Raw genomic sequence first — 41867 nt, forward strand, 5'->3', positions numbered from 1 at the left:
TCTGCCGATAACAGCAGGCCAGTTTTACGGTGTCTGGCAGCACTTTTATGACGACAACTTCTCCGGCACGGATTTCACCACTCACTATGTGGTGCTCGGTTTTCGCTTCAGGGTAGCGGAAGAAGAGCTGTTACTGCCGGATGAGCAGCATGACGATTACCGCTGGCTGACGCCGGACGCGCTGCTCGCCAGTAACAATGTTCACGCTAACAGCCGAGCTTATTTTAATCATGATCCAAGTGCTGTTATTGGTTTAGATAAAAAGGATGTCAAAAATGTCTGATGTACCGTTGATTGCTGTTGTAATGGCTGGTGGTACGGGTAGCCGTCTTTGGCCCCTCTCAAGAGAGCACTATCCGAAGCAATTTCTGCAATTATCAGGTGAGAATACTTTATTACAGTCAACTTTATTACGACTATCCCCGCTTTCTTGCGAAACTCCATTAGTAATAACTAACGAGCAGCATCGTTTTGTGGTCGCAGAACAATTGCGTCAAATAAACCAATTAAGCGATAACATTATTCTTGAACCATGTGGAAGAAATACTGCACCAGCTATAGCACTTTCAGCATTTACAGCCTTAAAGCGTAATGAACAACAAGATCCTATACTTTTAGTTCTTGCAGCTGACCATGTTATAAACAAAACAGATGTTTTTTGTAATGCTATTAAAAATTCCATTTCAATTGTTGAACAAGGAAATATTTTAACATTTGGTATTATTCCTGATTATGCAGAAACTGGTTACGGTTATATAGAAAAAGGGAGTATAGTTAAAGAATCACAACGTGGAGTTGGTAATACATTCTATCACGTGGAACAATTTGTTGAAAAACCTAATCGCTCAAGGGCTGAAGAGTATATCTCCTCAGGTAAATATCTCTGGAATAGTGGGATGTTTATGTTCAAAGCATCAGTATATTTAGAGGAGTTAAAAAAATACAGACCTGATATATACGATATATGTGAAAAAACAGTTTCTTCGTCCTACCATGATCTTGATTTTATACGACTTTCGAAAGATGTTTTTCAAAATTGTCCATCGGAATCAATTGATTTTGCAGTAATGGAAAAAACAAAGCGTTGTATAGTCTATCCCGTTGATATTGGTTGGAACGATGTTGGATCTTGGCAATCATTGTGGGACGTTAGTGATAAAACTCCTACAGGGGACGTTTGCAAAGGTGATATCCTGACCTATAATACAAAAAATAATTATATTCATTCGGAGTCAGCCTTAGTAGCCGCTGTAGGTGTGGAGGATATTGTTATTGTTCAGACGAAAGATGCAATTCTAGTTTCAAAAAAATCCGAAGTTCAGGATGTTAAGAAAATTGTTCAAATGCTTAAAATGCAAGAACGTTCTGAATATCTATCACATCGCGAGGAATTTCGTCCTTGGGGAAAGTTTGATGCTATAGAACAGGGAGATCGATATAAGGTCAAAAAGATTGTCGTTAAACCAGGGGAAGGGCTATCCTTACGTATGCATCATCATCGTTCAGAGCATTGGATTGTCCTTTCAGGTACAGCAAAAGTAACGTTAAATAATAAAACTTTCTTAGTTACTGCTAATGAATCCGTTTATATTCCTCTGGGTGCTACTTATAGCCTTGAAAATCCAGGTATAATTCCTCTCAATCTTATTGAAGTTAGTTCAGGAGATTATTTAGGTGAGGATGATATTGTTCGTCAAAAAGAACGTTACAAAATAGATGACTAATAAATGAAAAAATTAACCTGCTTTAAAGCCTACGATATTCGCGGAAAATTAGGCGAAGAACTGAATGAAGATATTGCCTGGCGTATTGGGCGTGCCTATGGCGAATTTCTCAAACCGAAAACCATTGTTTTAGGTGGTGATGTCCGCCTCACCAGCGAAACATTAAAACTGGCGCTGGCGAAAGGTTTACAGGATGCGGGCGTCGATGTGCTGGATATCGGCATGTCCGGCACCGAAGAGATCTATTTCGCTACGTTCCATCTCGGCGTGGATGGCGGCATCGAAGTTACTGCCAGCCATAACCCGATGGATTACAACGGCATGAAGCTGGTGCGCGAGGGGGCTCGCCCGATCAGCGGTGATACCGGACTGCGCGATGTCCAGCGTCTGGCAGAAGCCAACGACTTCCCTCCCGTCGATGAAACCAAACGCGGTCGCTATCAGCAAATCAACCTGCGTGACGCTTACGTTGATCACCTGTTCGGTTATATCAATGTCAAAAATCTCACGCCGCTCAAGCTGGTGATCAACTCCGGGAACGGCGCGGCGGGTCCGGTGGTGGACGCTATCGAAGCCCGCTTTAAAGCCCTCGGCGCACCCGTGGAATTAATCAAAGTGCACAACACGCCGGACGGCAATTTCCCCAACGGTATTCCTAACCCGCTGCTGCCTGAATGCCGCGACGACACCCGCAATGCGGTCATCAAACATGGCGCGGATATGGGCATTGCCTTTGATGGCGATTTTGACCGCTGTTTCCTGTTTGACGAAAAAGGGCAGTTTATCGAGGGCTACTACATTGTCGGCCTGCTGGCAGAAGCGTTCCTCGAAAAAAATCCCGGCGCAAAGATCATCCACGATCCACGTCTAATTTGGAACACCGTTGATGTGGTGAGTGCCGCAGGTGGCACCCCGGTAATGTCGAAAACCGGACACGCCTTTATTAAAGAACGTATGCGCAAGGAAGACGCCATCTACGGTGGCGAAATGAGCGCCCACCATTACTTCCGTGATTTCGCTTACTGCGACAGCGGCATGATCCCGTGGCTGTTGGTAGCCGAACTGGTGTGCCTGAAAGGGAAAACGCTGGGCGAACTTGTGCGTGACCGGATGGCAGCTTTTCCAGCAAGTGGGGAAATTAATAGCACGTTGGAAGATCCATTATGTGCTATCGCACGGGTTGAAAGTTATTATGCAAATAAGGCAATTGAGATCGATCGTACAGATGGTATAAGTATGACTTTTAATGGATGGCGCTTTAACTTACGTTCTTCTAATACGGAACCCGTAGTCCGGTTAAACGTTGAATCTAGAGGAGATGTGGCCGCAACTAAAAAATATACAGGCTTCATATTAGACTTATTAAATTATAAAAAGTCAATATCATCTTAACAAGTAAATGTGAGTTATTATGATAAAGTTGCTTTTTAGTTCATCTTTATTAAAGATGGGTGTTGTTTTATTAAATTTGCTTATTCCTGCAATAATAATACGATTCTATTCAGAGTATGATTTTGGAATTTATTCTTATTTACTAACATACGCAATCGTTATTTCTGTTTTACAAAACGGCATCACTGCAAGCTTTCGTAATCTGATATCAAATTTAGAAAATAATGATTTGCTCGATTATTTATTATATTCAGCGAGGAAAATAACGTATCCATTCTTATTAATAATATTTTGTTTATTATTGGCTGCGCTTTATGTAGTTGGGTTTGATACGTTATATGGTAAAATATGTTTTTTTATTGCTGTATCGTTAATAAATATATATTATCCAGTGGTTGCTTCATATTATGATGCTACAGGTAAAACGCTCAATTTTGTACTACTTGAAATAATATTTTTACTCGTATTCATTGCAGGCGTGGGCATTTTAATTTACTACAAAGTGAGTATTTACATTGTTTGCATTTTAACTGCTAACTACAGAGGGTTTTATGCAATATTATTAATAATGAAGAAGTGTGTTATTTTTAAACAAATAAGGCTTAAGAAAAAGGGGGGGTATAAAATTTTTTGTTCTGATGATATGATTTTTATTATAATTCAATTAATAAATGTTAGTAATACATTATTATTTATGAACATGTTTGCAAAATTTTACGGTGTAGTGGCGTTTGGGGTATTTTCAGTATATTACAGATTTGTTGCTTTTCCCCAACAAGTGATAAGCTTTTCCTCGTCGTTAATATGGATTAACTTTCGTCAAGTCCATGTTAATAACAGGGTTGCTGCCATGCAACTATTAAAGAGATTATTTTTTATTTTTACTCTATTGCTTATTATATGGGGAGGGTGCGTTCATTTTTTTATAGACAAAGTCGTATATCTTTATTCATCCAAACCTTTAGAATACCCAGGTGTGTTGTGTTTTCTAAATATTATGGTTTGCTTGATGTTGCTAAAAGACTTTTCAAGTATAATACTCAATGCATTAACTTTATATAAAGAACAAATGATAATGAATGCTTTACTTTGTTTACTAAACGTTATTTTTTTCTTTTTTTATAATGAAACGAATTTTGATACCATATATCTAATCTTCGTTTCACTGTTAACATTGATGTTTGTATTTGTAAATTTATCACTAATTAGAAGCAGGCTCTGAAGATGGTTATTAATATATTTTATATATGCACAGGCGAATATAAAAGGTTTTTTGATAAATTTTATTTATCTTGTGAGGATAAATTTATACCAGAGTTTGAAAAAAAATATTATGTGTTTACCGATTCTGATAGAATTTATTTTAGTAAATATCTGAATGTTGAAGTAATTAATGTTGAAAAAAATTGCTGGCCGCTTAATACGTTATTACGTTTTTCATATTTTTTGAAGGTTATTGATAAGTTACAAACTAACTCATATACTTTTTTCTTTAATGCAAATGCAGTTATTGTCAAAGAGATTCCTTTTAGTACATTTATGGAGAGTGATTTAATCGGTGTTATCCATCCAGGGTATAAGAATCGTATATCGATTCTTTATCCTTGGGAAAGAAGAAAAAATGCGACCTGCTATCTTGGGTATTTAAAGAAAGGTATTTATTATCAAGGTTGTTTCAATGGAGGTAAAACAGCGTCATTTAAGAGATTAATACAAATTTGTAATATGATGACAATGGCTGATTTGAAAAAAAACCTGATTGCTAAAGTACATGATGAGTCGTATTTGAATTATTATTATTACTACAATAAGCCATTATTACTTTCTGAATTGTACTCATGGCCTGAAAAATATGGTGAAAATAAAGACGCCAAGATTATTATGCGTGATAAGGAAAGAGAAAGTTGGTATGGTAATATCAAGAAGTAATTATAGGAATATATGTTCATATACTTTTTTTATGGTGAATTTATTTATCTTAATTTTATCCGTAATCAATGAAGGTTTTTGTGAGATTGCCTATGTAATAATAAGTGTTTCTTCTGTTCTTTTTTGTGTAATCATAATCTGCCTTGAAAGGCAAGGGGGCTTTCTCAACCCAATGACTTTCTGTATTATATCTGTCTTTTTCTTTATCTTAATCAGGCCTGTCTTTTTTTCGCAAAATATAACAGAGAATTTAAACGAAGTAATAACTGCTGGTTTAGAAATTGATGAAATATATGTTTTTTATTCGTTAGCTGTTGTAAACATTTCCTTGGCTTTTACTGTATTACTGTATTCAGTACAAAAAGGTACTGTTTCCAAGTTAGTAGGGCAATTACCTGATTTGTTTTTTTATAATAAACAATTGTCAATACTTTTATTATGGGGGGGGGGGCTTTTCTCTGCTATTTTCTTAATTAAATCATACAAAAAATTTATTATATTAGGTCAGGTTTCAGTATTTGAGGCTGACGCATATGGACTACATGATGAGTTATTTTGGTTCACCCTTTCAAAATATTGTTATATATTGTCTTTACTTTTTTCTAAAAATAAAAATTTCATACTATATTCTTTGCTGATATTTATTACATCAATAGGTTACATTTTAGTGGGATTAAGAGGCTATACAATCGCATATGGTTTCTTATTGTTATTTTTTCTAGATATAAGATATAGGCTTAAGATCAAATGGTTGTTGTTAGTAGCTATATTGGTAACGACCATTTCTTCACTGATCCTTAACTATAGAATAGGTATAGAAGTAAATAGCGGATTATTAGGAATTATTTTTAATCCATTATTACAGCAAGGTGCTTCATTTGAAACCGTTTATGGTGCTTTGAAATACAATGAAAAAATATTAAGTTGCATATCTTACTATGATTATTTTTTTACAAATAAAGATATCGGTTCTTGTATTGACATCGCTCGTGGTGTTTATTTTAAAGAAGGAGGAAGTTTCGCATCAAGTTTTTACAGTGAGCTAATATATTTTGGGTGGATCATTGGAAGTGTTGCTTTATTACTATTTGCATTTTCTCTAGCTTTTGTTCAATCTTGTTATGAGAAAATAATAAAAAATTCAATGAATAATAAATTGGCATATACATATCGTTTGATCATTTTTTTAGCGCTACCAAATCTTATATATTTTGCCCGCTCATCATTATTTGATTTTATCAATAAGGTTTTATTCATAGCTCTATTCATAGGTGGGCTAAGCATAGTCAGACATATTGCTTTAAATATAAAAAAATGTCATTGAGAATATTAGATATGATTTCAGTAATAATGGCTGTACACCGATATGATAAATATGTTGATATTTCAATTGATAGTATCTTAAATCAGACATACTCTGACTTTGAGTTAATAATAATTGCAAATGGAGGGGATTGTTTCGAGATAGCAAAACAGCTGAGGCATTATACAGAGCTGGATAACAGAGTTAAAATATATACATTAGAAATAGGGCAGTTATCGTTTGCATTAAATTACGCAGTAACTAAGTGTAAATACTCTATTATTGCCAGAATGGATTCCGACGATGTTTCACTGCCGTTACGTCTAGAAAAACAATATATGTATATGTTGCAGAATGATTTAGAAATGGTGGGGACTGGGATCAGACTTATCAATGAAAACGGTGAGTTTATTAAAGAATTAAAATATCCAAATCATAATAAGATAAATAAGATACTTCCTTTTAAAAATTGTTTTGCGCATCCTACTTTGATGTTCAAGAAAGATGTTATCCTAAAGCAGCGAGGTTATTGTGGTGGTTTTAATTCAGAAGATTATGATCTATGGCTCAGAATCTTAAATGATTGTCCGAATATACGCTGGGATAATCTAAGTGAGTGTTTGTTAAATTATCGAATTCATAACAAATCTACGCAAAAATCAGCACTCGCATATTATGAATGTGCTAGTTATTCTCTGCGAGAATTCTTAAAAAAAAGAACTATTACGAATTTTCTTTCTTGCCTCTATCATTTTTGTAAAGCACTAATAAAATAAAGGTTGACGCTATGTATAGTTGTTTGTCTGGTGGATTAGGTAATCAAATGTTTCAGTATGCTGCGGCATATATCTTACAAAGAAAGCTTAAACAAAGATCATTAGTTTTAGACGATAGCTATTTTTTAGATTGCTCAAATCGTGATACACGTAGAAGATTTGAATTGAATCAATTTAACATATGTTATGATCGTCTGACTACAAGTAAGGAAAAAAAAGAGATATCCATAATACGACATGTAAATAGATATCGTTTGCCCTTATTTGTTACAAATTCTATATTTGGAATTCTACTAAAAAAAAACTATTTGCCTGAAGCAAAATTTTATGAATTTTTGAACAACAGTAAATTACAGGTTAAAAATGGTTATTGTCTATTCTCTTATTTCCAGGATGCTACATTGATAGATAGTCATCGTGATATGATTCTCCCATTATTCCAGATTAATGAAGATTTGCTCAATTTATGTAATGACTTGCATATTTACAAAAAAGTGATATGTGAGAATGCTAACACAACTTCACTACATATCAGGCGTGGAGACTACATCACCAACCCTCACGCCTCTAAATTTCATGGGGTGTTGCCCATGGATTACTATGAAAAGGCTATTCGTTATATTGAGGATGTTCAAGGAGAACAGGTGATTATCGTATTTTCAGATGATGTGAAATGGGCTGAGAATACATTTGCTAATCAACCTAATTATTACGTTGTTAATAATTCTGAATGCGAGTACAGTGCGATTGATATGTTTTTAATGTCAAAGTGTAAAAACAATATAATAGCCAATAGTACATATAGCTGGTGGGGCGCATGGTTAAATACTTTCGAAGATAAAATAGTTATTTCCCCTCGTAAGTGGTTTGCTGGAAATAATAAATCTAAGTTGACCATGGATAGTTGGATTAATCTTTGATTATGCTGTGTGTTTTTTTAAAATATGATATCCATTCATAATTTGTAATTTTGATATATTATTTTTAGACTAAAATGTCAATCTGCAACATTCCGTAGTAATCCCTGACAGGAGTAAACAATGTCAAAGCAACAGATCGGCGTAGTCGGTATGGCAGTGATGGGGCGCAACCTTGCGCTCAACATCGAAAGCCGTGGTTATACCGTCTCTATTTTCAACCGTTCCCGTGAGAAGACTGAAGAAGTGATTGCTGAAAATCCAGACAAGAAACTGGTTCCTTACTATACGGTGAAAGAGTTTGTTGAATCTCTGGAAACGCCTCGTCGCATCCTGTTAATGGTGAAAGCAGGTGCAGGCACGGATGCTGCTATTGATTCCCTTAAGCCATACCTCGATAAAGGTGACATCATCATTGATGGTGGTAATACCTTCTTCCAGGACACCATTCGTCGTAACCGTGAGCTTTCTGCAGAAGGCTTTAACTTCATCGGTACCGGTGTTTCCGGCGGTGAAGAAGGTGCGCTGAAAGGTCCTTCCATTATGCCTGGCGGACAGAAAGAAGCCTATGAACTGGTTGCACCGATCCTGACCAAAATCGCCGCAGTAGCTGAAGACGGTGAGCCATGCGTTACCTATATTGGTGCCGATGGCGCAGGTCACTATGTGAAGATGGTTCACAACGGTATTGAATACGGTGATATGCAACTGATTGCTGAAGCCTATTCTCTCCTGAAAGGCGGCCTGAATCTTTCTAACGAAGAACTGGCACAGACCTTTACCGAGTGGAATAACGGTGAACTGAGCAGCTACCTGATCGACATCACCAAAGACATCTTCACTAAAAAAGATGAAGACGGTAACTACCTGGTTGATGTGATCCTGGATGAAGCGGCTAACAAAGGTACCGGTAAATGGACCAGCCAGAGCGCGCTGGATCTCGGCGAACCGCTGTCGCTGATTACCGAGTCTGTGTTTGCACGTTATATCTCTTCTCTGAAAGATCAGCGCGTTGCCGCGTCTAAACTTCTCACTGGCCCGAAAGCGCAGCCAGCAGGCGATAAGGCTGAGTTTATCGAGAAAGTTCGCCGTGCGCTGTATCTGGGTAAAATCGTTTCTTACGCTCAGGGCTTCTCTCAGCTGCGTGCGGCGTCTGAAGAGTACAACTGGGATCTGAATTACGGCGAAATCGCGAAGATTTTCCGTGCTGGCTGCATCATCCGTGCACAGTTCCTGCAGAAAATCACCGATGCTTATGCCGAAAATCCGCAGATCGCTAACCTGCTGCTGGCTCCGTACTTTAAGCAAATTGCCGATGACTACCAGCAGGCGCTGCGTGATGTCGTTGCTTATGCGGTACAGAACGGTATCCCGGTTCCGACCTTCGCCGCTGCGGTTGCCTATTATGACAGCTACCGTGCCGCTGTTTTGCCTGCGAACCTGATCCAGGCTCAGCGTGACTATTTTGGTGCGCATACTTATAAGCGCATTGATAAAGAAGGTGTGTTCCATACTGAATGGCTGGATTAATCTGATTTAACCAACAATAAAATTGAGGCCCGGCGTATATTGCACCGGGCTTTTTTTTGCCAAATATCTTATAGACTAAATTTCACTGCTTAATATTAACTTAATAAATATCAGCTATTCTTATAAAGAAAATCTGAATTGTTTTTCGTTGCGTTGACCATCTGACAACGTAGCGTTAAAACTTTTAGCTCTTATCAGGATGCTAAAAACATCATGATTCACAGTTAAGTTAATTCTGAGAGCATGAAATGAAAATCACCATTTCCGGTACTGGCTATGTAGGCTTGTCAAACGGGCTTCTAATCGCACAAAATCATGAAGTTGTGGCATTAGATATTTTACCGTCACGCGTTGCTATGCTGAATGATCGGATATCTCCTATTGTTGATAAGGAAATTCAGCAGTTTTTGCAATCAGATAAAATACACTTTAATGCCACATTAGATAAAAATGAAGCCTACCGGGATGCTGATTATGTCATCATCGCCACTCCAACCGACTATGATCCTAAAACTAATTATTTCAATACATCGAGTGTAGAATCAGTAATTAAGGACGTAGTAGAGATAAATCCTTATGCGGTTATGGTCATCAAATCAACGGTACCCGTTGGCTTTACCGCAGCGATGCATAAGAAATATCGTACTGAAAATATTATTTTCTCTCCGGAATTTCTCCGCGAAGGTAAAGCCCTTTACGATAATCTCCATCCTTCACGTATTGTCATTGGTGAGCGTTCAGAACGCGCAGAACGTTTTGCTGCATTGTTACAGGAAGGCGCGATTAAGCAAAATATCCCGACCCTGTTTACCGACTCCACTGAAGCAGAAGCGATTAAACTTTTTGCTAATACCTATCTGGCGATGCGCGTAGCGTACTTTAATGAGCTGGATAGCTATGCAGAAAGTTTAGGTCTGAATACTCGCCATATTATCGAAGGCGTTTGTCTCGACCCACGCATTGGCAACCATTACAACAATCCGTCGTTTGGTTATGGTGGTTATTGTTTGCCGAAAGATACCAAGCAGTTACTGGCGAACTATCAGTCTGTGCCGAATAACCTGATCTCGGCAATTGTCGATGCAAACCGCACGCGTAAAGATTTTATTGCCGATGCCATTTTGTCACGCAAACCGCATGTGGTAGGTATTTATCGCCTGATTATGAAGAGCGGTTCAGATAACTTCCGTGCGTCTTCTATTCAGGGGATTATGAAGCGTATCAAGGCGAAAGGTGTTGAAGTAATCATCTACGAGCCAGTGATGAAAGAAGACTCATTCTTCAACTCTCGCCTGGAACGTGATCTCGCCACCTTCAAACAACAAGCCGACGTCATTATCTCTAACCGAATGGCAGAAGAGCTTAAGGATGTGGCAGATAAGGTATACACTCGCGATCTCTTTGGCAGCGACTAACATCTTGTTATCAGGGCTATTTACGCCCTGATTGTCTTTTGTTACTTACGCAACAATTCATTATTTTTATCACTTATCCTATAGCATTCACGAGGATTATCGCTAAACTATGCGGACTTGGAAATTTCCGTCAGTTAGGGTAATGATGAGAGTAGAAAATAATAATGTTTCTGGGCAAAACCATGACCCGGAACAGATTGATTTGATTGATTTACTAATGCAGTTGTGGCGTGGCAAGATGACAATTATCATTTCCGTCATTGTGGCTATTGCCCTGGCTATTGGATATTTGGCAGTAGCGAAGGAGAAATGGACGTCAACAGCAATTATCACTCAGCCCGACGTGGGGCAAATTGCTGGCTATAACAATGCCATGAATGTTATCTATGGTCAGGCTGCACCGAAAGTATCGGATTTGCAGGAGACGTTAATTGGTCGCTTCAGTTCTGCCTTCTCTGCATTAGCAGAAACGCTGGATAATCAGGAAGAGCCAGAGAAACTTACCATCGAACCTTCTGTTAAGAACCAGCAATTACCATTGACTGTTTCTTATGTTGGGCAAACAGCAGAGGGCGCACAAATGAAGTTGGCCCAATACATTCAGCAAGTTGATGAAAAAGTGAATCAAGAGCTAGAAAAGGATCTCAAAGACAACATTGCTCTGGGACGGAAAAACTTGCAGGACTCTTTAAGAATGCAGGAAGTAGTCGCGCAGGAGCAGAAAGATCTGCGTATCCGTCAGATTCAGGAAGCGTTGCAGTATGCGAATCAGGCGCAGGTGACAAAGCCACAGGTTCAGCAGACTGAAGATGTGACGCAAGATACGTTGTTCCTTTTGGGGAGCGAAGCTCTGGAGTCGATGATTAAGCATGAGGCGACTCGTCCGTTGGTGTTCTCACCAAACTACTATCAGACTCGTCAAAACCTGCTGGATATCGAAAGCTTAAAAGTTGATGATCTTGATATTCATGCTTACCGTTATGTGATGAAACCGACGTTACCTATTCGTCGCGATAGTCCGAAAAAGGCAATCACCTTGATTCTGGCGGTACTGCTGGGCGGCATGGTTGGTGCGGGGATTGTGCTGGGGCGTAACGCTCTGCGTAATTACAACGCGAAGTAATCTTTTCGGTTTTAAGGAAAAAGGGCAGGGTGGTGACACCTTGCCCGTTTTTTTTTGCCGGATGCGACAACAACATCGCATCCGATCACCCGCAACTCACTGATGCCGTTTACGCAGGTTCTCAATCACCGTCGTTAAATCCAGATCCTGATCCTGCAACAATACCAGCAGGTGATACATCAAATCAGATGCCTCGTTGGTCAGCTCAAAGCGGTCATGTACCGTCGCTGCCAGTGCGGTTTCCACCCCTTCTTCGCCCACTTTCTGCGCAATGCGTTTAGTGCCGCTGGCATACAGTTTGGCTGTGTAAGAGGTTTCCGGGTCGGCAGATTTACGTTCGGCGAGCAATTGTTCCAGTTGATACAGGAACAGCCACTGGTGAGCGGTGTCGCCGAAGCAGCTGCTGGTGCCTTTGTGGCAGGTTGGCCCGATGGGATTCGCCAGCACCAGTAACGTGTCGTTGTCGCAGTCCGGGGCAATACTCACCACATTGAGGAAATTGCCCGACGTTTCGCCTTTGGTCCACAGTCGCTGTTTAGTGCGCGAGAAGAAGGTGACTTTGCCGCTTTCGATGGTTTTGTCTAAGGCTTCCGGGTTCATATAGCCCAGCATTAACACTTCGCCGGATACCGCGTGTTGCACAATCACCGGCATCAGTCCGTCGGTTTTTTCCCAGTCCAGTTCGCGACGTTGTTGTTCTGTTAACATATCCTGATCTCCACGCCCTGTGTTGCCAGGTACGCTTTTAATTCACCAATATTGATTATTTGTTTGTGGAATACGGAAGCCGCCAGCGCGCCGTCAACGTCGGCATCGCGGAAGGCTTCGAGGAAGTGTTCCATGGTGCCCGCGCCACCGGAGGCAATCAGCGGGACGTGGCAAACTTCACGCACTTTTTTCAGCTGTTCGAGGTCGTAACCGTTACGCACGCCGTCCTGATTCATCATGTTGAGGACGATTTCTCCGGCACCGCGTTTTTGCACTTCCTCTACCCAGTCGAGCGTTTCCCACTGAGTGACGCGGGTGCGGGTTTCATCGCCGGTATATTGATTCACATGATATTTACCGGTTTCAGCGTCGTACCAGGTATCAATGCCGACCACAATACACTGCACGCCAAAGCGATCCGCCAGGCGAGTAATTAACGTCGGATCCGCCAGCGCGGGAGAGTTGATGGAAATTTTATCCGCGCCAAAGGAAAGAATTTTGGCGGCGTCATCCAGAGACTTAATCCCACCCGCCACACAAAACGGAATGTCGATCACTTCCGCCACGCGAGATACCCAGCTTTTATCTACCACACGGCCATCGCTGGACGCGGTGATATCGTAGAACACCAGTTCGTCTGCACCTTCCTCTGCGTAGCGTTTTGCCAGCGGCACGATATCGCCAATGATTTCATGGTTGCGAAACTGTACGCCTTTTACCACCTGACCATCACGAACGTCGAGACATGGAATTATGCGTTTTGCCAGCATGCGATGGCCTCCTTCACGGTGAATTTACCTTCCAGCAATGCCCGACCAACTATTACGCCGCGCACGCCAGTACCACGTAGGGCAGCAACATCGTTAATGTCGCCAATACCGCCGGAGGACTGAAACGCCACCTGCGGGTATCTGGCGCACACTTCTTCATATAAAGAGACGTTAGAACCTGCCAGCGTGCCGTCGCGCGAGATATCGGTACACAGCACATGTTTCAGGCCGACAGGCAAATAGGTTTCCACCAGTTGTTCCAGCGACACACCCGAATTCTCTTGCCAGCCGCTGACCGCCACCTGCTTGTTGCCTTGCTCGTCAATACGGACATCCAGCGCCAGCACTAAGGCATCGGCACCGAAACGTTCAAACCAGCCTTTCACCATTCCTGGTGATTTCACCGCGGTGGAGCCGACCACCACGCGCGCAACGCCCGCTTCCAGTAACGCCGCCACGTCTTCTTCGCTACGCACGCCGCCGCCAACCTGCACCGGAACGTTAACGCCCGCCACCAGGGTTTTAATCAGCGGGATTTGACGTTTTGCCGGATCTTTTGCCCCGGTCAGATCCACCAGATGCAGCACTTCGGCACCGTGCGCGGCGTAATCCTGTAAGCGCGGCAGCGGGTCGTTACCGTAATCGCGCTGTTTGCCGTAATCGCCCTGATGGAGACGCACCACGGTGCCGTCGATTAAATCTAATGCCGGAATAATCATCACATCTCCAGGAAGTTTTTCAGCAACTTAGCGCCAGCGGCACCAGAACGCTCCGGGTGGAACTGCACGCCGTAGAAGTTATCTTTTTGTACCGCCGCGGTGAACGGTTCGCCGTAATTACACTGGGCGATGGTCCACGGATTGACTGGCATTGCGTAGCTGTGAACAAAGTAAAAGTACGCTCCGTCTTCAATCCCCTGAAACAGGCGGTTGCCTGCCTGCGGGTAAACGCGGTTCCAGCCCATATGCGGCAGGGGCAGACCAAAGTCGGTCATTTTCGGCACATCTTCGTCGATGATGCCCAGCAAATCGACGCCGTTGCTCTCTTCGCTGCGCCGCCCCAGCAGTTGCATCCCTAAGCAGATGCCCAGCACCGGTTGGGTACAGGCTTTGATGAGATCAAACAGCTCGCGCTCACGCACCTGATCCATCGCTGCTTGTGCAGTGCCAACGCCGGGTAAAAATAGTTTATCGGCCAGCAACACGACGTCCGGGTCACGGCTGACTTTGGGTTCATAACCGTGACGCGCAATGGCAGACTTCACCGAGTTCAGGTTGGCGCAGCCAGTATCAAGGATCACCACGTTCATTACAGCACTCCTTTTGACGAGGGCAGGGTGTCGCCTTCCACGCGGATGGCCTGGCGCAGGGTGCGACCAAAGGCTTTGAACAGGCTCTCTACACGGTGATGATCGTTTTTACCTTTGGTTTTCAGGTGTAGCGTCACGCCCATGGTGTATGAGAGCGAACGGAAGAAGTGCTCGATCATTTCAGTGCTGAGATCGCCCACGCGCTGGTAGGTAAATTCAGCTTTATATTCCAGGTGCGGGCGACCAGAGATATCCAGCGCGCAGCGGGCAAGGCATTCGTCCATCGGCAGCACAAAACCGAAGCGGCAAATACCGCGTTTGTCGCCAAGAGCAATTTTTAACGCTTCGCCCAGCGCCAGGCCGGTATCTTCGACGGTGTGGTGATCGTCGATATAGAGGTCGCCTTTGACGTTGATTTCCATGCGGAAACCGCCGTGGGTGGCGATCTGATCCAGCATATGATCAAAGAAGCCAACGCCGGTGTTAATCTTGCTGCCACCTTCGCGATCCAGCCACACCTGGACGTCAATTTGCGTCTCTTTGGTGTTGCGCACTACATGGGCGTAACGGTCTCGTTTAGTGAGTTGCTCGCCAATCATCGGCCAGTTCAGGATTTCGCGGTCGTAGCGTAAACCATTAATGCCCATGTTTTCCGCCAGTTGAATGTCGGTCGCGCGATCGCCAATCACATAACTGTTAGCGCGATCCATCGCTTGCTCAGCCAGATAACGTTCCACCAGTTTTACTTTCGGCTTACGGCAGTCGCACTCATCGGCGGGCAGGTGCGGACAAATCAGCACTTCATCAAACTGTACGCCTTGCGAGGTGAAGATCTGCATCATCAGGTTGTGCGGGCCATCGAAATCCGCCTGTGGGAAACTTTGTGTTCCCAGACCATCCTGATTAGTGATCATCACCAGCTTGTAGCCCGCTTTTTGCAGCTTCAGCAGTTCCGGGATCACGCCCGGTTCAAAGGCGAGTTTATCAAAACGGTCCACCTGAAAATCACCCGGCGGTTCGCTAATCAGGGTTCCATCGCGATCGATAAAAAGATACTTCTGACTCATCAAACTTGCTCCGCACGTAAGGCGTCAATGACGCGCTGGCTTTCTTCACGGGTTCCGACGGTAATTCGCAGGCAGCCGCTTAAAGAGGGTTGTTTATTCTGATCACGTAAGATAATGCCCTGATCCCACAAAGATTTAAACACTGCACTGGAGGCTTTAAAGCGCGCCAGAATGTAGTTGGTTTCAGAGTCAAAAACCTGCTCCACGCAGGGGATCTCTTTCAGTGCGGCAATCAGGTATTCGCGTTCTGCAATAATTTGCGCCACCCGCTCACGCATGGCGATAATTCCCTGCGGGCTTAACGCCTGGGCCGCAATGTCGGCAACCGGCGTCGAGAGCGGGTAGGGGGCGATCACTTTCATCAGCAGGTTGATGACTTCTTCGTTTGCCAGCGTAAATCCGCAACGAAGCCCCGCCAGAGCAAAAGCTTTCGACAGTGTGCGCAAAATAGCCAGGTGCGGATATTCCGCCAGCCAGCCAGCCAGCGATGCCTGCGGGCAAAACTCGATATAGGCTTCATCGGCAACCACAATCGCCTTACCGCGCGTTAACTCCAGCAGGGTGCGAAAATCCTGCGGATTGATCAGTTGCCCGGTTGGGTTGTTGGGGCTGCAAACATAGACCACTTTTACGCCGTCCAGCTTGTCGGAAATGCCCTGTAAGTCCAGTTGCCAGTTTTCCAGCGTCGGCACTGTGCGGCACTCGACGCCAATGGTTTCAGCGCTGACGCTGTACATGCCGTACGTTGGCGGGCAGTAGAGGATGGCGTCTTTACCCGGTTCGCAAAAAGCGCGAATCAGTAGTTCAATACCTTCGTCCGCGCCACGGCTGACCAGCACCTGTTCCGGTTTTACGCCTGCATATTGCGCGTAATTTTCAATCACCGCTTTCGGCTGGCATTCCGGGTAGCGGTTGAGCGTTTGCTGAGTAAGCTGAAACTCCACGGCTGTGGGATATTCGTTGGCGTTCAGCCAGACGTCGCCATTACCGCCCAGACGACGCGCCGACTGATACGGCGTCAGGTTGCGGACGTTTTCACGCGCTAAATCGGTAATAGTCACGGTGCTCATGCTTGCTCCTTAAGGGCGTTAACACGCAAAGTAACGGCATTTTTGTGGGCGGTCAGGCGCTCGGCGGCGGCCAGTGTTTCAATGGTCGAAGCCAGCGCGGAGAAACCTTCTTTCGACAGTTCCTGCACGGTCATACGCTTCTGGAAATCCGCCAGGCCGAGGCTGGAACAGGTGGCGGTGTAGCCGTAAGTCGGTAGAACATGGTTGGTTCCGGAGGCGTAATCACCTGCCGATTCCGGTGACCAGTCACCAAGAAATACCGAACCGGCGCTGGTGATGCCATCGACCAGGTCGCGGGCGTTGCGGGTCTGAATGATCAGGTGCTCCGGGCCGTACTGGTTGGAGATCTCTACGCACTGTGCTAAATCGTTGGTCACAATAAGGCGGCTGGCGCTCAGTGCCTGGCGTGCGGTTTCGGCACGCGGCAGTTCTGCCAGTTGGCGTTCGACGGCCTCGGCAACTTGATGCGCCATATCAGCAGCGGGCGTCAGTAAAATCACCTGTGAGTCCGGGCCGTGTTCAGCCTGAGAAAGCAAATCAGAAGCCACGAAATCCGGCGTAGCGCCGCTGTCGGCAATGACCAACACTTCCGACGGGCCTGCGGGCATATCGATCGCCGCACCGTCCAGACGCTGGCTCACCTGACGTTTCGCTTCGGTGACAAAGGCGTTACCCGGCCCGAAGATTTTGTCCACTTTTGGCACAGATTCCGTACCAAACGCCAGTGCGGCAATGGCCTGTGCGCCGCCGACGTTAAACACGTCCTGCACACCGCACAGCTGCGCCGCATAAAGGATCTCATCGGCAATCGGCGGCGGTGAGCACAGCACCACTTTTTTACAGCCCGCAATACTCGCCGGAGTCGCCAGCATTAATACCGTTGAGAAGAGCGGGGCGGAGCCGCCAGGAATATACAACCCAACTGAAGCTACCGGACGCGTGACCTGCTGGCAACGCACGCCTGGCTGCGTTTCTACATCTACCGGCGGCAGTTTTTGCGCAGTGTGGAAGGTTTCAATATTTTTTACTGCCACCGCCATCGCCTGTTTTAGCTCGTCGCTAAGGCGTTCGCTGGCGGCGGCGATCTCCTCAGCAGACACCTTCAGCGCGGTAACCGTGGTTTTATCAAACTTCGCGCTGTATTCCCGCAGGGCGTCATCGCCGCGTGCTTTCACGTTATCGAGAATATCGTTAACGGTGCGGGTAATGCTTTCAGAAGCGGAGATCGCCGGGCGCATTAACAGCTGGCGTTGTTGCTCCGCAGTACAGCTGTTCCAGTCAATGATTGTGTTAAAGCTCATGGCGATCACTCCATCATCTTCTCAATCGGCAGGACCAGGATTGAACTGGCACCCAGCGCTTTCAGTTTTTCCATGGTTTCCCAGAACAGGGTTTCGCTACTGACCATGTGCATCGCTACGCGCTGTTGATCACCCGCCAGCGGTAGAATAGTTGGGCGTTCGGCACCTGGCAGCAGGGCGATGACTTCATCCAGACGTTCGGTCGGTGCGTGCATCATGATGTATTTTGATTCGCGCGCCTGGATCACACCCTGAATACGGGTCAGCAGTTTGTCGATCAGTTGCTGTTTGGATTCTTCCATTTCGCCATCGCGCTGGATCAGGCAGGCTTTCGAGCGGTAGATAACTTCGACTTCGCGCAGGCCGTTTGCTTCCAGCGTGGCACCGGTGGAAACCAGATCGCAAATCGCATCCGCCAGTCCGGCGCGCGGGGCGACTTCAACAGAACCGTTCAGTAAGCAGGATTTAAAAGAGATGCCTTTCTGGTCGAGATATCGCTTGAGCAGGTGAGGATAAGAGGTGGCGATACGTTTACCGTTTAAGGAGAGCGGGCCGTCCCAGGCTTCATCAACCGGCGTTGCCAGCGAAAGGCGACAACCGCCGAAATCCAGACGACGCAGGGTAAAGTAGCGTGGATCCTCACCCTGGGCGCGGCGGTTAAGCAGCTCTTCTTCCAGCACGTTTTCGCCGATAATCCCAAGGTCTACTACGCCATCCATTACCAGACCGGGAATGTCGTCGTCACGTACGCGTAGAATATCAATCGGCATGTTTTCTGCCATCGCGATCAGGCGCTGGGTGTGAAGATTGATTTTAATACCACAGCGCGCCAGTAATTCGCGTGAGTCATCACTTAAACGGCCGGATTTCTGCATAGCTATGCGTAAACGAGAGTTGTCTGTCATTTTCTTATTCCTCTTTAAACCTGTCTGAACCGTTATCAACCGCGCAATAAAAAAGCCCCCGGAAGGTGATCTTCCGGGGGCTTTCTCATGCGTTCATGCACCACTGGAAGATCTGAATGTCTTCCAGCACACATCGCCTGAAAGACTAGTCAGGATGATGGTGATGATGGTGGTGTTTAAATTGAACGCGTGTCATAAAAGTCTCTGTGAATGTTTATTCAACTGATGTCTTTTAACCTAAACCACTTTCACGTTAGAAAGCAAGGGCTTTTTTATATATTTTATGGCGATGGATTTGTTTAATGAATGAGCGGGGAAAGGAGGGGGCTAAGAGGACTGTCCTCTTAGCTGACGGCACCAAAAATAGCGAAGCCTGGATTTTCGTCTCACTGACAATACCTTGATCTACAAACTAATTAATAAATAGTTAATTAACGCCCATCATTGTACAATGAACTGTACAAAAGAGGAGATTGACATGCGTACAATTAGCTACAGCGAAGCGCGTCAGAATTTGTCGGCAACAATGATGAAAGCCGTTGAAGATCATGCCCCGATCCTTATTACTCGTCAGAATGGAGAGGCTTGTGTTCTGATGTCACTCGAAGAATACAACTCGCTGGAAGAGACGGCTTATCTACTGCGTTCCCCCGCTAACGCCCGGAGATTGATGGACTCAATCGATAGCCTGAAATCAGGCAAAGGAACAGAAAAGGACATTATTGAGTGAAACTAATCTGGTCTGAGGAATCATGGGATGATTATCTGTACTGGCAGGAAACAGATAAGCGAATTGTTAAAAAGATCAATGAACTTATCAAAGATACCCGCAGAACGCCATTTGAAGGTAAGGGGAAGCCAGAACCCCTGAAACATAATTTGTCAGGTTTCTGGTCCCGACGCATTACAGAGGAGCACCGTCTGGTATACGCGGTTACCGACGATTCACTGCTCATTGCAGCATGTCGTTATCATTATTGAACAGATTCATTCATAGAATGAATTGTCAGTTTTGATACGCTAGCGTAGCCTTATAGATCTAAGGTGTATCAGGAGATAACGGATGAAAAAGGTCGCAATTGTCGGGTTAGGGTGGTTAGGCATGCCGCTGGCGATGTCACTTTCAGCGCGAGGCTGGCAAGTCACCGGGAGTAAAACCACACAAGATGGTGTCGAAGCGGCCCGAATGAGTGGCATTGATAGCTATCTGCTTCGCATGGAGCCTGAGTTAGTTTGCGATTCTGACGATCTGGATGCCCTGATGGATGCCGATGCACTGGTCATTACGCTTCCGGCACGTCGTAGCGGCTCCGGCGATGAGTTCTATTTACAAGCGGTACAAGAGTTAGTGGATAGCGCGCTGGCCCATCGTATTCCCCGAATTATTTTTACCAGCTCAACATCTGTCTATGGCGATGCGCAAGGCATGGTGAAAGAAACTACCCCGCGTAATCCGGTAACCAACAGTGGACGAGTATTAGAAGAACTCGAAGACTGGCTGCACAATTTACCCGGTACTTCGGTCGATATTCTGCGTCTTGCGGGCCTGGTCGGACCGGGGCGTCATCCCGGACGCTTCTTTGCCGGAAAAACCGCGCCTGATGGTGAACATGGTGTTAATTTAGTCCATTTAGAAGATGTTATTGGCGCTATCACTCTGTTGTTACAGGCACCTAAAGGCGGACACATCTATAATATATGTGCGCCAGCTCACCCTGCGCGTAATGTTTTCTATCCGCAGATGGCCCGTTTACTGGGGCTGGAACCTCCGCAGTTCAGAAATAGTCTGGACAGCGGCAAAGGTAAGATTATTGATGGCAGTCGGATTTGTAATGAACTGGGATTTGAATACCAGTATCCCGATCCGCTGGTAATGCCGCTGGAGTAAACGATCACGCCAGCAGGACGCCGCATACACTGCAAGGGGGCGTGTATGAAACCACTGCTGGATGTGTTGATGATCCTCGATGCCTTAGAAAAAGAAGGCAGTTTTGCGGCGGCGTCGGCCAAACTCTACAAGACGCCGTCCGCTCTGAGTTACACCGTTCACAAGCTGGAAAGCGACCTTAATATTCAATTGCTTGATCGTAGCGGTCACCGCGCTAAATTCACCCGCACCGGAAAAATGTTATTAGAGAAAGGGCGGGAAGTTCTGCATACCGTGCGGGAACTGGAAAAGCAGGCGATCAAACTGCATGAAGGCTGGGAAAACGAGCTGGTGATTGGCGTGGACGACACGTTTCCTTTTTCTCTGCTTGCGCCACTGATTGAAGCTTTTTATCAACATCATAGCGTGACGCGCCTGAAGTTTATCAATGGCGTACTCGGTGGTTCCTGGGATGCCCTGACTCAGGGGCGAGCGGATATTATTGTTGGCGCGATGCATGAGCCACCAACTTCCAGTGAGTTTGGTTTCTCGCGGTTGGGCGATTTGGAGCAAGTCTTTGCGGTCACGCCTCATCATCCGCTAGCCCAGGAAGAAGAACCGTTAAACCGTCGTATCATTAAACGATATCGGGCGATTGTGGTGGGGGACACTGCGCAGGCCGGCGCTTCTACGGCCTCACAACTTCTCGACGAACAAGAAGCCATTACCGTTTTCGATTTTAAAACCAAGCTGGAGCTGCAAATTAGCGGCCTCGGCTGCGGCTATTTACCCCGTTATCTGGCGCAACGTTTTCTCGATAGTGGCGCGTTAATCGAGAAGAAAGTGGTCGCCCAAACTCTCTTTGAACCCGTCTGGATTGGCTGGAATGAACAGACCGCAGGGCTTGCCAGCGGCTGGTGGCGAGATGAAATTTTAGCAAATAGTGCGATCGCCGGTGTTTATGCAAAATCTGATGACGGAAAATCAGCCATTTAAAGAAAAATTATTATGACAAGCCTCTCATTCTCTTGTCATTTCCCCCCCATTTAGGCACAATGCGCCGCTGTCAAAAAATGACTAAAAACCGACGTTTCATCAGCGTCGGTTATTTTTTGCTTCAAACCAATCATTCATACCAAGAGGCCGGGCTTCGTACCGGATAGATATTTACTAAAAATCGACAGTTGTTGTCGCTGAGGAATCCAAAAAAATGGGGCAATTTTTTGCTTACGCGACGGTTATCACCGTAAAGGAGAATGACCATGTCGCATAACGTTACTCCAAACACCTCTCGCGTGGAATTGCGTAAAACGCTTACGTTAGTTCCGGTTGTAATGATGGGTCTTGCCTATATGCAGCCGATGACGCTGTTTGATACTTTTGGTATCGTTTCAGGCCTCACGGATGGTCATGTGCCGACAGCCTATGCGTTCGCATTGATTGCGATCCTGTTTACGGCTCTGAGCTACGGGAAGCTGGTTCGCCGCTATCCTTCTGCTGGCTCTGCATACACTTACGCCCAGAAATCCATTAGCCCGACTGTCGGCTTTATGGTGGGTTGGTCTTCTCTGCTCGACTATCTGTTCGCGCCGATGATCAACATTCTGCTGGCGAAAATCTATTTTGAAGCTCTGGTGCCTTCCATCCCATCGTGGATGTTTGTGGTGGCGCTGGTGGCCTTTATGACCGCCTTTAACCTGCGTAGTCTGAAATCCGTAGCGAACTTCAACACTGTAATCGTCGTGTTGCAGGTAGTGCTGATCGCGGTGATTCTGGGCATGGTTGTTTATGGCGTATTTGAAGGTGAAGGCGCTGGTACGCTGGCGAGCACTCGTCCGTTCTGGTCTGGCGATGCACATGTTATCCCGATGATTACCGGGGCGACAATCCTGTGCTTCTCCTTTACCGGCTTTGACGGCATCAGCAACCTGTCGGAAGAAACCAAAGATGCAGAGCGCGTGATCCCGCGTGCGATTTTCCTGACCGCGCTGATCGGCGGCATGATCTTCATCTTTGCAACTTACTTCCTGCAGCTGTACTTCCCGGATATCTCTCGCTTTAAAGATCCGGATGCGTCACAGCCTGAAATCATGCTGTACGTTGCGGGTAAAGCGTTCCAGGTTGGCGCGCTGATCTTCTCCACCATTACCGTACTGGCGTCCGGTATGGCGGCGCACGCAGGTGTTGCGCGTCTGATGTACGTAATGGGTCGTGACGGCGTATTCCCGAAAAGCTTCTTCGGTTATGTACACCCGAAATGGCGTACTCCGGCGATGAACATCATCCTGGTTGGCGCGATTGCCTTGCTGGCAATCAACTTCGACCTGGTAATGGCTACAGCGCTGATCAACTTTGGTGCGTTGGTGGCGTTCACCTTCGTTAACCTGTCGGTCATCTCGCAGTTCTGGATCCGTGAGAAGCGTAACAAGACGCTGAAAGATCACTTCCAGTATCTGTTCCTGCCGATGTGTGGTGCGCTGACCGTTGGTGCGCTGTGGGTTAACCTGGAAGAAAGCTCAATGGTTCTGGGTCTGATCTGGGCGGCTATCGGTCTGATTTACCTGGCTTGCGTCACCAAGAGTTTCCGTAACCCGGTTCCGCAGTACGAAGACGTAGCGTAATCATCTTTTGTAATAATAAACCGGAGTCGAATGAATATTTGGCTCCGGTTTTTTTATTCTTTTTTATCGACATCCTCATTAATAACCATTTGTTCTAATTTAGAGAATTTGGTTATTGGTCTGCATTCCACCAGTCATGAATAATTTCCCTATTAACATTCATCTGGTTAATTAATTTATGTTTTCAATGATATTAAGCGGGCTAATTTGTGGTGCTCTGCTGGGATTTGTCATGCAGCGTGGGCGTTTTTGCCTGACAGGTGGTTTTCGCGATATGTATCTCGCGAAAAATAATCGCATGTTTTACGCCTTGCTGATTGCAATTTCGGTACAAAGCGTGGGGGTTTTTGCGTTAATTCAGGCGGGCCTACTGACTTACGAAGCCGGGGCGTTCCCGTGGCTTGGTACTGTTATAGGTGGGTATCTCTTCGGGCTGGGAATTGTTCTGGCGGGTGGATGTGCCACCGGGACCTGGTATCGCGCGGGTGAGGGATTGATCGGCAGTTGGATCGCGCTTTTCACTTATATGGTGATGAGTGCGGTGATGCGTTCTCCACACGCCAGTGGTTTAAATCAAACCTTGCAGCACTACACTACTGAACATAACTCTATTGCTGAGACTTTTAATTTGTCTGTGTGGCCGTTGGTTGCCGTTTTGCTGGTGATAACGCTCTGGGTGGTGATGAAAGAGTTGAAGAAGCCAAAACTCAAAGTCGCGACCTTACCGCCGCGCCGAACCGGGATCGCTCATATTCTGTTTGAAAAACGCTGGCATCCCTTTGTCACTGCTGTACTCATCGGTTTGATTGCGCTTTTAGCCTGGCCCCTGAGTGAAGCAACCGGACGCATGTTTGGGTTAGGAATCACTTCCCCAACGGCCAATATTCTGCAATTTCTGGTCGCGGGTGACGTGAAATACATTAACTGGGGCGTTTTCCTGGTGTTAGGAATCTTCGTGGGGTCATTTATTGCAGCCAAAGCGAGCCGTGAGTTCCGCGTTCGCGCAGCTGATGCACAAACAACATTACGTAGCGGGTTAGGTGGTGTACTGATGGGCTTCGGTGCCAGTATTGCAGGTGGTTGCTCTATCGGTAATGGACTGGTTATGACTGCAATGATGACCTGGCAGGGCTGGATTGGCCTTGTATTTATGATTCTCGGAGTCTGGACTGCGTCCTGGCTTGTGTATGTTCGACCGCAGCGTAAGGCGCGACTGGCAACTGCTGCGGCAAATTAAGTAAGGTGTAAAGATGGCGATTAAAAAGCTGGATGTGGTGACGCAGGTCTGTCCGTTTCCACTCATAGAAGCAAAAGCAGCACTGGCAGAAATGGCCAGCGGCGACGAGTTGGTAATTGAGTTTGATTGCACCCAGGCAACTGAAGCAATCCCACAGTGGGCGGCAGAAGAAGGACATGCCATCACCGATTATCAGCAGATTGGCGATGCAGCGTGGAGTATCACCGTTCAAAAAGCCTGACTCAACATTGACCTCCGCCGTACCAGCGGCGGAGGCTTCAAATTAGACGATCTCTTCCGCGTACTGCCAAAGCGCTTTTAACAGCGCCACTTTCTCTTTGTCATCGGCATATTGTTGTGCCAGCATCTGCAATTCATCTGCATAACCCTGTAAAAACTCTGGCGTGAAGACCTGGCGGCGGTGCTCCAGCCAGCGTTGCTGCTCGGCATAATCCAGCGTCCCCGGGAAGTTGCGTGCCCGATAATTGAACAACAGTTTTTCAATTCGTTTATCAACAAAAGTGATATCCAGTGCCGGTAAATTACGCGGCTCGGTTTCCAGCACAATTTTCATTGCTGCACGATCGGCGTCACTGAAAAAGCCGTTATAAAGCTGTGCATCCACGTTATCTGAAGGCGTAAACGGTTCGGCTTCCGCGAATATCGCCACCACTTTTTCGCGCACTTGCGGATTTTCACGCAGAATTTTCAGGTTATCGAGGCAATGCTGACGATTAATTCCCAGTCGGTCGGCATCTTCCGGGCGTAGCGTATTCGCCTGGGCCAGCACCGGACATTTATTGATATGCACCAGCTTAACCGGAACGGCGGCGTTATCGCCAAGATCGGCTTTTGCAGTATATAAACGCTCGCGCAATGTGTCGCTATCCAGTTCCAGTAATGGCGAAATGTCTCCTGCCAAATCCACCATAATTACAGCATTGCGATTTTCAGGATGCCACGCCAGCGGTGCCACCCAGCTGGTATTGCCGCGCCATGCCCCAAACATTCCGGAAACGTGAACCAGGGGTTTCATCTGCGGAACATCAATCAACGCCATCAGTTTGTGTTTATTACGATGGGTAAAGAGATAATCAAACAGGCGTGGCTGACGCGTTTTTACCAGTTTCGCCATCGCAATAGTGGCGTACACATCAGCCATCGCATCGTGGGCGTTGCTATGTTCAATTCCATTCGCTTTGGTTAAATGCTCAAGGCGAAAGCTCGGTAGACCGTCATCATTTTCAGGCCAGTTTATTCCTTCCGGGCGCAGGGCATAACAGGCACGCATAACATCCAGCAAATCCCAGCGCGAGTTATCATGCTGCCAGCTCCAGGCGTAAGGATCGTAGAAATTACGATAAAAAACGTTGCGTGTGACTTCGTCGTCGAAACGCACATTGTTGTAGCCCAGAATACAGGTCTTCGGTACGGTAAAAAGCGAGTGAATACGGGCGGCAAACGCGGCTTCGTTTTCTCCTTTCGCCCGTGCTTCCTGCGGGGTAATACCGGTAATTAATACGGCTCCAGGCTGGGGTAAATAGTCATCCGCGGGCTTGCAGTAAAAGACTTCGGGTTCGCCGATGACATTGAATTCGCTATCGGTGCGAATGGCTGCGAACTGTGCAGGGCGATCTAACGCGGGGTGCGTGCCAAAGGTTTCGTAATCGTGAAACAAAAAGGTAGATTGTTGCTTACCGTCATTCATCATTAGGTTAAATCCGTTATTTCTGCTGTCTGCCAGAGTATCAAATATCACCGTGCTAATCAGCTTTAGCGCAACAATTTGACAGCGAGTGGCAACAGATCATGTCAGATAAAAATGAGAGAGTAGTCACATTTTCTTGCACTTTATTCCAGCCAGTTCATAAGTATTTCCGTAAAAAGAACAGCTATTTGAAACTCCTGAGGGTTTGCTGTTGAAACGCCGTCTTATTATTGCTGCTTCTTTGTTCGTTTTTAACTTATCGTCTGGTTTTGCGGCGGAAAACATTCCTTTTTCACCTCAGCCTCCACAGATTCATGCCGGGTCCTGGGTACTGATGGATTACACCACCGGTCAGATCCTCACCGCGGGTAATGAGCATCAACAGCGCAATCCCGCCAGCCTGACAAAGCTGATGACGGGTTATGTCGTGGATCGCGCTATCGATAGTCATCGCATTACGCCAGACGATATTGTCACCGTGGGGCGCGATGCGTGGGCGAAAGATAATCCGGTGTTTGTCGGTTCTTCACTGATGTTTTTGAAAGAGGGCGATCGCGTATCGGTACGTGATTTAAGCCGTGGTTTAATTGTGGATTCCGGAAATGACGCTTGTGTTGCTCTGGCTGACTATATTGCCGGTGGGCAACGGCAGTTTGTTGAAATGATGAACAACTATGCCGAGAAGCTGCATCTCAAGGATACGCATTTTGAAACAGTGCATGGTCTGGATGCACCTGGCCAGCATAGCTCGGCTTATGATTTAGCTGTGCTTTCTCGCGCTATCATCCACGGCGAGCCCGAGTTTTATCATATGTACAGTGAGAAAAGCCTCACCTGGAACGGTATCACCCAGCAAAACCGTAACGGGTTATTGTGGGATAAAACCATGAATGTTGACGGCCTGAAAACGGGTCATACTTCTGGTGCCGGGTTTAATCTCATTGCTTCGGCTGTAGATGGGCAGCGTCGTCTCATTGCAGTGGTAATGGGTGCTGACAGCGCAAAAGGTCGTGAGGAAGAGGCAAGAAAATTACTGCGTTGGGGGCAACAAAACTTTACTACGGTGCAAATTTTGCACCGTGGGAAAAAGGTCGGTACGGAACGCATCTGGTATGGCGATAAAGAAAATATCGCCCTGGGAACGGAACAAGAGTTCTGGATGGTGCTACCGAAAGCCGAAATTCCACATATCAAAGCCAAATATACCCTTGATGGTAAAGAACTCACCGCGCCAATTAGCGCCCATCAGCGGGTAGGGGAAATTGAACTTTACGACCGTGATAAACAGGTGGCGCACTGGCCGCTGGTTACCCTGGAATCTGTCGGGGAAGGCAGCATGTTTTCTCGCCTGAGTGATTATTTCCACCATAAGGCCTGACCTTTCTTTTGCAGCAGACTGGCAGGAGTGCGAGTCTGCTCGCATAATCAACACTCATTCCTTGTGGTTTTAATATTGCAACTATACTGTATATAAAAACAGTATTAATGGAGGCGTCATGAACTACGAGATTAAGCAGGAAGATAAACGTACCGTTGCAGGTTTCCATCTCGTTGGCCCGTGGGAACAGACGGTAAAGAAAGGTTTTGAGCAGTTGATGATGTGGGTAGATAGCCAAAATATTGTGCCGAAGGAGTGGGTTGCTGTCTATTACGACAATCCAGATGAAACACCCGCCGAAAAATTACGCTGCGACACCGTCGTGACGGTACCGAATAACTTTACGCTCCCCGAAAACAGTGAGGGCGTCATTCTGACAGAAATTTCAGGTGGTCAGTATGCGGTTGCGGTGGCTCGTGTAGTCGGTGATGATTTTGCTAAACCCTGGTATCAGTTCTTTAATAGCCTCTTGCAGGACAGTGCTTATGAAATGTTACCAAAGCCCTGCTTCGAGGTTTATTTGAACAATGGCGCGGAAGATGGGTACTGGGATATCGAAATGTATGTTGCGGTGCAGCCAAAACATCACTAATTCATCTCAGGGCGGTGTGTTAACGCGATGACCACTCTTTTTTTTGAAAGCGAAAAGAGTAAGATGCGCCTTTCAAATTTTTCGCTCCTGCCGGGAAATTACACTGTTCCCGGTTTGTCCGTCGGATAATTCAGAGGCGCGCCTTCTGGCCGACAGATGAGTTATGAGCGCTTTTAATCTTCATTACGGAGTTTCTGCGTGCGTGCCGATAAGTCATTAAGCCCGTTTGAAATCCGGGTATACCGCCATTACCGCATTGTGCATGGTACTCGGGTCGCGCTGGCATTCCTGCTCACTTTTCTCATTATCCGCCTGTTTACTATCCCGGAAAGTACCTGGCCGCTGGTCACCATGGTGGTGATTATGGGGCCAATCTCGTTCTGGGGTAACGTTGTCCCTCGCGCCTTCGAACGTATTGGCGGTACGGTGTTGGGTTCGATATTAGGTCTTATCGCTCTGCAACTGGAGTTAATCTCGTTACCGCTGATGTTAGTCTGGTGCGCGGCGGCTATGTTTCTTTGCGGTTGGCTGGCGCTGGGCAAGAAACCGTATCAAGGATTATTGATTGGGGTGACGCTGGCAATTGTTGTTGGTTCCCCGACAGGTGAAATTGATACGGCGTTATGGCGAAGCGGCGATGTGATCCTCGGCTCTTTACTGGCAATGTTGTTTACCGGTATCTGGCCACAACGGGCGTTCATCCACTGGCGCATTCAACTGGCGAAAAGTCTGACCGAGTATAATCGGGTCTATCAATCTGCATTCTCACCGAACTTACTCGAACGCCCACGTCTGGAAAGCCATCTACAAAAACTCCTGACCGATGCCGTGAAAATGCGTGGGCTGATTGCGCCCGCCAGCAAAGAAACCCGTATTCCAAAATCGATATATGAAGGTATCCAGACCATTAACCGCAATCTGGTTTGTATGCTGGAGTTGCAAATCAATGCGTACTGGGCCACGCGCCCCAGCCATTTCGTGTTATTGAACGCGCAAAAACTTCGTGATACCCAGCACATGATGCAGCAAATACTGCTGAGCCTTGTTCATGCGTTGTACGAAGGTAATCCGCAGCCGGTTTTTGCCAATACGGAAAAATTGAACGATGCTGTGGAAGAGCTGCGTCAGTTGCTCAATAACCACCATGACCTGAAGGTTGTGGAAACACCAATCTATGGTTATGTGTGGCTGAACATGGAAACGGCACATCAGCTTGAGTTGCTATCGAATCTGATTTGCCGGGCCTTGCGCAAATAATTCCTGAACTTCAGAATCATCTTGCTGCTGCTTCGATTCAGCAAGGATAAAGGGTATGATAGTGAAAAGGGATAAAAGCATTGTCATCTGCGGCAGCTATGAGTAATGTTGGCCCTAACGAATAGCGGTTGCTTAAACGAATCCGACTCTCACATTATCAGGGGTATAAAAATGGAAACTACCAAGCCTTCATTCCAGGACGTACTGGAATTTGTTCGTCTGTTCCGTCGTAAGAACAAACTGCAACGTGAAATTCAGGACGTTGAGAAAAAGATCCGTGACAACCAGAAGCGCGTCCTGCTGCTGGACAACCTGAGCGATTACATCAAGCCTGGGATGAGCGTTGAAGCAATCCAGGGCATCATCGCCAGCATGAAAGGTGACTATGAAGATCGCGTTGACGATTACATCATCAAAAATGCCGAGCTCTCCAAAGAACGCCGCGATATCTCCAAAAAGCTGAAAGCTATGGGCGAAATGAAAAACGGCGAAGCGAAGTAATTCCCGTTTTATTCAATGAGGGTTGCCCGGCAACCCTCATTGCTCATTGATTCTTATCTGTGTATCACCGTCATCATTCTCATCTGAGAACCAATCGAAATTAACAACAGCCTTCTTCTGTATGCAGCAAGGCAAAAAGTTCTGTAACTCCATTGTTATTAACTGCACTGGTTACTAACACGTTGTGCGCTCCAGCTTCCCGTAACCAACTTTTCACCAAAGATATTTGTTCCATGCTGGCTAAATCTGCTTTGGTTACTACTCCAATGACCGGGTGATTCATGGCCCGGTAGGGCGTTTTTACCTCTAATTCCTGCTTCAGCACTGAGATTCCTGCTTGTTGCCGGAAAAGCAGGCACCTGCCGTCTGAACGGTATCGATCCGGAAGCGTATCTGCGCCATATTCTGAGCATACTGCCGGAATGGCCCTCCAACCGTGTTGACGAACTCCTGCCATGGAACGTAGTTCTCACCAATAAATAAGCGTCAATACGGTGCTCCGTTGACGCTTACTTTAATCCGTTTTCTGAGCTTAGATTTTTCTGTTCCTACCCAGACCGTGGATTTGGAATTCATTTTTTGTCAGGTCAATGCTAATCGTTAAAACGGCCATAACGCACCTCCACTGGAAGGTTTATCAGTAATATCCTACCGTTGCTTCATGGTCGGGGCGTCCATTCCATTATTATCGGTTTTCCTTTCTGTTTATAAATGAAAACGCCAGCTGTATTCAGGCTGGCGTCAGGGGAAATGAAGCCTGTTGAGTGAGATTCACCGGTTCTGGTGCAGAAGCTGCAGATGGCGCAGGGTAAGGACATCTTCTCTTGCCTGCTTAATACAGGACAACAGTGCTGTTTCTGTGGTTAATGGCACTATACCCTGCATCACTGCATTGTCTTACAGCAACTGGTGAGGGCTGGCATAAGTTGCCGGTGTTTCGGTAGAGTCACGGTCATCCACCACGCGGAGTGAATAACCGTTTTCAGCGGCCTTATTAATCAGTTCAGTGATATTAACACCATCAATGTCAACGACAATGTGCCCCATATCCAGCGCCTGTACGTTAACGCTGTCGGCTTCCAGTGTCATCATTTCGCCTCCGGATACTTACCCAGGGTAATGTTATTTACCGTTCTGTAATTGTCGCGGGTCATCAGGCCGGTCGCCCTGCGAGCCCGGAGGATATCGATGCTGTTTATTAACTGAGAGCGGGTACAGGCGCTGAATCCCGGCTGGTCGGTAGCACCAGCGCGTATTTTTCCACGAGAAAGTTCACCGCATCACACAGTGAAATGCCTGCCTCAATATGCTGCTCAATCACACGTTCATCGGCAAAAGGTGTGTCATTCAGTGTGAGGCCATAGTGCTGGTCCAGCAGTCGGGACAGCAGTATCTGCCAGATTTCAACAGGAGACGGGCGAGAACTGGCCGCCTGCCCGGGTAATACAGGTAATGTTTTCATACTGAAGATTTTCCTGATATGCAGATATAAAAATGGAAAAGTGGCGTGGTGAAAACACCAGGCCGTAGCAGAAGGCTATTCTGGAGAGTTAATTTTTCATTTCGGGCGTCGGATAAACAGCCAGATAAACGTAACCACAACTGCTGAGGGTATCGGCTTTGCAGGTCAGCCCTTTTGCATACAGCGTGACGGTATGCTGATGGCGGGGATTCAGTTCACCGCTGGTGAGCATGAGTTCCAGTTGTTTCATCAGCAGCGGAAAGGCCTGGTCCAGGTGGTACGCATCTGCATCGCTGAACAGGCCTCTGATACCGGCGCGGTCGGCAAGGTAATGCAACCGGTTACCCTCCTGCACCAGACGTGCCCCGAAACAGGGCGTCACGGTGCAGGGCAGCCCCCACCAGGGGCGGTCGTGATTGTCGTCGGGAAGTGTTGTCCCGGGGAGTGTGTCTGACACGATAAAATCCTTACAGAAAATCGGCTAAGAATGGTCCGGTAGTGGCGATAATTCTGCTCATCAGAATTCCCACTCAGTTCAGGGTGACGCTCATCAGCCGGACATACGGACCAAAACTGTCCTTACGGCGTTCAGCAAACACGGCCAGCACACCGGGAATATCCTGCACTTCACGACCGGTATACGCTTCAGCACTGCCGTGCCAGCGGTATTTACCGGTACAGAACGGAAAAAGACGGGATGTCGGATGTTGTTGGTGAATACGCATGGCTTCACCACGGGTGATAATTTTCATAATGGGATACCTCTGAAGACAGAAGATAAAAGTGAAAACAGGTGTGATGTGGTTGTGAAGGGTTAAAGCAGACCATGTTCGGCAAAGGAGAAAACCTGGTTGCCACCGACTATCAGATGGTCCGGCACCCGGATATCCACCAGGCCCAGTGCCTGTACCAGACGTTCGGTGATAAGCCGGTCTGCCTTACTGGGTGTGACTTCACCGGACGGGTGATTGTGTGCCAGTACCACGGCAGCGGCATTGTGGTACAGGGCGCGTTTAATCACTTCCCGGGGATGGACTTCCGTGCGGTTGATGGTGCCGGTGAAGAGGGTTTCACCGGCAATCAGCTGATTCTGGTTGTTCAGATACAGCACCCGGAATTCTTCACGCTCCAGTCCCGCCATGTTCAGAATCAGCCATTCCCGTGCTGCACGGGTGGAGGTGAAGGCCACGCCGGGTTCATGAAGATGGCGGTCCAGGGTTTTCAGGGCCCGCTGAATGAGGCTGCGCTCGCCGGGCGTCATCTCTCCGGGCAGAAAGGAAAGTTGTTGCATTGTGCTTCTCTCCATTCAGTCGATGATGCGCATAATGGCGCTGCATTCCGGATGCTGCAGGGCGTAATCCCGCAACCGGTAATAATGGACCGTCATGGCATAATTCTCCGTACGACAGGCATGATGACTGTACGTCATCAGACAGGCGGCAATACCGGCGGCTTCCGGGCTCATTTCTGCGCGGTTACCGTTCATGGCATTGAACAGTACCCATGTTTCGTCATCATCGTCATCCGGTTCGGGTGCCATAAATGCCCCGCCGTTGTTCAGGGTGTACAGATTCCAGATACCACCGCAGTAGTCTTCGCACAGACGGTCCATCCAGCCGAAGACACGGGGCTCCAGGGTCACCCACTGTGGAATGAGGCCAAAATGCTGCGGCCAGAAGCTGATGCGCTGTTCATCAGGGACGAGGCTGGCAACCAACTGAGGCGGATTATTCTCTGGTGTTGTAGCTGAATAAATTGTGGGGGTATTCTGAGAAACGGTTTTCATGAGATAACTCCTTAAATAACAAATAAATGTGTGTTTTTCAGGAACGAAAGCTGAATGATTCCCTCACTCAGGGAAACGGCATCAGCGCAGGCTCTCCAGCATCGTTTCTGCCATCACCCACAATGCGCGATTGAGCTTAATGTCGGTATCAATGCTGTGAATGGCCCGGGTATGGATACGTTTTCCTTTTGCACTGCGACCGGAAATCCCGCCTTTCAGCATATTCTCCTGGATGGTCTGATATGCGCTCCACAGGTCCTTACCGTAATCCTCCCGGCGTCGCGGCGTCAGAATGTCGGCGGTGGTGACGGGCTGATGTTCGTCACCATAACGGTAAGTCAGTGCCGCCTGTGCCAGCGCCTGGCGTGCCGGTGGCGGCAGGACCAGCGACTGCATGGCATCACGCTTCTCCTCTATCCGGTCAAACACGCCCACCACCTCGTAAGCCCCTTCGATAACTTTCTCCACTACATTTCCCCGGTGTGGAACACGCACTTCCCCCAGAGACTGGCCACAGACGCACCCGTTCTGGCAGACGAACCTGAAGTAACCCGGCAGCATCTGGTAGCTGGAGGTACCGTCATGAGAGTTGAGCAGAATAATTTCAGGGACATGTTCTCCGTTTATCTCTCCGGCCCGCCGCAGACGCAGCATGTGTTTTGTGTATCCCCGGCGGCCCGGGTCGCGCACACGGGTCTGGCAGGCGAAGAACGGCTGAAAGCCTTCCCGCTGCAGATTTTCCAGGACGGTAATGGTGGGAATGTACGCATACCGTTCACTGCGGGAGGTGTGCCGGTCTTCCCCAAAAATACTGGGTACATGGCGTATCAGTTCTTCATGTGTCAGCGGACGGTCACGGCGTATCTGGTTTGCAGCATAACCAAAACGACTGGCTAATCGCATACTTTGCTCCTTATCGGTGGTTAAGATTTACTGGTGCAATAAATGAAAAAAGCCGCGTCTCCCGGAGAAGACGCGGCCTGACGGGTGAAATGAATAAGGTTTATTGTCTGAGAGGCCTTTCACTGGCGAGCCACGCATTAAGCGGCTTTCCGGTAACAATGGCTGGGGCTGTATTTACCTTTGATATTAATAATGTGCAGAGAAACGCATGGTTTACTCCTTAGATTTTAAGTTTGTCCTGGGCTACAACGACAGGTTTTCCGGATGTGTCGATGACTCCTACCGTCGGTACGCCATTTTTGATTTCGAAGAACGGTTTGTTGCTACCTGAGCACAGTTGATTGTCCCCGTATTCAATCATTTGTGCTTTCCCGGTTTTCAGGTTAACTACCGAGACAGTGTAGTCGTAGCACCAGGCACCACCACGTTCAAGCACGAAAACATAGCTGTTATCTTTATAGTTGAACTGATTCTTTGTCTGGCAATTCATACCGTCAATTTCGGTACAGGAAAACGCTTCTGTAGTATTAACGTATTTGATGTTATTTGGCAGTTTTACTTGTTTCGCAGTAGCGAAGACAGAGAACAGAATAGTTACAGCAACGAGTAAAGTTTTGATAAAAGTTTTCATGATAGACTCCTTAAATTAGGGAAGGTGCGAACAAGTTCCTGATATGAGATCATCATATTCATCCGGAGCGCATCCCAGAGGGACATCATGAGCCATCAACTCACCTTCGCCGATAGTGAATTCAGCACTAAGCGCCGTCAGACCCGAAAAGAGATTTTCCTCTCCCGCATGGAGCAGATTCTGCCATGGCAGAATATGACCGCTGTCATCGAGCCGTTTTATCCCAAGGCGGGCAATGGCCGACGGCCCTATCCGCTGGAGACCATGCTGCGTATTCACTGCATGCAGCATTGGTACAACCTGAGCGACGGTGCCATGGAAGATGCCCTGTACGAAATCGCCTCCATGCGCCTGTTTGCCCGATTATCCCTGGATAGCGCCCTGCCGGATCGCACCACCATCATGAATTTCCGCCACCTGCTCGAGCAGCATCAACTGGCCCGTCAATTGTTCAAGACCATCAATCGCTGGCTGGCCGAAGCAGGCGTCATGATGACCCAAGGCACTTTGGTGGATGCCACCATCATTGAGGCACCCAGCTCTACCAAGAACAAAGAGCAGCAACGCGATCCGGAGATGCATCAGACCAAGAAAGGCAATCAGTGGCACTTTGGCATGAAGGCCCACATTGGTGTCGATGCCAAGAGTGGCCTGACCCACAGCCTAGTCACCACCGCGGCCAACGAGCATGACCTCAATCAGCTGGGTAATCTGCTTCATGGAGAGGAGCAATTTGTCTCAGCCGATGCCGGCTACCAAGGAGCGCCACAGCGCGAGGAGCTGGCCGAGGTGGATGTGGACTGGCTGATCGCCGAGCGTCCCGGCAAGGTAAAAACCTTGAAGCAGCATCCGCGCAAGAACAAAACGGCCATCAACATCGAATACATGAAAGCCAGCATCCGTGCCAAGGTAGAGCACCCGTTTCGCATCATCAAGCGGCAGTTCGGCTTCGTGAAAGCCAGATACAAGGGGCTGCTGAAAAACGATAACCAACTGGCGATGTTATTCACCCTGGCCAACCTGTTTCGGGTGGACCAAATGATACGTCAGTGGGAGAGATCTCACTAAAAACTGGGGATAACGCCTTAAATGGCGAAGAAACGGTCTAAATAGGCTGATTCAAGGCATTTACGGGAGAAAAAATCGGCTCAAACATGAAGAAATGAAATGACTGAGTCAGCCGAGAAGAATTTCCCCGCTTATTCGCACCTTCCTTAAAGTTAAAGCCCGTGAACAGAACCGCCAGAAATAACATCAGGGTATGTAAACGTTTCATTGTAAATATTCTTCCGTTGTAAATGGCGCTGGAAAATTTCTCATCAGTGAAACCTTCCGGAAGTTTCCCCCACTTGTATGATGTATATCGCCAGTATTTTATTTCATCCCGGCTGTAATTTTTATATTCCCCGGCACGTGCAATAACGCTGACCAGAGATATAAGGCTCATTAATAACTTTACAGGTAATTTCATAATTAAATTTCCAGTGAGTGAATTGACAGGTGAGGGGTAAAACTTTCTCTCAGGTAATATATATCTGAAAATATTTTCAATAACACCAGACAGGAAAAACACCACCACAGGCGGTGGCGTTTCTTTGGGGCGTCTTTATTTAATCCGGGCCATCGCGTTTCTCAGTGCCAAATCTGCCTCTTCCGTTATATCCAGGCTTTTCTGCAATACCGCCTCTGACCGGGTCAGTGCCTGACGTGCTGCCAGCGGTTTCCGGATATGCTCCATCGTCAGCATCGTGTCTTCATAGCCCTGCTGACGCCAGGTGTCGGTATGTGCCGATGTAAAACTGAGCAGACCGCCACTTTTGCCTTCTTCCCCTGTTTGTTTCAGCTTTTTCCGGGGACGGATTTCAAGGATTGTGGTGTCCGGAAAAGCCCGGCGATCCCATAAAGAACCGTCACTCAGATGCGACACAATCACCATATTGCATCCGGCATCCACCAGTGGCGTCACAGGGGTATTCCCCTGCATATTTTGCCATCCGCCCATACCACCATCACCGTACATTTTTCCCTGTACCTCACGGGGACGGAACAGCAGGGGCAGTGCTGCTGACGCCAGTAAGGCTTCTTTCTGCTGCCCGCGGGGCAGGCTCTGGATATGCTGAAAAACGGAGTTTTTTGTAGTTCCGGCACCCAGTTCAGCACGAATGCAGTCGATAATATCCTGCACTCCCCCTTCCGTGGGGTACAGCGACACATACAACGGTAGCCCGTCTGACAGAGCATCAGTATCAAGATAATGATCCATCAGCCCTGTCAGGGGTCCATCTGACAACAACGGCTGAGCCATCGGATTTTCGAACCCGTTGATTGTCGATATATGGCGAAGAAGCGTCGTAAGCAGTACTCCTGCACGTCCGGGGATCTGGCAGAGGTTCATTGCCTGGAACAATTTTTTCAGCAATGAAAAGTAAACCGATCGGTTTACCGACAGAACCTGATTCTCTCCCAGATACTTCCAGAGCGCCTCCAGGCGTGCGGCGGCTTCTGACAGATCGGGAGAGGCCGCGATAATGGCACCATTGAGAGCCCCGATACTGACTCCTGAGACCATACTGATCTGTGCGCCGCACTCTGCCAGAGCCTTAACCACACCTGCCTGATAAGCGCCCACCGCCCCGCCACCGGACAGCACCAGCCCCGTTTTCATTTCTGTACTCATGCCGCCCCCTTCTGAAATATTTCATCAACCATACTTTCAGAGAGGCGCTCTGCAGAGCAGAGACGGGGCATACGAACCGGTAAGTGTTCTGCAGCCTGCGTGGTTGACCAGATCACCGGATGCCGCTCTTCACTGCACCAGTCCCCCAGCCAGTTAATCGCGTCATGCCACTCGTTATCTGCCTGCTCCCGGACCTGACCACCAAGCCAGTCCAGAGTGTTCAGACGCACGGTTGCACTACCGCCACTCTCCTGTGCCATCTGCGTTAATGCTTTATGTCTGAGAATATCCAGTAGCTGGTTAACCTGCCCTGTTTCGCCCTGACGTATCACATCACCAAACGCGCCCCATCGAAGCTCTTCAAGCGCCACATAGCAGCGTCCGGCAGGGGAAAAGGACGCATATCGCCCGGCACTCCACCATGAGAATATCTGCTCAAGATGTAACTGTGCCCGCTGAACCTGGTCAACACGGTGGAGTTTTTCTTCAAGATGATTCAGTTTCTGGTGAACCTGATCGGCCAGGGTGAGTAACTGCTCCCGCGTATCTGCGGAATAATGCGCCAGCCTGGCAGTATCACTGACCAGTGAACTGACCCTGTCGTTTACCCGGGTAATCGCGTAGTTTGTGGTGGCAAGTGACGTTGTCAGCTCCGTCAGCCAGCGCAGGGATGCCTCAACGCCCTGTGCAAGCGAAGCATTGATGGCATTCTGCCGTGCAGCACCTTCGCCGCTCAGCCCCTCTTTTAACCGCCGGAAGAACGTGCGCTCTCCGGCCGTGCGGATATGCTCCTGTGCAACATCGATACCGTTTGCGAAATCAACCACAAATTTTTCAGGAAGACAGGTGAGTACCTGACATACCCGGTTATCAGCAATTTGTTGAATAAATGGTGAAGTCACAGCATTGTCTCCAGTTCTTCCCTTAACGCCTTACTGTCAGTAATGAGCTCAGGAACTCTTTCATTTAACGCCTGAAGACGCCCGGTCAGCCGTTCCTGCGCCTGCTGATCGCGTTTATGATCTTCAGAGCTCTGAATCAGCGTGTTACGCAGCTGTTCAACTTTCTCCCTGAATGTACAGAAAAAGGCATCGATTTCCTGGCGGACGGGCTGGTTAATATCCTGCTCAATGGATGCCTGCAGCTCCCCGAAATATGCCCGGGTCAGTGACATCACCTCCTTCCTGACCTTGTTGATATTGATAACACTGCGGCTCACATCCACGTTATAGTTTTCCCATCCCCATTCTTTGGTGCCAATCCATCCACAAATCTTTCCAATGAAGCTATCCTTCCGACGGCGACGGGTGACTGTCTCCGTTCTTTCCTCCATAAGCGCACTCAGATTTGTTTTTACCGCGAGCCGGGTCTGTAACTGACTGACTGCCGGAAAACTGATTTTTACAGTGAAGCCCTCATCCGCCAGGCGGGCATTGATACGTCCGGCGATGTTTTCTGTCGCATACAGGGCCGTACCACGAAAACCTGTTTCAATCCCGCTGACGATTTTCTCCAGCTCAGGCCGGAACTGTGCCTCAGCCTCACTGTGCAGGCTGGTCACGGTCGATTCGATTTGCGTCATCAGTTCAAGGGCTTCCCTGCGATTATTTAATGTTATCTCGGGGTTTTCCGGATCAAAGACTCGTATCCTGTCATCCTCCCAGCCCGGGTTATTGATACCGGACCATCGATAAATCTTTCCCCATAATCCGGACCGGGACCTTCGTTGTTCTGTGTCTTCTTCCTCCAGCATTTGCTGTTCTTTGCGTTTACCGGTTCTGAAATAGTCATTCAGTTCCTCTTCCAGTGAGGTGCAGACCCCCGTGAGTAATTCCCGGGTTCTGGCATCGATCTCCTCCATGGCCATTCTGACATCAGCGGTCACCTGCTCCTGACAGTCCGCGATTTCCCGGATATCCGCAAGCAGGCTGGTGATATGCGCCTGCAGTGACTGAATGCTTTGCTGTAGCCCCTGATGGCGTAATGACAGATATTCGCTGACATTTTCCGCATTCTGCATCAGTTTTGCGGCGGCAGAATCAACCGCCAGTGCCGCCGCTCTGGAATGGGAACTCTGTATGACTTCCGTTATCAGTTGATCGATAAGTGAGCCTTCCCACAGGTCTGTTGCCCCTTCAGTTGCCAGTTCGCTGTCTTTACAGACGTAATCTTTTTTCATGCGACCGAAAGCTTCCCTGACAAAATCATCGACCCAGGCTTCATCAACAGGAAGGGTTCCGTTTTTCCGTAACTCATGAAGCGCACGGTTAGCCAGGTATGCCTGGCGTGAGGATCCGGGATAAACGCGGGAGGCGGGCAGCACATCGCTGTTCAGCATTGCCGGAACTTTCTGGCGTACGGCATCTGCCCCATCGCCATTGCGGTCTTTCTCATCAAATTTATTGACCAGCACAAACAGGCGGCCAACTGATACGTCCGCAATGGCATTAAGCTCTTTACGGACGTCTTCATCCGCTTTTGAGTTCATCTGGGTGTAATCCATCACTGCCAGAACCGCAGAAGCTTTCTGCAGTTGATCCCGCATCATCACTTCCATCTGCGGCTGGCCGGCTTCATTAGGGCCGGGGGTATCCAGCAGTGTGAGTGTTCCCTGGCATGCATCCATCCCCACCAGATGGCTGAATTCCACGTCGATCACCGGCAGTTTCTGCACTTCTGCGTATTCATCAAAAGGAAACTCACTCCCCATTGCCGCAGCAAGACGAACCAGATCGTTTAACGATGCCAGTCCGGTAAAGATTTCCTCCTCCCCGTGGTATTCATTTTTGAGCCAGCCATCATCCGTCAGAATATCCAGCAGTTCACGGGTATCCCCGGTTTGCAGCAGGGTCTGTGCGACTTGCTGTCCTGCCGGGGTGGCGAGTTTTTCCTGCAGTGTGATTAATAAATTGCGGACAGGCTGAATATGTTCCAGATGGAGGACCGGCTCAGTTTTTCCGGGAACGTGGCGGATGAGTGTCGGTACAGAGGTCATGGGGCGGTTACGGTTAGGCAGAATTTCCTGCCCCACAATGGCGTTGATGGTGGTTGATTTGCCTGCTTTCATCGTGCCGACAACAGCCAGCACCATCTCCCTGCGGGCGGTTTTGATTTGTTCGCCCTCCAGCTCCTCAATTCTTTTCAGCGCTTTCCGTTTATCAAAAAGCAGCCCGTTTTCGTTCTTACTGTCAGATAACACATCCGGCTCATCAACCATTTGCCGGAGCAGATTGATATTCAGTTGCAAAAGCCGGTCGGCTTCATCACAAAGCAGGGCGATGTTCTTTTCGTGCATTATTTAACCTTCCTAAGACGCATTTTCATGACAACCACGGAGGAGGTCATTTACTACAAATGATCGTTTATAACGATCGATATGATAGTAACGATCGATGTATTCTATTAACTTGAGAAACACAACGCAAGGGGACAACCCGGGTATGGCTGCGTTTGCATAGTGTTTTCATGGAGTTAAAAATCTGTAACAACAGCCTGGTACATCACCACCGGGTTCAGAAGAAAATCCAGTTCCATACCGCGCGGGCAACAGAGACCACCGAGTCACGGACGGCGCGCAGAACCGTGCGTGCAACAGAGGCAATGCAGACGCTCTCCGCCGTGTCAAATATCCGGTCCACCGCACCGGTAAACTGTTCACGGGCCTGAGACCGGACAGACTCCGTGCGCAGCTCGTCCTGCAGGCGGGTCATCAGGGGACTGGCGGCATGGTCGGGAAGTGCTGTCATGAGCGCACTGACCAGCGTATCCAGTTCCCAGCCGGTGCGGGCCGATACGGCAACAACCCGATGTACGGGCCGGAACAGACGGAATACCGCCTCCGTTTTTTCGCGAATGTTCTGTGCCTGTGCGGGAGAAGGCTGAATACCGGCCATATCCTGAACCGCCCCGGGTTTCCTGGAGAGTGTTTTATCTGTGAACTCAGGCTGCCAGATCATCGTTTCCGATGGAAGCATAATAAGCTTTTTCTGCTTCTGCCGGAGGAGTATG

Annotated in this window: 45 protein-coding genes, 5 pseudogenes and 1 other annotated feature; of the genes and pseudogenes, 25 read left to right on the plus strand and 25 right to left on the minus strand. The window is 47.7% G+C overall.

What is annotated here, in order from left to right; translation table 11 throughout:
- The 11 genes from ACJHWT_RS19865 to wzzB form a co-directional block, all read left to right on the plus strand.
- Positions 1-283, plus strand: a 283-nt coding sequence (locus tag ACJHWT_RS19865; RefSeq protein WP_410232352.1) for a GDP-mannose mannosyl hydrolase, incomplete at its 5' end; no start/stop codon positions are given.
- Positions 276-1724, plus strand: a complete 1449-nt coding sequence (locus ACJHWT_RS19870) for a mannose-1-phosphate guanylyltransferase/mannose-6-phosphate isomerase (protein ID WP_001286272.1) — start codon at positions 276-278, stop codon at positions 1722-1724. The genes ACJHWT_RS19865 and ACJHWT_RS19870, both read left to right, overlap by 8 nt.
- Before the next feature lie 3 nt (positions 1725-1727).
- The gene (gene cpsG, locus ACJHWT_RS19875; RefSeq protein ID WP_000736841.1) at positions 1728-3116 is read left to right on the plus strand and encodes a colanic acid biosynthesis phosphomannomutase CpsG; all 1389 of its coding nucleotides are present in this window, start codon (positions 1728-1730) and stop codon (positions 3114-3116) included.
- 19 nt (positions 3117-3135) lie between these two features.
- Positions 3136-4338, plus strand: a complete 1203-nt coding sequence (wzx, locus tag ACJHWT_RS19880) for an O86 family O-antigen flippase (RefSeq protein ID WP_106708655.1) — start codon at positions 3136-3138, stop codon at positions 4336-4338.
- A 2-nt stretch (positions 4339-4340) separates the two neighbouring features.
- Complete coding sequence (gene wbnI, locus ACJHWT_RS19885) at positions 4341-5045, plus strand: O-antigen biosynthesis glycosyltransferase WbnI (RefSeq protein ID WP_000236383.1); 705 nt, start codon at positions 4341-4343, stop codon at positions 5043-5045.
- On the plus strand, positions 4969-6369 hold the full coding sequence (wzy, locus tag ACJHWT_RS19890) for an O86 family O-antigen polymerase (RefSeq protein WP_161953542.1): 1401 nt from the start codon (positions 4969-4971) through the stop codon (positions 6367-6369). The genes wbnI and wzy overlap by 77 nt, the downstream gene beginning before the upstream one ends.
- 11 nt (positions 6370-6380) lie before the next feature.
- Positions 6381-7124, plus strand: coding sequence for a glycosyltransferase (locus ACJHWT_RS19895; protein WP_106708654.1), 744 nt, complete (start codon positions 6381-6383; stop codon positions 7122-7124).
- Positions 7125-7135: 11 nt separating this feature from the next.
- Complete coding sequence (locus tag ACJHWT_RS19900; protein ID WP_106708653.1) at positions 7136-8044, plus strand: alpha-1,2-fucosyltransferase; 909 nt, start codon at positions 7136-7138, stop codon at positions 8042-8044.
- Between the two features lie 120 nt (positions 8045-8164).
- On the plus strand, positions 8165-9571 hold the full coding sequence (gndA, locus tag ACJHWT_RS19905) for an NADP-dependent phosphogluconate dehydrogenase (protein WP_165473684.1): 1407 nt from the start codon (positions 8165-8167) through the stop codon (positions 9569-9571).
- Positions 9572-9819: 248 nt separating this feature from the next.
- The gene (gene ugd / locus ACJHWT_RS19910; RefSeq protein ID WP_165473685.1) at positions 9820-10986 is read left to right on the plus strand and encodes a UDP-glucose 6-dehydrogenase; all 1167 of its coding nucleotides are present in this window, start codon (positions 9820-9822) and stop codon (positions 10984-10986) included.
- A gap of 145 nt (positions 10987-11131) precedes the next feature.
- On the plus strand, positions 11132-12109 hold the full coding sequence (wzzB, locus tag ACJHWT_RS19915; protein ID WP_165473690.1) for an LPS O-antigen chain length determinant protein WzzB: 978 nt from the start codon (positions 11132-11134) through the stop codon (positions 12107-12109).
- A gap of 96 nt (positions 12110-12205) precedes the next feature.
- Here the strand turns inward: wzzB and hisIE are convergent, their stop codons facing one another.
- From hisIE to hisL, 9 genes are all read right to left on the minus strand, one after another.
- Positions 12206-12817: a bifunctional phosphoribosyl-AMP cyclohydrolase/phosphoribosyl-ATP diphosphatase HisIE gene (gene hisIE, locus ACJHWT_RS19920; protein ID WP_000954893.1), complete on the minus strand. Its 612-nt coding sequence runs from the start codon at positions 12815-12817 to the stop codon at positions 12206-12208.
- Complete coding sequence (gene hisF, locus ACJHWT_RS19925; RefSeq protein WP_000880159.1) at positions 12811-13587, minus strand: imidazole glycerol phosphate synthase subunit HisF; 777 nt, start codon at positions 13585-13587, stop codon at positions 12811-12813. Before hisF ends, hisIE begins: the two co-directional genes overlap by 7 nt.
- Complete coding sequence (hisA, locus tag ACJHWT_RS19930) at positions 13569-14306, minus strand: 1-(5-phosphoribosyl)-5-[(5-phosphoribosylamino)methylideneamino]imidazole-4-carboxamide isomerase (protein WP_410232353.1); 738 nt, start codon at positions 14304-14306, stop codon at positions 13569-13571. The genes hisF and hisA overlap by 19 nt, the downstream gene beginning before the upstream one ends.
- Positions 14306-14896: an imidazole glycerol phosphate synthase subunit HisH gene (gene hisH, locus ACJHWT_RS19935; protein ID WP_001103560.1), complete on the minus strand. Its 591-nt coding sequence runs from the start codon at positions 14894-14896 to the stop codon at positions 14306-14308. Before hisH ends, hisA begins: the two co-directional genes overlap by 1 nt.
- On the minus strand, positions 14896-15963 hold the full coding sequence (hisB, locus tag ACJHWT_RS19940; protein ID WP_029397756.1) for a bifunctional histidinol-phosphatase/imidazoleglycerol-phosphate dehydratase HisB: 1068 nt from the start codon (positions 15961-15963) through the stop codon (positions 14896-14898). Before hisB ends, hisH begins: the two co-directional genes overlap by 1 nt.
- Positions 15963-17033, minus strand: a complete 1071-nt coding sequence (gene hisC, locus ACJHWT_RS19945) for a histidinol-phosphate transaminase (RefSeq protein ID WP_000108963.1) — start codon at positions 17031-17033, stop codon at positions 15963-15965. Before hisC ends, hisB begins: the two co-directional genes overlap by 1 nt.
- Entirely contained in the window at positions 17030-18334 is a 1305-nt protein-coding gene (gene hisD, locus ACJHWT_RS19950; RefSeq protein ID WP_165473687.1) for a histidinol dehydrogenase, read from the minus strand. The genes hisC and hisD overlap by 4 nt, the downstream gene beginning before the upstream one ends.
- A gap of 5 nt (positions 18335-18339) precedes the next feature.
- A complete protein-coding gene (gene hisG / locus ACJHWT_RS19955) occupies positions 18340-19239 on the minus strand; it encodes an ATP phosphoribosyltransferase (RefSeq protein ID WP_000131756.1) in 900 nt (299 codons plus the stop codon).
- A 46-nt stretch (positions 19240-19285) separates the two neighbouring features.
- Positions 19286-19409: a sequence feature (His leader region), on the minus strand.
- Positions 19385-19435 (minus strand): his operon leader peptide, encoded by a 51-nt coding sequence (gene hisL / locus ACJHWT_RS19960; protein WP_001364200.1) that lies wholly within the window; start codon positions 19433-19435, stop codon positions 19385-19387. (Overlaps the previous feature by 25 nt.)
- Before the next feature lie 282 nt (positions 19436-19717).
- Between hisL and yefM the strand changes: the two genes are divergently transcribed.
- The 8 genes from yefM to tsuB all read left to right on the plus strand — a co-directional run bounded on the left by yefM (position 19718) and on the right by tsuB (position 25205).
- Positions 19718-19969 carry a YoeB-YefM toxin-antitoxin system antitoxin YefM gene (gene yefM, locus ACJHWT_RS19965; RefSeq protein ID WP_001259255.1) on the plus strand — a complete coding sequence of 84 codons (252 nt, stop codon included), beginning with the start codon at positions 19718-19720 and terminating at the stop codon, positions 19967-19969.
- Positions 19966-20220 (plus strand): type II toxin-antitoxin system mRNA interferase toxin YoeB, encoded by a 255-nt coding sequence (gene yoeB, locus ACJHWT_RS19970; RefSeq protein WP_000767829.1) that lies wholly within the window; start codon positions 19966-19968, stop codon positions 20218-20220. Before yefM ends, yoeB begins: the two co-directional genes overlap by 4 nt.
- Positions 20221-20302: 82 nt before the next feature.
- Positions 20303-21127, plus strand: a complete 825-nt coding sequence (locus tag ACJHWT_RS19975) for an SDR family oxidoreductase (protein ID WP_000754749.1) — start codon at positions 20303-20305, stop codon at positions 21125-21127.
- A 45-nt stretch (positions 21128-21172) separates the two neighbouring features.
- Entirely contained in the window at positions 21173-22102 is a 930-nt protein-coding gene (locus ACJHWT_RS19980; RefSeq protein WP_165473688.1) for a LysR family transcriptional regulator, read from the plus strand.
- 214 nt (positions 22103-22316) lie between these two features.
- The gene (gene yoeI, locus ACJHWT_RS19985) at positions 22317-22379 is read left to right on the plus strand and encodes a membrane protein YoeI (RefSeq protein WP_010723108.1); all 63 of its coding nucleotides are present in this window, start codon (positions 22317-22319) and stop codon (positions 22377-22379) included.
- Positions 22369-23727 (plus strand): putrescine/proton symporter PlaP, encoded by a 1359-nt coding sequence (gene plaP, locus ACJHWT_RS19990; RefSeq protein WP_000019197.1) that lies wholly within the window; start codon positions 22369-22371, stop codon positions 23725-23727. Before yoeI ends, plaP begins: the two co-directional genes overlap by 11 nt.
- Positions 23728-23905: 178 nt before the next feature.
- Positions 23906-24964, plus strand: coding sequence for a thiosulfate utilization transporter TsuA/YeeE (gene tsuA / locus ACJHWT_RS19995; RefSeq protein ID WP_165473689.1), 1059 nt, complete (start codon positions 23906-23908; stop codon positions 24962-24964).
- A gap of 13 nt (positions 24965-24977) precedes the next feature.
- On the plus strand, positions 24978-25205 hold the full coding sequence (tsuB, locus tag ACJHWT_RS20000) for a thiosulfate utilization sulfurtransferase TsuB/YeeD (RefSeq protein WP_000985273.1): 228 nt from the start codon (positions 24978-24980) through the stop codon (positions 25203-25205).
- A gap of 42 nt (positions 25206-25247) precedes the next feature.
- Here the strand turns inward: tsuB and sbcB are convergent, their stop codons facing one another.
- Entirely contained in the window at positions 25248-26675 is a 1428-nt protein-coding gene (sbcB, locus tag ACJHWT_RS20005) for an exodeoxyribonuclease I (protein WP_000980601.1), read from the minus strand.
- A 208-nt stretch (positions 26676-26883) separates the two neighbouring features.
- Here sbcB and dacD point away from each other — a divergent pair, with 208 nt between their 5' ends.
- The 4 genes from dacD to ACJHWT_RS20025 all read left to right on the plus strand — a co-directional run bounded on the left by dacD (position 26884) and on the right by ACJHWT_RS20025 (position 30400).
- Positions 26884-28050, plus strand: coding sequence for a serine-type D-Ala-D-Ala carboxypeptidase DacD (gene dacD, locus ACJHWT_RS20010; protein WP_001379902.1), 1167 nt, complete (start codon positions 26884-26886; stop codon positions 28048-28050).
- A gap of 118 nt (positions 28051-28168) precedes the next feature.
- Positions 28169-28642, plus strand: a complete 474-nt coding sequence (gene sbmC / locus ACJHWT_RS20015) for a DNA gyrase inhibitor SbmC (RefSeq protein WP_001105398.1) — start codon at positions 28169-28171, stop codon at positions 28640-28642.
- Between the two features lie 198 nt (positions 28643-28840).
- Entirely contained in the window at positions 28841-29899 is a 1059-nt protein-coding gene (locus ACJHWT_RS20020) for an FUSC family protein (protein WP_001200891.1), read from the plus strand.
- 171 nt (positions 29900-30070) lie between these two features.
- On the plus strand, positions 30071-30400 hold the full coding sequence (locus ACJHWT_RS20025) for a DUF496 family protein (RefSeq protein ID WP_000450409.1): 330 nt from the start codon (positions 30071-30073) through the stop codon (positions 30398-30400).
- A 100-nt stretch (positions 30401-30500) separates the two neighbouring features.
- Here the strand turns inward: ACJHWT_RS20025 and ACJHWT_RS20030 are convergent, their stop codons facing one another.
- Positions 30501-30683 carry a EutP/PduV family microcompartment system protein gene (locus ACJHWT_RS20030; RefSeq protein ID WP_001016348.1) on the minus strand — a complete coding sequence of 61 codons (183 nt, stop codon included), beginning with the start codon at positions 30681-30683 and terminating at the stop codon, positions 30501-30503.
- A gap of 62 nt (positions 30684-30745) precedes the next feature.
- Here ACJHWT_RS20030 and ACJHWT_RS20035 point away from each other — a divergent pair.
- Positions 30746-30883 (plus strand): annotated as a pseudogene (locus ACJHWT_RS20035) (transposase domain-containing protein); the annotation flags it as partial.
- A gap of 288 nt (positions 30884-31171) precedes the next feature.
- Here the strand turns inward: ACJHWT_RS20035 and ACJHWT_RS20040 are convergent.
- From ACJHWT_RS20040 to ACJHWT_RS20080, 9 genes and pseudogenes are all read right to left on the minus strand, one after another.
- Positions 31172-31264: pseudogene (locus ACJHWT_RS20040) on the minus strand (DUF957 domain-containing protein); the annotation flags it as partial.
- A 33-nt stretch (positions 31265-31297) separates the two neighbouring features.
- Entirely contained in the window at positions 31298-31492 is a 195-nt protein-coding gene (locus tag ACJHWT_RS20045; protein WP_000988600.1) for a DUF5983 family protein, read from the minus strand.
- A pseudogene (gene cbtA / locus ACJHWT_RS20050) lies at positions 31489-31862 on the minus strand (type IV toxin-antitoxin system cytoskeleton-binding toxin CbtA). The gene ACJHWT_RS20045 and the pseudogene cbtA overlap by 4 nt, the downstream one beginning before the upstream one ends.
- An 88-nt stretch (positions 31863-31950) precedes the next feature.
- Positions 31951-32319: a type IV toxin-antitoxin system cytoskeleton bundling-enhancing antitoxin CbeA gene (gene cbeA / locus ACJHWT_RS20055; protein ID WP_001285585.1), complete on the minus strand. Its 369-nt coding sequence runs from the start codon at positions 32317-32319 to the stop codon at positions 31951-31953.
- 73 nt (positions 32320-32392) lie between these two features.
- On the minus strand, positions 32393-32614 hold the full coding sequence (locus ACJHWT_RS20060; protein WP_000692323.1) for a DUF987 domain-containing protein: 222 nt from the start codon (positions 32612-32614) through the stop codon (positions 32393-32395).
- 62 nt (positions 32615-32676) lie between these two features.
- On the minus strand, positions 32677-33153 hold the full coding sequence (locus ACJHWT_RS20065; protein ID WP_001186773.1) for a RadC family protein: 477 nt from the start codon (positions 33151-33153) through the stop codon (positions 32677-32679).
- A 15-nt stretch (positions 33154-33168) separates the two neighbouring features.
- On the minus strand, positions 33169-33648 hold the full coding sequence (locus ACJHWT_RS20070) for an antirestriction protein (protein ID WP_000860076.1): 480 nt from the start codon (positions 33646-33648) through the stop codon (positions 33169-33171).
- Positions 33649-33729: 81 nt separating this feature from the next.
- Positions 33730-34551, minus strand: coding sequence for a DUF932 domain-containing protein (locus tag ACJHWT_RS20075; protein WP_001234530.1), 822 nt, complete (start codon positions 34549-34551; stop codon positions 33730-33732).
- Between the two features lie 220 nt (positions 34552-34771).
- A complete protein-coding gene (locus tag ACJHWT_RS20080; protein WP_000846713.1) occupies positions 34772-35182 on the minus strand; it encodes a hypothetical protein in 411 nt (136 codons plus the stop codon).
- An 87-nt stretch (positions 35183-35269) separates the two neighbouring features.
- Between ACJHWT_RS20080 and ACJHWT_RS20085 the strand changes: the two genes are divergently transcribed.
- Entirely contained in the window at positions 35270-36250 is a 981-nt protein-coding gene (locus ACJHWT_RS20085) for an IS5-like element ISKpn26 family transposase (RefSeq protein ID WP_000019440.1), read from the plus strand.
- A 136-nt stretch (positions 36251-36386) separates the two neighbouring features.
- Here ACJHWT_RS20085 and ACJHWT_RS20090 read toward each other — a convergent pair.
- The 5 genes and pseudogenes from ACJHWT_RS20090 to ACJHWT_RS20110 all read right to left on the minus strand — a co-directional run.
- Positions 36387-36653 (minus strand): annotated as a pseudogene (locus ACJHWT_RS20090) (hypothetical protein); the annotation flags it as partial.
- Positions 36654-36788: 135 nt separating this feature from the next.
- Positions 36789-37859, minus strand: coding sequence for a patatin-like phospholipase family protein (locus ACJHWT_RS20095; RefSeq protein WP_000102624.1), 1071 nt, complete (start codon positions 37857-37859; stop codon positions 36789-36791).
- Positions 37856-38761, minus strand: coding sequence for a diguanylate cyclase regulator RdcB family protein (locus ACJHWT_RS20100; protein WP_000203520.1), 906 nt, complete (start codon positions 38759-38761; stop codon positions 37856-37858). Before ACJHWT_RS20100 ends, ACJHWT_RS20095 begins: the two co-directional genes overlap by 4 nt.
- Positions 38758-41154 (minus strand): dynamin family protein, encoded by a 2397-nt coding sequence (locus ACJHWT_RS20105; protein ID WP_000544691.1) that lies wholly within the window; start codon positions 41152-41154, stop codon positions 38758-38760. The genes ACJHWT_RS20100 and ACJHWT_RS20105 overlap by 4 nt, the downstream gene beginning before the upstream one ends.
- Before the next feature lie 217 nt (positions 41155-41371).
- Positions 41372-41761 (minus strand): annotated as a pseudogene (locus ACJHWT_RS20110) (GTPase family protein); the annotation flags it as partial.
- Positions 41762-41867: the final 106 nt, after the last annotated feature.

Source organism: Escherichia sp. WS338 (assembly GCF_046486405.1).
GTDB classification, from domain to species: domain Bacteria; phylum Pseudomonadota; class Gammaproteobacteria; order Enterobacterales; family Enterobacteriaceae; genus Escherichia; species Escherichia coli.

What these genes read in the sequence shown, in the direction of transcription:
- ACJHWT_RS19870 (WP_001286272.1), top strand. Translation starts at nt 276, where the DNA reads ATGTCTGATGTACCGTTGATTGCTGTTGTAATGGCTGGTGGTACGGGT.
- cpsG (WP_000736841.1), top strand. Translation starts at nt 1,728, where the DNA reads ATGAAAAAATTAACCTGCTTTAAAGCCTACGATATTCGCGGAAAATTA.
- wzx (WP_106708655.1), top strand. Translation starts at nt 3,136, where the DNA reads ATGATAAAGTTGCTTTTTAGTTCATCTTTATTAAAGATGGGTGTTGTT.
- wbnI (WP_000236383.1), top strand. Translation starts at nt 4,341, where the DNA reads ATGGTTATTAATATATTTTATATATGCACAGGCGAATATAAAAGGTTT.
- wzy (WP_161953542.1), top strand. Translation starts at nt 4,969, where the DNA reads ATGGTGAAAATAAAGACGCCAAGATTATTATGCGTGATAAGGAAAGAG.
- ACJHWT_RS19895 (WP_106708654.1), top strand. Translation starts at nt 6,381, where the DNA reads ATGATTTCAGTAATAATGGCTGTACACCGATATGATAAATATGTTGAT.
- ACJHWT_RS19900 (WP_106708653.1), top strand. Translation starts at nt 7,136, where the DNA reads ATGTATAGTTGTTTGTCTGGTGGATTAGGTAATCAAATGTTTCAGTAT.
- gndA (WP_165473684.1), top strand. Translation starts at nt 8,165, where the DNA reads ATGTCAAAGCAACAGATCGGCGTAGTCGGTATGGCAGTGATGGGGCGC.
- ugd (WP_165473685.1), top strand. Translation starts at nt 9,820, where the DNA reads ATGAAAATCACCATTTCCGGTACTGGCTATGTAGGCTTGTCAAACGGG.
- wzzB (WP_165473690.1), top strand. Translation starts at nt 11,132, where the DNA reads ATGAGAGTAGAAAATAATAATGTTTCTGGGCAAAACCATGACCCGGAA.
- hisIE (WP_000954893.1), bottom strand. Translation starts at nt 12,817, where the DNA reads ATGTTAACAGAACAACAACGTCGCGAACTGGACTGGGAAAAAACCGAC.
- hisF (WP_000880159.1), bottom strand. Translation starts at nt 13,587, where the DNA reads ATGCTGGCAAAACGCATAATTCCATGTCTCGACGTTCGTGATGGTCAG.
- hisA (WP_410232353.1), bottom strand. Translation starts at nt 14,306, where the DNA reads ATGATTATTCCGGCATTAGATTTAATCGACGGCACCGTGGTGCGTCTC.
- hisH (WP_001103560.1), bottom strand. Translation starts at nt 14,896, where the DNA reads ATGAACGTGGTGATCCTTGATACTGGCTGCGCCAACCTGAACTCGGTG.
- hisB (WP_029397756.1), bottom strand. Translation starts at nt 15,963, where the DNA reads ATGAGTCAGAAGTATCTTTTTATCGATCGCGATGGAACCCTGATTAGC.
- hisC (WP_000108963.1), bottom strand. Translation starts at nt 17,033, where the DNA reads ATGAGCACCGTGACTATTACCGATTTAGCGCGTGAAAACGTCCGCAAC.
- hisD (WP_165473687.1), bottom strand. Translation starts at nt 18,334, where the DNA reads ATGAGCTTTAACACAATCATTGACTGGAACAGCTGTACTGCGGAGCAA.
- hisG (WP_000131756.1), bottom strand. Translation starts at nt 19,239, where the DNA reads ATGACAGACAACTCTCGTTTACGCATAGCTATGCAGAAATCCGGCCGT.
- yefM (WP_001259255.1), top strand. Translation starts at nt 19,718, where the DNA reads ATGCGTACAATTAGCTACAGCGAAGCGCGTCAGAATTTGTCGGCAACA.
- ACJHWT_RS19975 (WP_000754749.1), top strand. Translation starts at nt 20,303, where the DNA reads ATGAAAAAGGTCGCAATTGTCGGGTTAGGGTGGTTAGGCATGCCGCTG.
- ACJHWT_RS19980 (WP_165473688.1), top strand. Translation starts at nt 21,173, where the DNA reads ATGAAACCACTGCTGGATGTGTTGATGATCCTCGATGCCTTAGAAAAA.
- plaP (WP_000019197.1), top strand. Translation starts at nt 22,369, where the DNA reads ATGTCGCATAACGTTACTCCAAACACCTCTCGCGTGGAATTGCGTAAA.
- tsuA (WP_165473689.1), top strand. Translation starts at nt 23,906, where the DNA reads ATGTTTTCAATGATATTAAGCGGGCTAATTTGTGGTGCTCTGCTGGGA.
- tsuB (WP_000985273.1), top strand. Translation starts at nt 24,978, where the DNA reads ATGGCGATTAAAAAGCTGGATGTGGTGACGCAGGTCTGTCCGTTTCCA.
- sbcB (WP_000980601.1), bottom strand. Translation starts at nt 26,675, where the DNA reads ATGATGAATGACGGTAAGCAACAATCTACCTTTTTGTTTCACGATTAC.
- sbmC (WP_001105398.1), top strand. Translation starts at nt 28,169, where the DNA reads ATGAACTACGAGATTAAGCAGGAAGATAAACGTACCGTTGCAGGTTTC.
- ACJHWT_RS20025 (WP_000450409.1), top strand. Translation starts at nt 30,071, where the DNA reads ATGGAAACTACCAAGCCTTCATTCCAGGACGTACTGGAATTTGTTCGT.
- ACJHWT_RS20030 (WP_001016348.1), bottom strand. Translation starts at nt 30,683, where the DNA reads ATGAATCACCCGGTCATTGGAGTAGTAACCAAAGCAGATTTAGCCAGC.
- ACJHWT_RS20045 (WP_000988600.1), bottom strand. Translation starts at nt 31,492, where the DNA reads ATGATGACACTGGAAGCCGACAGCGTTAACGTACAGGCGCTGGATATG.
- ACJHWT_RS20060 (WP_000692323.1), bottom strand. Translation starts at nt 32,614, where the DNA reads ATGAAAATTATCACCCGTGGTGAAGCCATGCGTATTCACCAACAACAT.
- ACJHWT_RS20065 (WP_001186773.1), bottom strand. Translation starts at nt 33,153, where the DNA reads ATGCAACAACTTTCCTTTCTGCCCGGAGAGATGACGCCCGGCGAGCGC.
- ACJHWT_RS20070 (WP_000860076.1), bottom strand. Translation starts at nt 33,648, where the DNA reads ATGAAAACCGTTTCTCAGAATACCCCCACAATTTATTCAGCTACAACA.
- ACJHWT_RS20075 (WP_001234530.1), bottom strand. Translation starts at nt 34,551, where the DNA reads ATGCGATTAGCCAGTCGTTTTGGTTATGCTGCAAACCAGATACGCCGT.
- ACJHWT_RS20080 (WP_000846713.1), bottom strand. Translation starts at nt 35,182, where the DNA reads ATGAAAACTTTTATCAAAACTTTACTCGTTGCTGTAACTATTCTGTTC.
- ACJHWT_RS20085 (WP_000019440.1), top strand. Translation starts at nt 35,270, where the DNA reads ATGAGCCATCAACTCACCTTCGCCGATAGTGAATTCAGCACTAAGCGC.
- ACJHWT_RS20095 (WP_000102624.1), bottom strand. Translation starts at nt 37,859, where the DNA reads ATGAGTACAGAAATGAAAACGGGGCTGGTGCTGTCCGGTGGCGGGGCG.
- ACJHWT_RS20105 (WP_000544691.1), bottom strand. Translation starts at nt 41,154, where the DNA reads ATGCACGAAAAGAACATCGCCCTGCTTTGTGATGAAGCCGACCGGCTT.